This window comes from Mycobacterium palustre (assembly GCF_002101785.1).
Classification (GTDB): domain Bacteria; phylum Actinomycetota; class Actinomycetes; order Mycobacteriales; family Mycobacteriaceae; genus Mycobacterium; species Mycobacterium palustre.
The window spans coordinates 1-55875 of record NZ_LQPJ01000115.1 but is presented as its reverse complement, the minus strand read 5'-3'; the positions used below and the strand labels follow the sequence as shown (position 1 = coordinate 55875).

At 70.3% G+C, this 55875-nt stretch carries 55 protein-coding genes, 1 tRNA gene and 1 pseudogene (1 of these 57 only partly in view); 16 read left to right on the top strand and 41 right to left on the bottom strand.

Annotated features, from left to right (window positions below):
• Positions 1 to 108, top strand: partial view of an HhH-GPD family protein gene (locus AWC19_RS18300; protein WP_085079469.1) — the 3' portion only. 780 nt of this gene lie to the left of the window's left edge; only the last 108 of its 888 coding nucleotides appear in the window; the start codon falls outside the window, past its left edge; it ends in the stop codon at positions 106 to 108.
• A gap of 10 nt (positions 109 to 118) precedes the next feature.
• Here the strand turns inward: AWC19_RS18300 and AWC19_RS18295 are convergent, their stop codons facing one another.
• The 8 genes from AWC19_RS18295 to AWC19_RS18260 all read right to left on the bottom strand — a co-directional run bounded on the left by AWC19_RS18295 (position 119) and on the right by AWC19_RS18260 (position 8410).
• Positions 119 to 1549 (bottom strand): hydrogenase large subunit, encoded by a 1431-nt coding sequence (locus tag AWC19_RS18295; protein WP_085079489.1) that lies wholly within the window; start codon positions 1547 to 1549, stop codon positions 119 to 121.
• Positions 1550 to 1596: 47 nt separating this feature from the next.
• On the bottom strand, positions 1597 to 3063 hold the full coding sequence (locus tag AWC19_RS18290; protein ID WP_085079468.1) for a proton-conducting transporter transmembrane domain-containing protein: 1467 nt from the start codon (positions 3061 to 3063) through the stop codon (positions 1597 to 1599).
• Complete coding sequence (locus tag AWC19_RS18285) at positions 3063 to 3725, bottom strand: hypothetical protein (protein ID WP_085079467.1); 663 nt, start codon at positions 3723 to 3725, stop codon at positions 3063 to 3065. Before AWC19_RS18285 ends, AWC19_RS18290 begins: the two co-directional genes overlap by 1 nt.
• A complete protein-coding gene (locus tag AWC19_RS18280) occupies positions 3722 to 4672 on the bottom strand; it encodes a respiratory chain complex I subunit 1 family protein (protein ID WP_085079487.1) in 951 nt (316 codons plus the stop codon). The genes AWC19_RS18285 and AWC19_RS18280 overlap by 4 nt, the downstream gene beginning before the upstream one ends.
• A gap of 5 nt (positions 4673 to 4677) precedes the next feature.
• Positions 4678 to 6606: a proton-conducting transporter transmembrane domain-containing protein gene (locus AWC19_RS18275; protein WP_085079488.1), complete on the bottom strand. Its 1929-nt coding sequence runs from the start codon at positions 6604 to 6606 to the stop codon at positions 4678 to 4680.
• A gap of 41 nt (positions 6607 to 6647) precedes the next feature.
• Complete coding sequence (locus tag AWC19_RS18270) at positions 6648 to 7127, bottom strand: NADH-quinone oxidoreductase subunit B family protein (RefSeq protein ID WP_085079466.1); 480 nt, start codon at positions 7125 to 7127, stop codon at positions 6648 to 6650.
• A 5-nt stretch (positions 7128 to 7132) separates the two neighbouring features.
• Entirely contained in the window at positions 7133 to 7471 is a 339-nt protein-coding gene (locus AWC19_RS18265; RefSeq protein WP_142281282.1) for an ArsR/SmtB family transcription factor, read from the bottom strand.
• Positions 7472 to 7642: 171 nt separating this feature from the next.
• The gene (locus AWC19_RS18260) at positions 7643 to 8410 is read right to left on the bottom strand and encodes an alpha/beta fold hydrolase (protein ID WP_085079465.1); all 768 of its coding nucleotides are present in this window, start codon (positions 8408 to 8410) and stop codon (positions 7643 to 7645) included.
• A gap of 63 nt (positions 8411 to 8473) precedes the next feature.
• Between AWC19_RS18260 and mhuD the strand changes: the two genes are divergently transcribed.
• Both mhuD and AWC19_RS18250 read left to right on the top strand, forming a co-directional pair.
• Positions 8474 to 8794, top strand: a complete 321-nt coding sequence (mhuD, locus tag AWC19_RS18255) for a mycobilin-forming heme oxygenase MhuD (protein WP_085079464.1) — start codon at positions 8474 to 8476, stop codon at positions 8792 to 8794.
• Entirely contained in the window at positions 8769 to 10133 is a 1365-nt protein-coding gene (locus AWC19_RS18250; RefSeq protein WP_085079463.1) for a serine hydrolase, read from the top strand. Before mhuD ends, AWC19_RS18250 begins: the two co-directional genes overlap by 26 nt.
• A gap of 52 nt (positions 10134 to 10185) precedes the next feature.
• Here the strand turns inward: AWC19_RS18250 and AWC19_RS18245 are convergent, their stop codons facing one another.
• From AWC19_RS18245 to AWC19_RS18160, 18 genes are all read right to left on the bottom strand, one after another.
• Positions 10186 to 10719: a histidine phosphatase family protein gene (locus tag AWC19_RS18245; RefSeq protein ID WP_085079462.1), complete on the bottom strand. Its 534-nt coding sequence runs from the start codon at positions 10717 to 10719 to the stop codon at positions 10186 to 10188.
• The gene (locus AWC19_RS18240) at positions 10716 to 11483 is read right to left on the bottom strand and encodes a CbtA family protein (RefSeq protein ID WP_085079461.1); all 768 of its coding nucleotides are present in this window, start codon (positions 11481 to 11483) and stop codon (positions 10716 to 10718) included. The genes AWC19_RS18245 and AWC19_RS18240 overlap by 4 nt, the downstream gene beginning before the upstream one ends.
• A gap of 4 nt (positions 11484 to 11487) precedes the next feature.
• Positions 11488 to 11703, bottom strand: coding sequence for a CbtB domain-containing protein (locus AWC19_RS18235; protein WP_085079460.1), 216 nt, complete (start codon positions 11701 to 11703; stop codon positions 11488 to 11490).
• Between the two features lie 296 nt (positions 11704 to 11999).
• Positions 12000 to 14534 carry an ATP-dependent protease ATP-binding subunit ClpC gene (clpC1, locus tag AWC19_RS18230; RefSeq protein WP_085079459.1) on the bottom strand — a complete coding sequence of 845 codons (2535 nt, stop codon included), beginning with the start codon at positions 14532 to 14534 and terminating at the stop codon, positions 12000 to 12002.
• A gap of 266 nt (positions 14535 to 14800) precedes the next feature.
• Positions 14801 to 15139, bottom strand: coding sequence for a histone-like nucleoid-structuring protein Lsr2 (lsr2, locus tag AWC19_RS18225; protein ID WP_085079458.1), 339 nt, complete (start codon positions 15137 to 15139; stop codon positions 14801 to 14803).
• A 122-nt stretch (positions 15140 to 15261) separates the two neighbouring features.
• Positions 15262 to 16773, bottom strand: a complete 1512-nt coding sequence (lysS, locus tag AWC19_RS18220) for a lysine--tRNA ligase (RefSeq protein ID WP_085079457.1) — start codon at positions 16771 to 16773, stop codon at positions 15262 to 15264.
• Between the two features lie 131 nt (positions 16774 to 16904).
• Positions 16905 to 17729 (bottom strand): type III pantothenate kinase, encoded by an 825-nt coding sequence (locus AWC19_RS18215; RefSeq protein WP_085079456.1) that lies wholly within the window; start codon positions 17727 to 17729, stop codon positions 16905 to 16907.
• Positions 17730 to 17731: 2 nt separating this feature from the next.
• Positions 17732 to 18151 carry an aspartate 1-decarboxylase gene (panD, locus tag AWC19_RS18210; protein WP_085079455.1) on the bottom strand — a complete coding sequence of 140 codons (420 nt, stop codon included), beginning with the start codon at positions 18149 to 18151 and terminating at the stop codon, positions 17732 to 17734.
• The gene (panC, locus tag AWC19_RS18205; RefSeq protein ID WP_085079454.1) at positions 18151 to 19080 is read right to left on the bottom strand and encodes a pantoate--beta-alanine ligase; all 930 of its coding nucleotides are present in this window, start codon (positions 19078 to 19080) and stop codon (positions 18151 to 18153) included. Before panC ends, panD begins: the two co-directional genes overlap by 1 nt.
• On the bottom strand, positions 19077 to 19988 hold the full coding sequence (locus AWC19_RS18200) for a Rossmann-like and DUF2520 domain-containing protein (protein ID WP_085079453.1): 912 nt from the start codon (positions 19986 to 19988) through the stop codon (positions 19077 to 19079). Before AWC19_RS18200 ends, panC begins: the two co-directional genes overlap by 4 nt.
• Positions 19989 to 20103: 115 nt before the next feature.
• Complete coding sequence (locus AWC19_RS18195) at positions 20104 to 21462, bottom strand: DUF6779 domain-containing protein (RefSeq protein WP_085079452.1); 1359 nt, start codon at positions 21460 to 21462, stop codon at positions 20104 to 20106.
• Between the two features lie 79 nt (positions 21463 to 21541).
• Positions 21542 to 22018, bottom strand: coding sequence for a DUF3180 domain-containing protein (locus AWC19_RS18190; RefSeq protein ID WP_085079451.1), 477 nt, complete (start codon positions 22016 to 22018; stop codon positions 21542 to 21544).
• Positions 22018 to 22566: a 2-amino-4-hydroxy-6-hydroxymethyldihydropteridine diphosphokinase gene (folK, locus tag AWC19_RS18185; RefSeq protein WP_085079450.1), complete on the bottom strand. Its 549-nt coding sequence runs from the start codon at positions 22564 to 22566 to the stop codon at positions 22018 to 22020. Before folK ends, AWC19_RS18190 begins: the two co-directional genes overlap by 1 nt.
• Positions 22563 to 22964, bottom strand: a complete 402-nt coding sequence (folB, locus tag AWC19_RS18180; protein ID WP_085079449.1) for a dihydroneopterin aldolase — start codon at positions 22962 to 22964, stop codon at positions 22563 to 22565. The genes folK and folB overlap by 4 nt, the downstream gene beginning before the upstream one ends.
• The gene (folP, locus tag AWC19_RS18175) at positions 22957 to 23760 is read right to left on the bottom strand and encodes a dihydropteroate synthase (RefSeq protein WP_085079448.1); all 804 of its coding nucleotides are present in this window, start codon (positions 23758 to 23760) and stop codon (positions 22957 to 22959) included. Before folP ends, folB begins: the two co-directional genes overlap by 8 nt.
• 19 nt (positions 23761 to 23779) lie before the next feature.
• Positions 23780 to 24400 (bottom strand): GTP cyclohydrolase I FolE, encoded by a 621-nt coding sequence (gene folE, locus AWC19_RS18170; RefSeq protein WP_085079447.1) that lies wholly within the window; start codon positions 24398 to 24400, stop codon positions 23780 to 23782.
• A gap of 15 nt (positions 24401 to 24415) precedes the next feature.
• On the bottom strand, positions 24416 to 26812 hold the full coding sequence (gene ftsH, locus AWC19_RS18165; protein WP_085079471.1) for an ATP-dependent zinc metalloprotease FtsH: 2397 nt from the start codon (positions 26810 to 26812) through the stop codon (positions 24416 to 24418).
• 261 nt (positions 26813 to 27073) lie between these two features.
• Positions 27074 to 27487, bottom strand: coding sequence for a VOC family protein (locus AWC19_RS18160; protein ID WP_085079446.1), 414 nt, complete (start codon positions 27485 to 27487; stop codon positions 27074 to 27076).
• A gap of 128 nt (positions 27488 to 27615) precedes the next feature.
• Between AWC19_RS18160 and AWC19_RS18155 the strand changes: the two genes are divergently transcribed.
• The 5 genes from AWC19_RS18155 to AWC19_RS18135 all read left to right on the top strand — a co-directional run bounded on the left by AWC19_RS18155 (position 27616) and on the right by AWC19_RS18135 (position 32274).
• Positions 27616 to 28584 (top strand): alpha/beta fold hydrolase, encoded by a 969-nt coding sequence (locus AWC19_RS18155; protein ID WP_142281280.1) that lies wholly within the window; start codon positions 27616 to 27618, stop codon positions 28582 to 28584.
• Positions 28581 to 29771 carry an LLM class flavin-dependent oxidoreductase gene (locus tag AWC19_RS18150; protein ID WP_085079445.1) on the top strand — a complete coding sequence of 397 codons (1191 nt, stop codon included), beginning with the start codon at positions 28581 to 28583 and terminating at the stop codon, positions 29769 to 29771. Before AWC19_RS18155 ends, AWC19_RS18150 begins: the two co-directional genes overlap by 4 nt.
• Positions 29771 to 30784, top strand: coding sequence for a zinc-binding dehydrogenase (locus tag AWC19_RS18145; protein ID WP_085079444.1), 1014 nt, complete (start codon positions 29771 to 29773; stop codon positions 30782 to 30784). The genes AWC19_RS18150 and AWC19_RS18145 overlap by 1 nt, the downstream gene beginning before the upstream one ends.
• A gap of 106 nt (positions 30785 to 30890) precedes the next feature.
• Entirely contained in the window at positions 30891 to 31181 is a 291-nt protein-coding gene (locus AWC19_RS18140; protein ID WP_085079443.1) for a CDGP domain-containing protein, read from the top strand.
• A gap of 346 nt (positions 31182 to 31527) precedes the next feature.
• Positions 31528 to 32274, top strand: coding sequence for an SIMPL domain-containing protein (locus tag AWC19_RS18135; protein WP_085079442.1), 747 nt, complete (start codon positions 31528 to 31530; stop codon positions 32272 to 32274).
• Positions 32275 to 32278: 4 nt separating this feature from the next.
• Here the strand turns inward: AWC19_RS18135 and hpt are convergent, their stop codons facing one another.
• From hpt to dacB, 4 genes are read right to left on the bottom strand one after another with little or no spacing between them, the layout of a single operon-like run.
• Entirely contained in the window at positions 32279 to 32890 is a 612-nt protein-coding gene (gene hpt / locus AWC19_RS18130) for a hypoxanthine phosphoribosyltransferase (protein ID WP_085079441.1), read from the bottom strand.
• 43 nt (positions 32891 to 32933) lie between these two features.
• Positions 32934 to 33893, bottom strand: coding sequence for a tRNA lysidine(34) synthetase TilS (gene tilS / locus AWC19_RS18125; RefSeq protein WP_085079440.1), 960 nt, complete (start codon positions 33891 to 33893; stop codon positions 32934 to 32936).
• Positions 33872 to 34927 (bottom strand): zinc-dependent metalloprotease, encoded by a 1056-nt coding sequence (locus AWC19_RS18120; protein ID WP_085079484.1) that lies wholly within the window; start codon positions 34925 to 34927, stop codon positions 33872 to 33874. Before AWC19_RS18120 ends, tilS begins: the two co-directional genes overlap by 22 nt.
• Positions 34924 to 36309, bottom strand: coding sequence for a D-alanyl-D-alanine carboxypeptidase/D-alanyl-D-alanine endopeptidase (gene dacB / locus AWC19_RS18115; RefSeq protein WP_142281279.1), 1386 nt, complete (start codon positions 36307 to 36309; stop codon positions 34924 to 34926). The genes AWC19_RS18120 and dacB overlap by 4 nt, the downstream gene beginning before the upstream one ends.
• 114 nt (positions 36310 to 36423) lie before the next feature.
• On the opposite strand from dacB, the gene AWC19_RS18110 reads away from it, so the two are divergent.
• Positions 36424 to 36912, top strand: coding sequence for an inorganic diphosphatase (locus AWC19_RS18110; RefSeq protein WP_085079438.1), 489 nt, complete (start codon positions 36424 to 36426; stop codon positions 36910 to 36912).
• A 119-nt stretch (positions 36913 to 37031) separates the two neighbouring features.
• Here AWC19_RS18110 and AWC19_RS18105 read toward each other — a convergent pair whose 3' ends face one another.
• Positions 37032 to 38180: a DUF475 domain-containing protein gene (locus AWC19_RS18105; RefSeq protein ID WP_085079437.1), complete on the bottom strand. Its 1149-nt coding sequence runs from the start codon at positions 38178 to 38180 to the stop codon at positions 37032 to 37034.
• Between the two features lie 91 nt (positions 38181 to 38271).
• On the opposite strand from AWC19_RS18105, the gene AWC19_RS18100 reads away from it, so the two are divergent.
• The 3 genes from AWC19_RS18100 to AWC19_RS18090 are packed head-to-tail and all read left to right on the top strand — an operon-like array spanning position 38272 to position 40626.
• The gene (locus AWC19_RS18100) at positions 38272 to 39534 is read left to right on the top strand and encodes a hypothetical protein (RefSeq protein ID WP_085079436.1); all 1263 of its coding nucleotides are present in this window, start codon (positions 38272 to 38274) and stop codon (positions 39532 to 39534) included.
• Between the two features lie 23 nt (positions 39535 to 39557).
• Positions 39558 to 40259, top strand: a complete 702-nt coding sequence (locus tag AWC19_RS18095) for a glycosyltransferase family 2 protein (RefSeq protein WP_085079435.1) — start codon at positions 39558 to 39560, stop codon at positions 40257 to 40259.
• Between the two features lie 13 nt (positions 40260 to 40272).
• On the top strand, positions 40273 to 40626 hold the full coding sequence (locus AWC19_RS18090; RefSeq protein ID WP_085079434.1) for a DUF2304 domain-containing protein: 354 nt from the start codon (positions 40273 to 40275) through the stop codon (positions 40624 to 40626).
• Positions 40627 to 40631: 5 nt separating this feature from the next.
• Here the strand turns inward: AWC19_RS18090 and AWC19_RS18085 are convergent, their stop codons facing one another.
• A complete protein-coding gene (locus AWC19_RS18085) occupies positions 40632 to 41576 on the bottom strand; it encodes an NAD-dependent epimerase/dehydratase family protein (protein WP_085079433.1) in 945 nt (314 codons plus the stop codon).
• Between AWC19_RS18085 and AWC19_RS18080 the strand changes: the two genes are divergently transcribed.
• Positions 41542 to 43374: a hypothetical protein gene (locus tag AWC19_RS18080; protein ID WP_169718127.1), complete on the top strand. Its 1833-nt coding sequence runs from the start codon at positions 41542 to 41544 to the stop codon at positions 43372 to 43374. The genes AWC19_RS18085 and AWC19_RS18080 overlap by 35 nt on opposite strands.
• 69 nt (positions 43375 to 43443) lie before the next feature.
• On the opposite strand, the gene AWC19_RS18075 is transcribed toward AWC19_RS18080, so the two are convergent.
• Positions 43444 to 43519: transfer RNA gene (locus AWC19_RS18075), tRNA-Thr, on the bottom strand.
• A gap of 42 nt (positions 43520 to 43561) precedes the next feature.
• A complete protein-coding gene (locus AWC19_RS18070) occupies positions 43562 to 44764 on the bottom strand; it encodes a DNA polymerase III subunit delta' (protein WP_085079432.1) in 1203 nt (400 codons plus the stop codon).
• 92 nt (positions 44765 to 44856) lie between these two features.
• Between AWC19_RS18070 and AWC19_RS18065 the strand changes: the two genes are divergently transcribed.
• Positions 44857 to 46548: an adenylate/guanylate cyclase domain-containing protein gene (locus tag AWC19_RS18065; RefSeq protein ID WP_245849103.1), complete on the top strand. Its 1692-nt coding sequence runs from the start codon at positions 44857 to 44859 to the stop codon at positions 46546 to 46548.
• A gap of 9 nt (positions 46549 to 46557) precedes the next feature.
• Here the strand turns inward: AWC19_RS18065 and topA are convergent, their stop codons facing one another.
• The 3 genes from topA to cspA all read right to left on the bottom strand — a co-directional run bounded on the left by topA (position 46558) and on the right by cspA (position 50535).
• The gene (gene topA, locus AWC19_RS18060; RefSeq protein ID WP_085079430.1) at positions 46558 to 49395 is read right to left on the bottom strand and encodes a type I DNA topoisomerase; all 2838 of its coding nucleotides are present in this window, start codon (positions 49393 to 49395) and stop codon (positions 46558 to 46560) included.
• Positions 49396 to 49571: 176 nt separating this feature from the next.
• A complete protein-coding gene (locus AWC19_RS18055) occupies positions 49572 to 50180 on the bottom strand; it encodes a hypothetical protein (protein ID WP_085079429.1) in 609 nt (202 codons plus the stop codon).
• A gap of 151 nt (positions 50181 to 50331) precedes the next feature.
• Positions 50332 to 50535, bottom strand: a complete 204-nt coding sequence (cspA, locus tag AWC19_RS18050) for a cold shock protein CspA (RefSeq protein WP_007166602.1) — start codon at positions 50533 to 50535, stop codon at positions 50332 to 50334.
• A gap of 248 nt (positions 50536 to 50783) precedes the next feature.
• Here cspA and AWC19_RS18045 point away from each other — a divergent pair, with 248 nt between their 5' ends.
• Entirely contained in the window at positions 50784 to 53123 is a 2340-nt protein-coding gene (locus AWC19_RS18045) for a DEAD/DEAH box helicase (RefSeq protein ID WP_085079482.1), read from the top strand.
• Between the two features lie 167 nt (positions 53124 to 53290).
• Positions 53291 to 54329 (top strand): annotated as a pseudogene (locus tag AWC19_RS18040) (PAS domain-containing protein).
• On the opposite strand, the gene AWC19_RS29275 reads toward AWC19_RS18040, so the two are convergent.
• Genes AWC19_RS29275 through AWC19_RS18025 form a run of 4 tightly spaced genes read right to left on the bottom strand, consistent with a single transcriptional unit; the run spans position 54326 to position 55804 of the window.
• Positions 54326 to 54649: an Rv3654c family TadE-like protein gene (locus AWC19_RS29275; RefSeq protein WP_142281278.1), complete on the bottom strand. Its 324-nt coding sequence runs from the start codon at positions 54647 to 54649 to the stop codon at positions 54326 to 54328. The pseudogene AWC19_RS18040 and the gene AWC19_RS29275 sit on opposite strands and share 4 nt — an antisense overlap.
• 19 nt (positions 54650 to 54668) lie before the next feature.
• A complete protein-coding gene (locus AWC19_RS29270; protein WP_142281283.1) occupies positions 54669 to 54956 on the bottom strand; it encodes a TadE family type IV pilus minor pilin in 288 nt (95 codons plus the stop codon).
• Between the two features lie 38 nt (positions 54957 to 54994).
• On the bottom strand, positions 54995 to 55195 hold the full coding sequence (locus AWC19_RS18030; protein ID WP_085079427.1) for a DUF4244 domain-containing protein: 201 nt from the start codon (positions 55193 to 55195) through the stop codon (positions 54995 to 54997).
• Between the two features lie 18 nt (positions 55196 to 55213).
• Positions 55214 to 55804, bottom strand: a complete 591-nt coding sequence (locus tag AWC19_RS18025; RefSeq protein WP_211284948.1) for a type II secretion system F family protein — start codon at positions 55802 to 55804, stop codon at positions 55214 to 55216.
• Between the last annotated feature and the right edge of the window lie 71 nt (positions 55805 to 55875).

The following is a 55875-nucleotide window of genomic DNA, read 5'->3' as shown; positions in this document are numbered from 1 at the left end:
TGGCTCACTGACCCGCCGCAGCGTGACCGGGCGCTGGAGTCGCTGCTCGCCGACGGCCTGGTGACGCGGACCGCCGACGGCCGGTACGCGTTGGCCGGCGAGGGGTAGCGTCGGGGTTTCAGAGATCGTTGCCGGCGTAGGACTGGTTGAAGCTCTTGTTGGCCAACGGGAAGTCGGGAACGATGGTGTCGGCCATCGCGACGGGCAGCGCCGGCCAGTTGAACCAGGACGGGTCGACGACCTTGGCGCGGGTGATGCGGTTGGCCGCGTCGAGCTCGACGCGGTGCACGACGGTGCCGCGCCACCCTTCGACGATGCCGATGCCGCTGCGGTTCGCCGCGTGCGGCAGGTCCGGTGTCGCCGCGTAATCGACCGGCCCCGTGTGTGATTCGACCAGGTGGCATGCCAAGTCGGTGGACGCGGCGTATTCGTCGCGGCGCACGGTGTAGCGGGCCAGCACGTCGCCTTCCTCGGCGGCGATTTCGGTCACCGGCAGCGCGGTCGTGGGGTGTTCGAGCCGCGCGTCGGTGCGCATGCCGCTGGCGCGCGCGACGTACCCGAGGCACCCGAGGGCACGGGCGTCTTCGGAGTGCAGGACGGCCGTCCCGGCGAACCGGTCGTAGACCAGGCTGTTGCGCAGCGTCAGTTGGGCGACCTCGGCGACGTCGGCCGCGATCGATTGCAGCACAGCCACATCGGGCAGGGCGCGCAGCGTGACCGCGCCCGGCCGGATGGCGCCACGCAGGAACCGATGCCCGGTGACGGTCGCGTTGAGCCGCAGCAGTTGTTCGCGGATGCGCTGAGCGTGGGCGTTGGCGATCGCGAACCCGACGTCGTTGGCCAGCGCGCCCATGTCGGTGGCGTGGTTGTAGAGCCTTTCCAGCTCGACCAGCAGCGCCCGCAGCCGGTGCACGTGTTCGGGAAGCCGGATCCCGAGCGCGTCTTCGACGGCGAGGCTGTGCGCGAGCGCGTGCGCGACGGAGGTGTCGCCGCTGATGCGTTCGGCAAGCTCGACCGCGCCGCTGGCCACCCGGCCTTCGAAGAGCTTTTCGACCCCGCGGTGGACGAACCACAGCCGGGCCTTGAGCCGCAGCACGGTTTCGCCGGCGACGGAGAAACGGAAGTGGCCGGGTTCGATCAGGCCGGCGTGGACGGGGCCGACCGGGATCTCGTACACCCCGGGGCCCTCGACCGGGACGAACGGAAAGTGGCCGGATCCGTCGAATTTCGGTTCGGGCGCAACCGCATTGCGCATCGGATACCAGTCGTCGGGCCAGTGCGCGTGGCGCACCAACCGGCGCAGCTTGGGATGACCCGTCGGCCGGATCCCGTACAGGTCCGCCATCTCGCGCTCGAATCGGCCTGCGGGGAACGACAGGTATGCCAACGACCGCATCGCCGGGGCGTCTTTAGGCACGACGCATTCGAGCTCGACGCGCCGATCCGGCCGCCCGGCCAGGAACAGATAGACGACGCGAAAGGCTCCGTCGTCGTCATGGGCGGCGACAAGTGCCAACCGAAAACCCTTGCACAGCAGGTCTTCTGCCATCTCGGCCACGCTGTCCTCGCACGCCCGGTGGCGCACCCAGTCTGCGATCACGGCGCTACCCCGACGGCGCCGGCGGCGGCGGTGAAAAGCCCGGTGAGCGGGCCCGCGGTGATGCCGAGGACGAGCGAGGCCGCGACACCCAGGACCAGGGCCGCGGCGACCGTTCGTGGCACCGGGATCGCGGCGGCGGTGGCGGGGCCCCCGAACAGCAGGCGCCCCGAGTTGCGCGCCAGCGCGGCGAAGGCGATCGCGACCAGCAGCATGCCGGCCGCGAGCGCCCAGGTGAGCCGGGCGTCGGCAAGCGAATGGACCATGGCCAACTCACTGGCGAACATCGCAAAGGGCGGCATTCCGAGCAGCGCGATCACCCCGACGGCAAGCGATAGGCCGACCAGGCGGGAACGCCTCAGCACGTTGCTGATATCGGCGATCGCGGTTGAGCCGTGCGCGGCCTGCAGCTGACCGCTGGCCAGGAACAGGACGGTTTTGCCGAGCCCGTGGGCGAGCACATGAAGCAGCAGCGCGGCGACCGCCAGGGTGGTGCCGGCGGCCGCCGCGATCGCGAGCAGGCCCATGTTCTCCATCGACGAATAGGCGAGCATGCGTTTGACGTCCGGCGTCAGCGTGAGCATCAGGGCGGCGACGACGAGCGTCGCCAGCCCGACCACCAGCAGCCCCGACCGCAGGAAGGTGTGGCTGGTGGCGCCGTCGACGATCGGTTTGATGCGAATCAGTTCCGAGAAGGCCACCGACAACAGCACACCGCTCATCAGCGCCGAAACGGGCGCCGGGGCCTGGCTGTGGGCGTCGGCCAGCCAGGTGTGGAACGGAAACAGCCCGGCCTTGGCGCCGTAGCCGACCAGCAGCAGGCCGCCCGCCAGCCGCGCGGTGCCGGGATCGAGCCGACCGGCGTGCGCCATCAGAACGTCCAGGTTCAGCGCCGCCCCGGCCGGCGCGCCGGCATGCTGCGCGGCGTAGTAGAGCAGCACGGTGCCCAAAAAGGCGATGGCGATGCCCACCGAGCAGATCACGACGTACTTCCAGGTCGCTTCGAGCGCGCCGCGGGTGCGACGGTGTCCGACGAGGAAGGCGGTGATCACCGTGGTGGCTTCGATCGCCACCCAGATGACGCCGATGTTGTTGGCGCACACCGCAACAACCATCGCCGCCAAAAACGCTGCGGTCAGCGCGCCGTAGGTCCGGACGCCACCGGCATCGGTGTGGCCGTCCGCGAGTTCGGCGCCGACATAGCCGACGCTCGCCCACGTTGCCAGGGTGGCGACGACCCCGATGACGATCAGCATGGTGACGGTGAGCGCGTCGACCCGCAGCAAGCCGCCCAACGCGAGCTCGGTACGCGATCCGACACCGATGCCCAGCGCGGCGCCACAGCCGAGGACCGTCAGCGCCGACGCGACGATCAGCACCGCGGTCGAACGGCGCCACCCGGCGACCACGGTGGCGACCGAGGCGGCGACCGGCGCCAGGATGGCGGCGAGCACTAGCGCTGTCATCAGTCGTGCAGCTCCTGCAGCGCGTCTAGGTCGGCGCCGCCGAAGGCGCGGGACAGCCGGCCGGTCAGCACCCCGATCACGATGACGGCGAATAGCACGTCCAGCGAGGCGCCGAGTTCGACCACCAGCGGCACCCCTGCGGTCAGCAGGAACGCTGTGGCCGCAATCCCGTTGTCCAGCATCAGAAATCCGGCGGCCTGCGATAGCGCGTGCCGCCGTGTGACCATCACGAACAGCGCGATCAGCACCACGGCGGTGGCGGCCGGAACGGCATTCGTGGAGGCGGCGGGCTGCAGCTTGACCAAGGGTTCGGCCGCGGCGAACGCGACCAGGGTCAACCCCGCCGCGACCAACAGCGAGGCGGCGGTGTTCAGCAGCGGGGTGGATTCCCGCCGGGACTGCGGCTCGGCCCCGATCGCCCGGGCCAGCAACCGCGGCAGTATCGCGCCCCGCAATACCAGCACGGCGGCGCCGACGGCGACGAGTGCGCCGTCGCCGTCGTAGGCGCCGCGCACGACGGGGATTGCCGCCAGGGCGACGCCCTGGCAGGCCAGCAGCCGGATGATGGCCCCCAGGTCGCGCCGCCACACGATCAACACCGCCGCCAGGATCAGGCCGCCGGCCGCCAGGTCGATGAGCACCGCGAAGCCGCCGTACGTCATGCCGGCCCCGCGAAGAAGTTGGCGGCCGTGACCGCGAGCAACGACAGCAGAAACGACCCGGCCAGCAGTTCGGGCACCCGGAACAGGCGCAGCTTGGCGACGAACACCTCGACGGTCGCGAGCAGCCCCGCCAGCAGCGCCACCTTGGCCACCAACGCCGCAACCCCGACGAAAATGTCCACCACGCCGGGCCGGTCACCGGCAATCCCCCACGGCGCGAACAGGTTTGCCAGCAGCGCTAGCAGCACGGTCAGCCGCATGCCGGCCGCCCACTCGACCAGCGCCAGGCGCGGACCGGCGTATTCCAGCACCATCGCCTCATGCACCATGGTCAGTTCGAGATGGGTGGCCGGATTGTCCACCGGCAGCCGACCGGTCTCGGCGACGATCACGATCGCCAGCGCCGCGAACGCCAACACGGCGACCAGCGACACCGACTGGTCCGGATGGGACATCGTATGCGCCACCAGGGCACCGAGATTGGCCGACCCGGCCGGCATGGACAGCGCGAACACGGCGAGCAGGATGGTGGGTTCGACCAGCGCGGCGATGGTGATCTCGCGGCTGGCGCCCATCCCGCCGAACGAGGTGCCGGTGTCGATGCCGGCCAGGGTCAGCGCGACGGTGCCCACGAACAACAGGCCGACGATCGCGAACAGGTCGGCGCTGGCGTCCAGCGGAGACCCCGTGGCGACCAACGGCGCGATCGCGGCGATCAGCAACGTCGAACCCGCGACCACGGCGGGCGCGGCCGCGAACACCACCGTGGTGCCGGTCGGCGTGACCCGTTGCTTGCCAAGCTGTTTGAGTATGTCGCGCCACGGCTGCATGACGCCGGCACCGGCGCGGCCCTCCCAGCGCGCGTGCACCTGCCGGGTCAGGCCGACCACCAGCGGCGCCCCGGCGGCCACCGCGCCGATCTGCGCCGCACCCGCGAGATAGCTCAGGACGTTCATCGGGCGACCACCAGCACGATCAGCACGCCCAGCGCGCCGTAGGACAAATACAGGTGCACGCTGCCGTTGTGGGCGCGCCGCACCGCTTCGGCCGCGGCCCGCACCGCCCGGGTCACCGGCGCGTACAGGCGCTCCTCGATGGCGTCGGCGATCCGGGTTCGGAACGTGATCTTGTCGGCCAGATACCGCGATTCGGCGACGTGGGTGATCTCGATATCGGTGTCGGGGCGCAGGACATCGTCGAAGATCCGTTGCAGCGGCTCGGCAAAAGAGGTCGCCGTGTATTCCATCCGGGCGGTGAGACCGTCTGCGCCGCAAGCCCATAGCGGCGATGTCACCGGAGCCGGTCGGCCCCGCCGGCACCGGGACACCACCGCGACGGTCGCTGACGCAACGCAGACACCGCCGGCAATCACCGCGGGCGCGATCGAACCCTGCAACAGCGGCAGGCGCACCACGGCACCGAAATCGCCCAATTGCACGGCGCGGCCGGCCGGCAGCGCGGCGATCACCCGACGCAGCGCGGGTGCCACCACCGACGGCGCCACCGCCAGCACGACGCAACCGGCCGCCGCGGCGACCATGCCGGCCAGCATCGCGCGGGGAGCCTCGCTCGCCCGGGCGGCCCGCGGGTCGCGCGGCCGTGCGAGGAATCCGATGCCGAACGCCTTGACCATCGCGGCGACCCCCACCCCCGTGGTGAGGGCGACCGCGCCCACCGCCAGCGGCGCGGCCAGCGCCAAAACGGTGCCGGGCCCGGGCGCGGTGTGGATCAGCGACTGGACGAGCAGCCATTCGCTGACGAAGCCGGCGCCCAGGGGGAGCCCGCACGCCCCCAGGGCGGCCACCCCGAACATGGTGGTGGTCAACGGCATTCGGCGGGCCAGCCCACCCAGCCGGTCAAGGTCGCGCAGGCCGGTGGCGACCAGGACCGAGCCGGCGGCCATGAACCCGAGGCTCTTGAACGCGGCGTGCGCGACCAGGTGCAGCATGGCCGCGGCCGCGGCGATCGTCGCCTGTGCGTGCGCGCCCGAGGCCGCGAACAACGTCGCCGCGCCCAAGGCCAGCGTGACCAAGCCCAGGTTCTCGGTCGTCGAATAGGCAAGCAGCCGTTTGAGATCCGTGGCGACCGAAGCCTCGACGACGCCGTAAAGCGCCGACGCCCCGCCGAAGACCATCAACACGAGTCCCCACCACCGTGGTCCCGGGCCCAGCAGCTGCAGGTCGACGCGGCAGATGCCGTACACGCCCATGTTGACCATGGCCGCGCTCATCAGCGCCGACACCGCGCTGGGGGCCTCCGGGTGGGCGCGCGGCAGCCAGGCGTGCAGGGGCACCAGCCCGGCCTTCGACCCGAACCCCGCCACCGTCAACAGGAAGACCGCAGTGCGCACGCCGTCCGGAACGCTTCGGAAATCGGCGAACCGGTCCGCGTGCCCGGCCGCGGCCAGCACCATCAGTCCGACCAGGATCACCGCGAACCCCGCCTGCGTCATGACCGCGTACACCAGCGCGGCGGACCGAACCTCCGGTCGGGTGTGATCGGCCAGCACCAGCACCAGCGACGTGACCGCCATCAGCTCCCAGGCCAGCAGGAAGGTGGTCACCGAGCCCGCGGCGGGCAGCAGCAGCATCGCCGCGCCGAACGCCGGCAGCACCGCAAGGGCGAACCGGCTCAGGTGCCCGTGACGGCCGTAGCCGATCACGTACATCCCGACGGCGACCATGACCGCGCCGGTGATGGTCATGAAGAACCCGCCCAACGGGTCCAGGTTCAGCTGCACCCCGGAAAGGGGAACCAACCAGCCGATCCGCACCGAACGAACCGACCCCGACACCCCCAGCAACCCCGCCCACAGGCCCAGGCCCCCCAGCAACGACGTCAGCACTCCCGCAATGAAGGGCCCAAAGTCCTTGCTGACCATCGGATCTGGCGCGGGTGCCGCCTCGGTCGCCAGTGCGGCGGTCACTTGCCGGTGACCGATCTCAGCGCCGCGACGATCTCCGCCGGGGTCGGCGGACATCCGGGTATTTCCAGATCGACGGGCACCACGTCCGCCACCGCGCCGACCACGCCATAGCCGTCGGTGAACACGCCGCCGTTGCAGGCGCAATCCCCGCAGGCGATCACCCGCCGCGGGTGCGGCGTCGCCTCGAGCGTTGCCCTCAAGGGCCCCGCCATGTTTCGGGTCACGACACCGGTCACCAGCAGCGCGTCCGCGTGGCGCGGCGAGGCCACCAACCGGGCGCCGAACCGCTCGGCGTCATATACCGGCCCGAACGCGCCCGAGACCTCCACCTCACAGGCGTTGCACGAACCGGCATCGACGTGTCGGAGTTGCAGCGAACCACGCACTCCCGCAATAGGTTCCGCTGTCAGCGGCGGCCGGGCGGGGGCCGGCTCGGCGATCCGACCGATGGCAAACGCCTTACGAATCCAACCCATGGCCGCTACTGCGCGCTTCCGGCGCGCAGGTCCTCCAACACCGCCACACGGTCGCTGAGCACCCCGGTGAGCGCCTTGCGGGCCACCAAGAGCAGTTCGGCGATATCGGGTGAGGCGAGCGAGTAGATCATCGTGTTGCCGTCTCGGTGCGCGTCGACAACACCGGCGCGGCGCAACACGCCCAACTGCTGGGACAGATTCGACGACTCCAGCCCGACCTCGGGTAGCAGTTCGGCGACCGTTTTGTCCCCGGTGACGAGAAGCTCGAGAACCCTGATGCGCGCCGGATGGCCCAACGTCTTGAAGAACTCGGCCTTGACCTTGTTGAGCGGCTCGGACACCACAGTTCTCCTGAAGACTCGATAATTCCTACGTTTTAACAGTTGAAGAACTTATCAGGTGTGCGGCTTCGGGCCCACCCGGGCCGGTTCATCGCCGCAGCCGGCACGCCACCGTGCTCGTCGCCGCCACCTCGGGCTGCCGAAATCCCATCAGTACGGTCGTGGCGGTGGGCCTCACCGGTCGGCGGTGACGCTCAGGAACGACTCGACCGCTTGGCGGTACGCCTCAGGCGCCTCGTCGTGGATCAGGTGACCGGCGTGCGGGACACGCAGATAGCGAGTGGCGGCACCGGTTTCGGCCATGGTGCGCATCTGGCCCGGCGGGGTGACGGAGTTGCCGGCCTCGATGAGCAGCGCCGGCACCCGCGCGTCTCGCCACTGCGCCCAGTAGTCGCGGGTGCCCCACTCCGCGGCGATCTCGATCCATCGCGAGGTGTGGCCGTGCAACCGCCAACCGGTCTCGGTGCGGTCGAAGGCGTCCAGGAAGTACCGCCCGGCGACGGGCCCGAATTCGGCGTAAACCTGCTCGGCGGAACCGAATTCGACGGGCAGCGCGTGCAGCCACGGCTCCCACGGCCCGGTGGTGCGGCCGCGGAAGTCCGGCGCCATGTCCTCGACCACCAGCGCCGAAACCAGCTCCGGGTGATCGGCGGCCAGGCACCACGAATGCAATGCGCCCATGGAGTGCCCGACCAGCCTGGCCGGCGCACCCACCCCGGCGACCGCCTCGGCCAGGTCGGCCACGAAGCGTTCGGTGCTGATCGGGTGCGGATCCTCGACGTCACGGCCGCGGTGCCACGGGGCGTCGTAGGTGTACACGGTGCCCAGCCGCGTCAGCCACGGAAGCTGACGCGGCCAAGTGGTGCCCCGCCCCATCAGGCCGTGGACCAGCACCAGCGGTTCGCCGCGGCCTCCGTGGCAGGTCAGCAGATCGCTGGGCATGACACCATCTTGCGTGGCCCGCCCTCGATCCCGGCAAGTGGAGGGTCGCGGTAGCCTAGCGGAATGCCGCAAGTGGTGAAGATTAACGCAATCGAGGTTCCGGCGGATGCCGGTCCCGAACTGGAAAAGCGGTTCGCCCACCGCGCGCACGCCGTGGAGAACCAACCCGGCTTCCTCGGCTTCCAGCTGCTACGCCCGATCAAGGGCGAGGACCGCTACTTCGTGCTGACGCACTGGGAGTCCGACGAGGCGTTCCAGGCGTGGGCGACCGGCCCCGCCATCGAGGCCCATGCCGGGCACCGCGCCGACCCGGTGGCGACTGGCGCATCGCTGCTGGAATTCGAGGTCGTGCTGGACGTTGCCGGGAACGACCAGACTGACTAGCGCTCGGCCGGCGCGGCGCCGCGTCGCGGCGTTGAGCGCCGCCGCGGCACTGGTGGTGACCCTGGCGCCGGGTTGCGCACCGCCCCCCTCCCCGCATGCGAACGCCGCGGATCCGGGCCGCCAGATTGACACCCGGACGCCCCCCGGCATCCGGGCGCAGCAGACGCTGGACATGCTCAACTCCGACTGGCCCATCGGCCCAATCGGGGTCGGCACCTTGGCCGCGCCCGACAAGGTCGACACGGTCAAAACCACCATGGAGGGGTTGTGGTGGGACCGCCCCTTCACCCTCGACGGCGTGGACATCAGCGCCAGCGTGGCCACGCTGCACCTGATCTCTTCGTACGGCGCGCGACAAGACATCCGGATACACACCGACGACGACGGCCGCGTCGACCGGTTCGACGTCGACACCCAGGCGCCGAAGGTCAGCTCGTGGCACGACGTCGACGCGGTGTTGGGTAAGACCGGCGCCCGCTATTCGTACCAGGTCGCCAAGGTCGACGACGGGCACTGCGACCCGGTCGCCGGAACCAACACCGGCGAATCCTTGCCGCTGGCATCGATTTTCAAGCTGTACGTGCTGCACGCCCTGGCCGGTGCGGTCAAAAGCGGGACCGTGTCGTGGGACGACCAGATGACAGTCACCGACAAGAGCACGGCCGTGGGCTCGTCTGGCCTGGCTTTGACTGCGGGAGACCATGTTTCGGTCCGCACGGCGGCGGAGAAAATGATCGCCACGAGCGACAACATGGCCACGGACCTGCTGATCGAGCGGATGGGCACCCACGCCGTCGAGGACGCGCTCGTCACCGCCGGCCATCACGACCCGGCCAGCATGACGCCGTTTCCCACCATGTACGAGCTGTTTTCCGTCGGCTGGGGTCAGCCGGATCTGCGTGACCAATGGAAGCGCGGATCGCCCCAAGTCCGCGCCCGGCTGCTGGAGCAGGCGAATTCGACTCCGTATCATCCGGATCCGACTCGCGCGCACACCCCGGCCTCGAGCTTCGGCGCGGAGTGGTACGGCAACGCCGAGGACATCTGCCGCGTCCACGCGGCGCTGCAGGCCGACGCGGTCGGCGCGGCGGCGCCGGTCCGGCAGATCCTCTCGGCGGTGTCGGGTATCCAGCTCGACCGCAACGTGTGGCCGTACATCGGTGCGAAAGCCGGTGGCCTGCCCGGTGATCTGACGTTCAGCTGGTACGCCGTCGACAAGACCGGCCAGCCGTGGGTGGTCAGCTTCCAGCTGAACTGGCCCCGCGATCACGGGCCGAACGTCACGGGCTGGATGTTGCAGGTCGCCAAGCAGGTCTTTGCGCTTATTGCACCGCGCTAGCGGCGCGGGCGCCGTCGTTCTGGACGTCTCCGATCCCGGTGAAATGACCACGTCACAAACGCAGCGTCCAGCGGCCGTCACGGAAATGCAGCACCGTGCAGCTGACCGGCGCAATGTCGATGCGCCAGAAGGCGGTCGGCGGCGCGGCGAGGGCGTGCAGGATGGCGGCCCGGATCACCGCCGGATGGGTCACCGCGACCGTGTGCTCGGTGAGTGACTCCAGCCAGCCGGCCACCCGCTGGATCAGCTCGACGATCGACTCACCGCCATGCGGCGCGCGGGCCGGTTCGGTCAGCCACGCCGCGAGGTCTTCGGGGCTGAGCTGTTTGAGCGTGCGCCCGCGCCACTGCCCGCAGTCGAGGTCGGCCAGCCGGGGCTCCGTGTCGGCGCGCAGCCCCAACAGTTGCGCGGTTTGGCGGGCACGGCGCTCGGGTGCGGTCAGGTGACGGTTGTCGGCTTTGGTGTCAAGGCTTTTCACCCGCCGCCCGCCGATGTCGTTCAGGGGTTCGTCGGCGGGAAAACGCCCGGCGGCCATGGCGTCGGTCATCGCGTGCGAGACCATCGTCAGCCGGACGACGCCGCTCACGCGGGGACTCGTTCCTCCAGCGCCCGTCGGGCAAGCGTCCCGAACACCAAACCGATGGCGGCCCACAACACCAGCTGCGCGCCCAGCGAGACCAACCTGAACTCGTAGAGCACGTCGGCGGGAAAGCCCGGATACGCGATCGCGCCGGAGGCGTCGCGCAACGGGCCGGGCGTCTCGTCGACGGCGGGCAGCACCACCCCGACTACCGCGACGGCCACCAAATAAGCCCCCGCCGCGACCAGCGTTCCGTTCCATGCGCCGAGCCGGGCATCGAGGCGGCGCGCCAGCCACACGGCGCCCGCCGCGAGCACCACTGATGCCAGCACCATCACCAGATACCAGCCGGTGCGCGCGCGGATTGTGTCGGCCTGGCCCACCGCCGGCGGGTTGGGCGGGTATTTGACGAACGGCACCAGATACACCGCGACGAAGGCGCCCGCCGCCAACAGCAGCGAAAGCCGGCGCGCCCCAATGCCCCTCGCGCGGCCGGCGAGGACGCAGAACACCACCGCGAGCAGGGCGCCCATCGCGACACCGAAGATCAGCACCCCGAATCCCAAGCCGGCGTTGGCCTGCACCCCGCGAGTGAACAGCTCCGCGCCGTGCTCGTGCACACCGTGGGCGTTTTCGGCGTCGGCGCGGCCATCCTCGAAGGCGATCGCGCGGCCGATCGCCGGCTCGGCGCAGACGCGCGCGAACAGGAACGCCAGCACGGCCCCGACTGCGCCGGCCAGCAGACCGCGCGCGATCAGCCGCTTCTCCACGCGATCAGTGGCAGGGGAAGCCGAGCAGGTGGCGCGCGTCGTGGACGAATTCGTGGACGTGCGAGTCGCTGCCGAACAACGACACCGCACCCTGGTCGATCCCGACGAAGTACAGCGCCAGCAGCGCCAGGAAGGCGGTCGCCGCCAGCCATAGCGCGGCGCTGGCCGCCGAGAGATCGACCGACCGGGTGCGGGCCGACGCCGCAGGGCGATTAGACATGGATGGCTCCTTCCGGGGATGCCGCGTCCCGCTTGGTGGATGTCGACGGGCCACGGGTCTGACTGTGACAGTGGCGCGACCGTTCTGGGATTTCACCAGGATTCCGTTGCCCATCGATTTGTCGTGTGGTCAGTGTAGACCGGTCGTGGGTGCCGCGGCGGGGCGACGCCGCACCCCCGGCTTGCTTGCGGTGTGCTCGGCGCCATCGGTGACCGGGACCGCGCGCACCGGCGTCCTCACACAGCGAAACGGGCGGCCAATCCCGTCAGGGATCAACCGCCCGTTTGCTGCCATCGCTACTGCGTTTCGGGTGCGGCGTGCGCCCCGGCCTTGGCGAGATCCGGCTCGGGCGGCGGCTTGCGAGTCCCGGTGAACGTGAACACCGCGTCCTCGCCGGAGCCCTCGCCGTCCCAGTTGTCGACGTCGACCGTGACGACCTGACCGGGTCCGACCTCCTCGAAAAGGATCTTTTCGGACAGCTGGTCCTCGATCTCGCGCTGGATGGTGCGCCGCAGCGGGCGGGCACCCAGCACCGGGTCGAAGCCGCGCTTGGCCAGCAACGCCTTGGCCTTGTCGGTCAGCTCCAGATCCATGTCCTTGCTCTTGAGCTGGCCCGCGACCCGGCTGATCATCAGGTCGACCATCCGGATGATCTCGTCGCGGGTCAGCTGGTGGAAGACGATGATGTCGTCGATGCGGTTGAGGAACTCCGGGCGGAAGTGCTTCTTCAGCTCGTCGTTGACCTTCTGCTTCATCCGCTCGTAGTTGTTCTCACCGCCACCCTGGGTGAAGCCCAGGCCCACCGGCTTGGAGATGTCGGACGTGCCGAGGTTGGACGTGAAGATCAGCACGGTGTTCTTGAAGTCGACCGTGCGGCCCTGGCCGTCGGTGAGCCGGCCGTCCTCGAGCACCTGCAACAGGCTGTTGTAGATCTCCTGGTGCGCCTTCTCGATCTCGTCGAACAGCACCACCGAGAACGGCTTGCGCCGCACTTTCTCGGTGAGTTGGCCGCCCTCCTCGTAGCCGACGTATCCCGGCGGGGCGCCGAACAGCCGCGACGCGGTGAACCGGTCGTGGAACTCGCCCATGTCGATCTGGATGAGCGCGTCGTCGTCGCCGAACAGGAAGTTGGCCAGCGCCTTGGACAGCTCGGTCTTACCGACACCCGACGGGCCGGCGAAGATGAACGAGCCCGACGGCCGCTTCGGGTCCTTTAACCCGGCGCGGGTGCGGCGGATCGCCTTCGACACGGCCTTGACCGCGTCCTCCTGGCCGATGATCCGCTTGTGCAGCTCGTCCTCCATGCGCAGCAGGCGCGTGGTCTCGGCCTCGGTCAGCTTGAACACCGGGATGCCGGTCCAGTTGCCCAGCACCTCGGCGATCTGCTCGTCGTCGACCTCGGCGACCACGTCGAGATCGCCCGAACGCCACTGCTTTTCGCGCTCGGCCCGCTGGGCCACCAGCTGCTTTTCGCGGTCGCGCAGGCTGGCCGCCTTCTCGAAGTCCTGGGCGTCGATCGCCGATTCCTTCTCGCGGCGCGCCTCGGCGATCTTCTCGTCGAACTCGCGCAGGTCTGGCGGCGCGGTCATCCGGCGGATCCGCATGCGGGCGCCCGCCTCGTCGATCAGGTCGATCGCCTTGTCCGGCAGGAACCGGTCGTTGATGTAGCGGTCGGCCAGCGTGGCGGCGGCCACCATCGCCGAGTCGGTGATCGACACCCGGTGGTGCGCCTCGTAGCGGTCGCGCAGTCCCTTGAGGATCTCGATGGTGTGCTCCACCGTCGGCTCCCCGACCTGCACCGGCTGGAACCGGCGCTCCAGGGCGGCGTCCTTCTCGATGTACTTGCGGTACTCGTCGAGCGTGGTCGCGCCGATCGTCTGCAGCTCACCCCGGGCCAGCTTGGGCTTCAGGATGGACGCGGCGTCGATCGCGCCCTCGGCGGCGCCGGCACCGACCAGCGTGTGCAGCTCGTCGATGAACAGGATGATGTCGCCGCGGGTGTTGATCTCCTTGAGCACCTTCTTCAGGCGTTCCTCGAAGTCACCCCGGTAGCGAGAACCGGCCACCAGCGACCCCAGGTCCAGCGTGTAGAGCTGCTTGTCCTTCAAGGTCTCCGGGACCTGGCCGTGCACGATTGCCTGCGCCAGTCCCTCGACCACGGCCGTCTTGCCGACCCCGGGCTCGCCGATCAGCACCGGGTTGTTCTTGGTGCGCCGGCTCAGCACCTGCATCACCCGCTCGATTTCCTTCTCGCGGCCGATGACGGGGTCCAGCTTGCCCTCCATCGCGGCCGCCGTCAGGTTGCGCCCGAACTGGTCGAGCACCAGCGACGTCGACGGGCTGCCCGACTCGCCGCCGCGGCCACCGGTGCCGGCCTCCGCGGCCTCCTTGCCCTGGTAGCCGCTCAGCAGCTGGATCACCTGCTGGCGCACCCGGGTCAGCTCGGCGCCCAGCTTGACCAGCACCTGCGCGGCCACGCCCTCGCCCTCGCGGATCAGGCCCAGCAGGATGTGCTCGGTGCCGATGTAGTTGTGGCCCAGTTGCAGCGCCTCGCGCAGGCTGAGCTCCAGGACCTTCTTGGCGCGCGGGGTGAACGGGATGTGGCCCGACGGCGCCTGCTGGCCCTGGCCGATAATCTCCTCGACCTGGCTGCGGACCCCCTCGAGCGAGATCCCCAGCGATTCCAGCGACTTGGCCGCAACGCCTTCGCCCTCGTGGATCAAGCCCAACAAGATGTGCTCGGTGCCGATGTAGTTGTGGTTGAGCATCCGGGCCTCTTCTTGCGCCAGGACGACCACCCTGCGGGCACGGTCGGTAAATCTTTCGAACATCGGTGGTTACCTGCTCTCCCTCACCATCGGTACAGCTTTCGGCATCGCGTACCTGCCATCCACTGTAATGGTCGCCAGGCCAGGGTTCCTAACGTTGCGGTGGCTGGCGGTCCAGGCCGCGTCTCCCCTGTTGAACAAAGCCGCAACAGTTAAACGGAAAAAACCACCAAAGCGTTTCCGCGTCGGCCGGCGAGGTTTTCGCCGCCAGCGAAAGTGAAACAACCGGCGCCCCAGCCGTCACGCCGGGGCGCCGGTTGACCGTCGGCTTAGGTGGCCGCGTGGAACGCGTCGATGACGTCGGCCGGGATGCGGCCGCGCGTGGACACGTTGTGCCCGTTGCGGCGCGCCCACTCGCGGATCGCGGCGCTCTGCTCGCGGTCGATCGCGCCGCGCCCGCGGCCCGAGCCGGAACGGCCGCGCCGGCGGCCGCCGACGCGACGGCCCGCGGCGACCCATTGCTTCAAATCGTTGCGGAGTTTCGCGGCATTCTTGGACGAAAGGTCAATCTCATAGGTCACCCCGTCAAGCCCGAATTCAACTGTTTCGTCGGCTGCACCCGACCCGTCGAAATCATCGACCAACGTAACGGTCACTTTTTTCGCCATTGGCTTACCCTCGCGTTTCGTCCTGAGCAGTTGCTGAGCAGTTGGGACTGACCTCCCCGGTCACCAATCTGCCATATCAAGGCAGCATACTCAATCCGGCGGCAACGCGTACAGTTGAGCTTTCAACTGCTGTGTGGACGCACAATCGGGAACAAAACTGTGTCTCTAATTGACAACCCGGTCAAAGACATCAACAACCGATCGATACCCATTCCGGTTCCCGTGCACGGCGGCATCCCATACTCGAGCGCGGCGAGAAAGTCTTCGTCCAGCGCCATCGCCTCGTCGTCCCCGGCGGCCGCGGCGCGGGCCTGGGCGGCGAACCTCTCGCGCTGCACGATCGGATCGTTCAGCTCGGAGTACCCCGTGGCCAATTCGACCCCGCGCAGGTAGAGGTCCCACTTCTCGGTGACGCCCGGGATGCTGCGGTGCTGGCGGGTCAAAGGTGTTGTCTCGACAGGGAAATCCTTGACGAAGGTGGGCGCGCTCAGCTCGTTGCCCACCGTGTGCTCCCACAGTTCCTCGACGAGCTTGCCGTGCCCGTAACCGCGGTCGCGTGGGATCTCCAGCCCCAGCTTGTCGGCGATGGACCACAGCCGTTCGACGGTCGTCTCGGGTGTGATCTCCTCGCCGAGCGCGGCGGACAGCGAAGGGTACATTTGCATCGACGCCCATTCGCCGTCTATGTCGTAGACACTGCCGTCCGGCAACGGCAGTTGTCGGGTTCCGATCGCCTCGTCGGCCACCTCTTGAATAAGCTCACGTGTCACCAGTGCTGAATCGTCATAGGTGCCGTACGTCTGATACGTCTCCAACATGGAGAATTCCGGAGAATGAGTGGAATCGGCCCCCTCGTTTCGGAACACTCGATTTAGCTCGAAGACCTTGTCGAATCCGCCGACGATGCAGCGCTTGAGGAACAGTTCCGGCGCGATCCGCAGGTAGAGATCGATGTCCAGCGCATTGGAATGGGTGATGAACGGCCGGGCCGCCGCCCCGCCGGCCAGCGTCTGCAACATCGGGGTTTCGACTTCGAGAAAGCCGCGCCGTTCCAGCGCGTTGCGGATCGCGCGGATAACGGCGATCCGTTGCCGCGCCACCGTGCGCGCCTGGGGCCGGACGATCAGGTCGACGTAGCGCTGCCGCACCCGCGACTCTTCGCTCATCTCCTTGTGCGCGACCGGCAGTGGACGCAGCGCCTTCGCGGCCATCCGCCACGAGTCGGCCAGCACCGATAGTTCGCCGCGTCGTGAGCTGATCACGTTGCCGTGCACGAAGACGAGGTCACCGAGGTCGACGTCGGCCTTCCACGCGTCGAGCGCCTGCTTCCCGACCTTGTCGAGGCTCAGCATCACCTGCAGGGTGGTGCCGTCGCCGTCCTGGAGTGTCGCAAAGCACAACTTGCCGGAGTTGCGCGCGAAGATGACCCGGCCGGCGACGCCGACGACGTCGTCGGTGGCGGTGTCGATGGGCAGGTCGGGATGGGCGGCGCGCACCTCGGCCAGGGTGTGGGTGCGCTCGACGGCAACGGGATAGGGATCGACGCCCTCGTCGAGCAGACGAGCGCGCTTGTCCCGGCGGATCCGGAACTGCTCTGGAAGGTCGGGCTCGCCCCCCGGCTGGTCAGCGCTCACGACGTGCCAGCTTAAAGGACGCGGCGTCGAGCCGGCGCCGACGGCGTCGAGCCTGCGCTGGGCGCTTGAAAAGTGCTTTCGGACTCAAAGCTGACGGCGCGCCGCACGCAAGGCCCGACGCGGAACGCGGCTCAGTGCGCGGTCTTCAGCCGGCCGCGCTGGGCGTCGCGGTTGCGTTCGAACACCAGCCGCAGGCCATGCAGGGTGAGGTGCTGGTCGTGGTGGCTGACGCAGTGCAGCTCGGGCAGCAGCAGCGGCGCGGTGTGACCGGTCGCCACCACCACGAACTGATCCCCCAGGTCACCGGAAAACCCGTTCACGTCCTCGCAGATGCGCTGCACCAGGCCGTCGACCAGCCCGGCGAAGCCGAACACCGCCCCGGCCTGCATGCATTCGACGGTGTTCTTCCCGACCACCGAACGGGGGCGGGTCAGCTCGACGCGGCGCAGTGCCGCCGAGCGCGCCGCGGCGGCGTCCGACGAGACCTGGACTCCGGGGGCGATGGCGCCGCCGAGGAACTCCCCCTTGGCCGACACCACGTCGACGCAGATGGAGGATCCGAAATCGACGACGATGGCCGCCTTGCCGAACTTGTGATAAGCCGCCAGGCAGTTGACGATTCGGTCGGCGCCCACTTCTTTCGGGTTGTCGACGAGCAGCGGGATGCCGGTGCGGACGCCGGGCTCGATGAGCACGTGCGGCACCGACGGCCAGTACTGGTCGAGCAGGATCCGCACCTCGTGCAGCACCGACGGGACGGTAGACAGCGCGGCGGCGCCGGTCAGCCGCTCGGAATCGTCACCGATGAGGCCGTCGATGGTCAGCGCCAATTCGTCCGCGGTGATCTCCGGTTCGGTGCGGATCCGCCACTGCTGCACGACCTTTGCGTGCTCCTTGGAGCCAGAGATCAGTCCGACGACGGTGTGCGTGTTGCGGACGTCGATGGCGAGCAGCACGGCTACCGCGCACCGATCCGCGGGTCGAGTAGCTCCGACGCGTCCGCCGGGACGAATGCCGGGTCGTGGCCGAGGTCGACGGGCTTGTTGGCGGCGTCGACGAACACGATCTTCGGCCGGTAGGCGCGCGCCTCGGCGTCCTCCATGGCGCCGTACGCGATCAGGATCACCAGGTCGCCGGGATGCACCAAATGCGCTGCGGCGCCGTTGATTCCGATGACGCCGCTGCCGCGCTCGCCGGTGATGGCGTAGGTGACCAGGCGGGCGCCGTTGTCGATGTCGACGATGGTCACCTGCTCGCCCTCGAGCAGGTCCGCGGCGTCCATCAGGTCGGCGTCGATGGTCACCGAGCCGACGTAGTGCAGGTCGGACTGCGTGACGGTGGCGCGGTGGATTTTCGACTTGAGCATCGTCCGTAACATCAGTTCCTCCAAGGTGATTGGGCGTGCCCGTCCGGCCCCACGGGTGCCGGCGAGTTTCCGATCTGGATCGAGACGTTGTCGAGCAAACGGGTGCTGCCGATCCTGGCGGCGACCAGCAGCCGGCCGGAAGGGTTGTCGCCTACCGGGCCGAGCTCGGCGTCGCGCAGCTCCAGGTAGTCGAGCACCAGGCCGGGCGTGGCATCCAAGACGGCGCGGGCGGCGTCCAGCGCGGCCCGGGGCCCCTGGGTCGCGGCGTGCGCTCCCGCCGTCAGCGCGGCGGACAGCGCGACGGCCAGTTCCCGCTGCGTCGGATCCAGGTAGCGGTTGCGCGACGACATCGCCAGCCCGTCGGCTTCCCGCACCGTCGGCACACCGACCACGGCGACGTCGATGTTGAGGTCGGCGACCATCTGCCGGATCAGCACAAGCTGCTGATAGTCCTTCTCGCCGAAGAAGATCCGGTCCGGACGCACGATCTGCAGCAGCTTGGCCACCACGGTCAGCACGCCGGCGAAGTGGGTGGGCCGGGCGCCGCCCTCGAGCTCGGCGGCCAGCGGGCCGGGCTGCACGGTGGTGCGCAGGCCGTTGGGATACATCGCCGCGGCGGTCGGGGTGAAGACGATCTCCACTCCCTCGGCGCGCAGCAGCGCCAGGTCGTCGTCGAGGGTCCGGGGGTAGGCCTCGAGGTCTTCCCCGGCGCCGAACTGCAGCGGGTTGACAAAGATCGACACCACGACCACCGAGCCGGGCACCCGCTTGGCCGCGCGCACCAGCGACAGGTGCCCGTCGTGCAGGGCGCCCATCGTGGGCACCAGCATCACCCGACGGCCGGTGTGGCGCAGCGCGCGGCTGACGTCGGTGACGTCGCGCGGCGCCGCGTAGACGTTGAGTTCGCCTGGGGTGAAAGCCGGCTTGCGTGGGGCCGTCATCGCGCCAGCACTTCGACGACGTCGGCGGGGGCGTGCGCGCGCTGGGCGGTCCGCAGGGCGTTGACGCGGTAGGCCCGGGCGAGGTCGGCGTCGACGTCGCCCAGCGCTGCCAAATGCTCGGCGACGGCCGCGGCGTCCCCACGGGCGACCGGCCCGGTGAGCGCCGCCTGGCCGCGCAGCAGGGTGTTGTCCAGCGCCGCGCGGGCCAGCGGCCCGACGATACGTTCGGCGAGGCCGCCGGGCTGGTCGTCGACCGTCTGCTGCCCGAGCAGTTCGCTGCCGCGCAGCGCGGCGCGCAGCGCCTCCAGCGCGTCGGCGAGCACCGTGACGATGTGGTTGCCGGCGTGCGCGAGGGCGGCGTGGTAGAGGGCGCGGGCCTCCTCGCGGACGCAGAACGGCTCGCCGCCCATCTCCAGGACCAGCGACTGCCCGATGGCGTACCCGACCTCGTCGGCGGCGGTGATGCCGAAGCAGGTGTCGGGCAGCCGGCTGATGTCTTCGTCGGAGCCGGTGAACGTCATCGCGGGGTGGATGGCCACCGGCGTGCAGCCGGCGTCGGTCAGCGGCGCCAGGATGCCGACGCCGTTGGCGCCGGACGTGTGCACGACGATGGTGCCCGGCCGCACCGCCGAGGTGGCGGCCAACCCGGACACCAGCGCGGCGAGCTCGCTGTCGGGAACGGCCAGTAGCAGCAATTCGGCGCCGGCGGCCACGTCCTGCGGCGCCGTCACCAACGTGTCGGGCAGTCGGCGCCGCGCCCGCTCGCGCGACGCGTGGGACACGGCGCTGCACGCGACCACGACGTGGTCGGCGCGCTCCAGCGCCACACCGAGCGCGGATCCCACCCGTCCGGCGGAGATGATTCCCACCTTGAGCCTGGCCGGGCGCAAACCGTCGAACTGCCCCATCGCAGACGACCTCACAGCTTTCTTCGTTCGTTCCAGTCCCGTGTCGCGGGTACCGGACGGTCGGTAAGACTTTAGTCGATTCTCAGGTGGCACCCAATGTGAGGAGGCTCCCAGCTCACTCGTCGCGACCGTCGCGTCTGCGGCGGCGGCCGCCTCCCGAAGGCTGCACCTGCAGCCGCGCCAGCAGGTCGGCGACCGACTGGCCGCCGCTGGGCGGGCCGTCGGTGGAGCCGCCCGGGCCGCGAGCCAGCGGGTCGGCGCCGAGATGCCGGGGTGCCCGTTCGGCGTGCGGCGGCGGGGCCATCTGCGGTGGCGGCGCGGCGGGCGGTGCCGGCGTCGGGTAGGCAGGGGGCGGCGGGGCGCCGGAGGCGGGAGGTGGCGGCTCGTTCGCGCCGCCGACGTTGCTTACACCGTAGTCGCGGTACTCGGCCGAATGCCGCGCCCGCGCGCGGCGGCCGGCCTCGCTGTACGGCGGCGGGCTCGGGTCGACGGGCGCGCCGCCCACGCGTTCGTCGGGGCTGTAGTGCCGGGCGCGCCGCCCCCCGGACGGCTCGCCGGCCGGATCGGCGCCGCCCCGCTGGCTTCCCGGGGCTCCGGGCGGCTGCCACTGCCCGTTCCCGGCGAGCGGCTGCCAATCCTGCGGCTGGGGCCGCGGCTCCGGTTGCGGCGGCTCCGGTTGTGGCGGCTCCGGTTGCGGCGGTGGCGGCGGGGGCGTCGCGAACCGCGCCTCCGGCGGGGGCGGCGGCGCGGTCATGTACGGCGGCTCCTGCGAGACCACGTACCGAGCGTCCTGCGGCGCGTCGTATGGGGCCCGCCCGCGTTCCGCCGCGGGTGGGGGCTGCCGCGGCGGCAACAGCGGCTCCTCGGGCACGTCGATGATCGCGGATTCGTCGGCCCGGCTGGGCGGGTTGTCGGTCGGGACCGACGCGACGCGATCGCTGGGCACCCAGTCGCGGGCGGCCTCGCCGTTGCGCTCCCAGTCGCTATACGCGCGGGCGCGCGGCGCCTCGCTGTCCTGGGTCTCGAGCGCCGGGCGCTCCTGCAGGTCGGTGTCGAACAGGATCTCCAGGCTGGTGCGCAGCGCGCTCAGCTCGGCCCGCAGCGCCGCCAGGTCGTCGGCGGCCTGCGCCCGCAGCTCGGAGGCCAGCTCGCGGCGCAGCTGGGACTCCACGGTCAGCTCGTACTCGCGGCGGGCCGAGATTTCGCGGTCCAGCTGTAGGTCGTAGACCAGCTTCAGGTCGCGGACACGGGACTGGTCCGCGTCGCTTTGGCGGCGGTAGAGCACCGAAACGAAGGCACCGGCGACCGCGGCCCACAGCGCCAGGATTACAGCGAGCTTGAGGAGTTCCACCCGGTTGGTGAAAACCAGTGCGGAACTGGCCCCCATGGCGAGGACCAGCAACGCGGTCAAGAGCACCCACCCCGGCCTGCGGCCGCCGCGCCGGGCCCTGGCGCCGCGGGACAGAACGGTCATGGCCTGCACTGTACCTGCGGGAGGTCACTGCGCGTGTCGCGCGACCCCGGCGATTCTCGGCCGGGTCGGTCGGGGCACGCTAGTTCTCCGCGCCCTCGCCGTGCTCCGTCGGGTCCTGCGGCGACTTGCAGCAATGCTGCAGCCACAGCGCGGCCACCACCAGCGCCAGCGCGCTGACGGCCGCCACCACCGCCCCCGTGGTGTCTTCCGCTGCGACCCGCAGCCACGACCGCCGCGGCAGGAAATACACCAGCACGCCGACCCACCAACCCAGCACCAGCGCGCCGACCCAGGCCGACGCCTTGGCCACCACCACGGTGCGGGCCACCGCCAGCGGGTGCAGCCAGCCGGGGCCGACGCCGATTTCGCCGTCGTTGATCTTGGTCCGCACGTAGCGCGCCCACAGCGCCTCGGCGATGGCCACCCCCAGCAGCGACAGGCCGGTCCACACGGTGATCGGCGGAAACCACCGGTACAGCGCGAGGACCAGCAGATAGCCGACGACCGCGGCGCCGACCACCGCGGCCGTCAGGTCACGCTTCCGGGTCGGCCCCATCAGGGCTCCGGTTCCGGATCTTGTCTGGGGTTGAGGTGCAGCGTGAGGCTGGACAGCCGAACACCGGCTCGGTCGGCGGGGTCGAGTTCGGCCAGCAGCTGCGCGACGGGACGCGCACCCTCGGCCACCGTCAGCCGCGCGTCCGGCTCGATGGCCAGCCACGGCACCATGACGAAGGCCCGCAGGTGGGCCAGCGGGTGCGGCAGCGTGAGGTTGGGTTCCCGGACGACCACCTCGGTTTCGCCCTGCTCGTAGCAGGCGATCAGGTCCACGTCGAGGGCCCGCGGGCCCCAGCGTTCGCCGCGGACCCGGCCCGCCGCCTGTTCGAACCTTTGCGCCCGCCGCAGCCAGCCCTGCCCGTCGCACGTCGGGTCCCCGGCGATCAGCACCGCGTTCAAAAACGGCGCCTGCTCCACCCGGCCCCAGGGGTCGGTCTCGTAGACCGGGGAGACCGCGCGCACGTCCTCACCCAGCCCGTCGACCACCGATTGCAGCCGGGCCAGCCGGTCCCCGAGGTTGGAGCCGATGGACAGCACGACGCGGCTCATACGGCCCCACCGGCCGGGATCACCGAACCGTGGCCACCGCGGCGCGACCGGCGAACCACGACGGCTACGTCGGAGAATTGATGCGGGATGGGCGCCTGCGGCTTGTGCACCACCACCTCGACGGCGTGCACCCGGGCATCGTCCATCACCCGGTCGGCGATCTCGCCGGCGACGGCCTCGATCAGCTTGCGCGGCGGCCCCGCGACGACCCTGGCGGCCAGCTGGGCCAGCGCGCCGTAGTCGTAGGTGTCGGTGAGGTCGTCGCTGGCCGCGGCGGCGGCCAGGTCGATCCACACCGTGATGTCGACGACGAAGTCCTGGCCGTCGGCGCGCTCGTGCTCGAAGACGCCGTGCCGGCCGCGAACAGCCAGACCGCGCAGCTCGATTCGATCAGCCATCGGTTGCCGTCCACTCTTCGACGACCTTGACCGCGTCGACGGTGGCGCGCACGTCGTGCACGCGCACGCCCCACGCCCCGTACAGCGCGGCCAGCGCGGATATCACCGCCGTCGCCGTCTCGCGCCCGTCGGGCGGGCGCGGCGACCCGTCGGGCCCGGCAAGCAGCGTGCCGAGGAACCGCTTGCGCGAGGCGCCCAACAGCACCGGGATCCCCGTGGCGACCAGCTGCGGCAGCGCCCGCAGCAGCGCCCAATTGTGTTGTCCCGTCTTGGCGAATCCCAACCCCGGATCGATCACGAGGTTGTCCGGGTCGACGCCGGCGGCCACCGCGTCGTCGACGCTAGCCAGCAGCTCGGCACGCACCTCGGCCACCACGTCGCTGTAGGACGGGGCCTCGTGCGGGCGGTCCGACGACACCGGTCGCCAGTGCATCAACACCCAGGGCACGCCGGCCTCGGCCAGCAGCGGAGCCATCGCGGGATCGGCCCGCCCGCCGGACACGTCGTTGACGATCCGCGCGCCGCTTTGCAGCGCCGCCCGCGCCACCTCGGCGTGCATGGTGTCGATGCTCACCGTAATGCCCTGGGCGGCAAGCGCTTTGACGACGGGGACCACGCGCGACGTCTCGACCCGCGGGTCGACGCGGGTGGCACCGGGCCGGGTGGATTCGCCCCCGACGTCGACGATGCCCGCGCCCTCGGCGGCCATCTCTAGGCCGTGCGCGACGGCGTCGTCGGCATCCAGATAGCGACCACCGTCCGAGAACGAATCGTCAGTGACGTTCAGGACTCCCATAACCTGCACAGGCGCGGGCTCACTTACGCAGGATCAGGTCGAGCGCTTCGGCCCGGGAGGCCGGACTGGTCTTGAACATGCCACGCACCGCCGACGTCGTGGTGATGGCGCCGGGCTTGCGGACCCCGCGCATCGCCATGCACAGGTGCTCGGCCTCGACCACGACGATCACGCCGCGCGGATCGAGCTTGTTCACCAGGGCGTCGGCGATCTGGCTGGTCAGCCGCTCCTGCACCTGGGGCCGCCTGGCGTACAGGTCCACCAGTCGCGCGATCTTCGACAGGCCGGTCACGCGGCCGTCCACGCCGGGGATATACCCGACGTGGGCGACCCCATGGAACGACACCAGATGATGCTCGCAGGTGGAGTACAAGGGGATTTCCTTGACGATCACCATCTCGTCGTGGTCCTCGTCGAACATCGTGTTCAAGACGGAGTCGGGCTCGGTGTAGAGCCCGGCGAACATCTCGCGGTAGGCGCGCGCGACGCGGGCCGGGGTGTCCTGCAGGCCGTCCCGATCGGGGTCCTCGCCGATCGCGAAGAGCAACTCGCGGATCGCGTTCTCGGCCCGTTGCTGGTCGAACACCCGGATGCGTGGAGTCGCGTGGCGGGTATCGGGGCCCAAATCCGGTAGCGCCATGGAATCCTCCGTTCGTCAGCCGTGGGCCGGCGGATTGGACCGGCTCACGTCGTCATCCTGCTTATCAGGCGACTTTCCCGCCTCCGGGGCGGGCTGCCCGGGCGGCGGATAGGGAGGATACGGCGGGTAGGACGGATGGGCCGGGTGCCCGTGCCCGTAGGCCTGGGGGGCGTGCTGGCCGGGATAACTCGGCGCCGGCTGTGGGTGCGGCTGCGGCTGCGGCCAATAGGGCTGCTGCGGCTGGGCCGGGGGGTACCAGTGGTTCGGCTGCTGTTGCTGCGGTGGCCATCCCGGCGCGTACCAGCCCGCCGGGGCGCCGTAGTCCGGTTGGGTGGGACCGTGCGCCGCGGGCTGACGGCCGCCCGGACCGCCGTGGGAACCATTGCCGCCGTTGGCATTTCGTTCGGCGTGCGCCCGCGCGGCTTCGGCGGCCTCGCTGGCCCGCGCGATCGCGGCCTTGAAGGCCGGCTCGGCAACGGGCGGCGGCCACGGCTCGCCGCGCTCGATCGCCAGCTCGCCGGGCGTCTTGATCGGCGGCTTGTCCGAGGGAATGCGGCCGCCGAAGTCGTCGAACATGGTGAGCCGCGGCCGCTTTTGGACGTCGGCGAAGATGCTCTCCAGCTCGGGTCGGTGCAGCGTTTCCTTCTCCAGCAGCTCGCCGGCCAGGGTGTCGAGCACGTCGCGGTATTCGGTGAGGATCTCCCATGCCTCGGTGTGCGCCGCCTCGATCAGCTTGCGGACCTCGTCGTCGATGTCGCGGGCGACCTCGTGCGAGTAGTCGGCCTGCGTTCCCATGGTGCGGCCCAGGAACGGGTCGCCGTGCTCGGTGCCGTACTTGACCGCGCCGAGCTTGGAGCTCATGCCGTATTCGGTGACCATGGCGCGGGCCACCTTGGTGGCCTGCTCGATGTCGGACACCGCGCCGGTCGTCGGCTCGCGGAACACCAGCTCCTCGGCGGCGCGTCCACCCATCGCGAACACCAGCTGGGCGATCATCTCCGAACGGGTGCGCAGGCCCTTGTCCTCCTCCGGCACCGCGACCGCGTGGCCGCCGGTGCGCCCACGGGCCAAAATCGTCACCTTGTAGACGGGGTCGATGTCGGGCATCGCCCAGGCCGCCAGGGTGTGGCCGCCCTCGTGGTAGGCGGTGATCTTCTTTTCCTGCTCGCTGATGATCCGGCCCTTGCGCCGCGGGCCGCCGATCACCCGGTCGACGGCCTCCTCCAGCGCCGCGCCGGTGATGACGGTGCCGTTTTCGCGGGCGGTCAACAGCGCCGCCTCGTTGATGACGTTGGCCAGGTCGGCGCCCGTCATCCCGACGGTCCGCTTGGCCAGCCCGTCCAGGTCGGCGTCCGGCGCGATCGGCTTGCCCTTGGAGTGCACCCGTAGCACGGCGCGGCGACCGGCGAGGTCGGGGTTGGTGACCGGGATCTGCCGGTCGAAGCGGCCGGGCCGCAGCAGCGCGGGATCGAGGATGTCGGGCCGGTTGGTGGCCGCGATCAAGATGACGCCGGCGCGATCACCGAAGCCGTCCATCTCGACCAGCAGCTGGTTGAGGGTCTGCTCGCGCTCGTCGTGGCCGCCGCCGAGCCCGGCGCCGCGCTGGCGGCCGACCGCGTCGATCTCGTCGACGAAGATGATGCACGGGCTGTGCTGCTTGGCCTGCTCGAACAGGTCCCGGACGCGGGAGGCGCCGACACCGACGAACATCTCGACGAAGTCCGAGCCGGAGATCGTGAAGAACGGCACCCCGGCCTCGCCGGCCACGGCGCGGGCCAGCAACGTCTTGCCGGTGCCGGGCGGACCGTAGAGCAGGACGCCCTTGGGGATCTTGGCGCCGAGCGCCTGATACCGGCTGGGGTTCTGCAGGAAGTCCTTGATTTCGTAGAGCTCCTCGACCGCCTCGTCGACGCCGGCGACGTCGGCGAACGTGGTCTTGGGCATGTCCTTGGAGAGCTGTTTGGCCCGGGACTTGCCGAAGCCGAAGCCCATCCGGGCGCCGCCCTGCATCCGGGAGAACATCACGAACAGACCCACCAGCAACAGCAGCGGCAAGACGTACACCAGCAGCTCGCCCAGGATGCTGCCTTCGTTGACGACCGTGCTGACCTTCGCGTTCTTGGCGGTCAGTGCGTTGAAGAGGTCGACGGCATATCCGCTGGGGTACTTGGTGATGACCTTGTCGGAATTGTCGGTGTCCTTGGTGCCCTTCTTCAGGGTCAGCCGGAGCTGCTGTTCTCGATCGTCGATCTGCGCGCTTTGGACGTTGTCGCCGGTGATCTGGGCCATCGCCACCGAGGTGTCGACGGGCTTGTAACCGCGAGTGTCGTCGCTAAAGTAAAAGAACGACCAACCCAGCACCACCACGACGGCGATCGCCGTGATGGTGCGAATCAAGTTTTTTCGGTTCATCAATCATCGGCCTCTTCGGCCAGGTCCTTCCCCGATACACGAAGCTGGAAAAGTCCAGGCTACCGCCTGTGGCGATCGCGAGCCCCGGCAGAGCCGGGGTGAAGCGGGTCGCCACCATCGTTTCCGTGGCGATCGCGAGCCCCGGCAGAGCCGGGGTGAAGCGGGTCGCCACCATCGTTTCCGCGGCGATCGCGAGCCCCGGCAGAGCCGGGGTGAAGCGGGTCGCCGCGTCCTTAGGATTAACGACCGGGGGTTCCCGAACTACTCGTAGTGGCGGGCCTCGATGACGTTGCCGTCAGGGTCGGCGAAATAGAAAGCCTCCGGCGCCCATCCGCGGGCCCCGAAGGTGCGGTTCATCCGCGCGCCGGTATCGACGCCCTCGGCCCGCAGACGCCGGTCCAGCTCGTCGAACTCGGCCTTGGACAGCGCGAGACAGACGTGGTTGACGGGATTGCCGGCGCTGCCTTCGGCCTTCGCGACCGCCCCGACACCGTCGGCCATCTCCATGGGCATCAGGTCGATGATCGACTCGTCGCAGACCCGCACGCTTGGAAACGGCGCCTCGCCGGCCTCGAATTCGCTCACCCGCACCGGCGCCAGCCCCACGACCCGCGAATAGAAATCGATGGCCGCCCGCGGATCCCTCGTCCACAGGACGACGTGGTCCATGCGCACCGCCGACCCACCTCGCCTTCTTCGATCGCCGTATCCCCATGATGCGCGGCCGCCGCCGGCGATATCTACGTCCATCCCAACCAGATCGAGCCCTTCTCAGCCGGGGGCCGTTGTGATTTGGTGGGACGGTGCGCTCATCAACCGAACGGTTAGTGGACACCAACGGCGTGCAGCTGCGGGTGACCGAGGCCGGTGATCGCGGCGCGCCCGTCGTGGTCCTCGCCCACGGCTTTCCCGAGCTGGCTTTTTCCTGGCGGCACCAGATACCGGCCCTCGCCGAGGCCGGCTACCACGTGCTGGCGCCCGATCAGCGCGGCTACGGCGGCTCGTCGCGCCCGAATGCGATCGAGGCGTACAACATTCACGAGCTGACCGCCGACATCGTCGGGCTGCTCGACGACGTCGGCGCCGAGCGCGCCGTGTGGGTCGGCCACGACTGGGGCGCGGCCGTTGTATGGAACGCGCCGCTGCTGCACCCCGAGCGCGTCACGGCCGTCGCGGCGCTCAGCGTCCCGGCCCTGCCCCGCCCGCATCGAGCGCCGACGGAGGTGTGGCGCAAGAGGTTTGGGGACAACTTCTTTTACATCCTGTACTTCCAGGAGCCCGGCGTCGCCGACGCCGAGCTCGACGCCGATCCCGCCCGCACCCTGCGCGGGATGATGGCCGGCATCGGCGCAACCGGCGACCCGGCGGCCGGGCTGCGGATGCTGGCCCCGGGCCCGGAGGGCTTCGTCGAGCGCCTTGCCCAACCCGACGCGCTGCCGCAGTGGCTGAGCCAGGAGGAACTCGACCACTACATCAGCGAATTCTCCCGCACCGGGTTCACCGGCGGCCTGAACTGGTACCGCAATTTCGACCGCAACTGGGAGACCACCGCCGAACTCGCCGACGCCAAGATCGATGTCCCATGCCTGTTTATCGGCGGGACGGCCGACCCGGTCTTGACGTTCACGCCCGCCGATCGGGCGACCGAGCTGATCGCCGGGCCGTACCGCCAGGTGATGATCGACGGGGCGGGACACTGGCTGCAGCAGGAGCGGCCCGACGAGGTCAACGCGCTCCTGCTGGAGTTCCTCAACGGATTGGAGCTGCGATGAACGCGCCCCTGCGGTTCGGCGTCTTCATCACGCCGTTTCACCCCATCGGCCAATCCCCAACCGTGGCACTGGAATACGACATGGAACGCGTCGTCGCGCTGGACCGCCTCGGCTTCGACGAGGCCTGGTTCGGTGAGCACCATTCCGGCGGATACGAGCTGATCGCCTGCCCGGAGGTGTTCATCGCCGCGGCGGCCGAACGCACCAAGCACATCCGGCTGGGTACCGGCGTGGTCTCCCTGCCCTACCACCATCCGCTGATGGTGGCCGACCGCTGGGTGCTGCTCGACCACCTGACCCGCGGCCGGGTGATGTTCGGCGCGGGGCCCGGCGCGCTGCCGTCCGACGCGTACATGATGGGCATCGACCCCGTCGACCAACGGCACATGATGCAGGAGTCCCTCGAGGCGATCCTCGCGTTGTTCCGTGCCGGGCCGACCGAACGGATCGACCGCCACACCGACTGGTTCACGTTGCGGGACGCCCAGTTGCACATCCGCCCGTACACCTGGCCCTACCCCGAAATCTCGACGGCGGCAATGATTTCGCCGTCCGGCCCGCGGCTGGCCGGTGCGCTGGGGACGTCGCTGCTGTCGCTGTCGATGTCGGTGCCGGGCGGCTACGCCGCGCTGGAAAACACCTGGGAGGTGGTGCGCGAGCAGGCCGCCAAAGTCGGCCGCGACGAGCCCGACCGGGCCGGCTGGCGCGTGCTGAGCATCATGCACGTCGCCGACACCCGCGAGCAGGCCATCCAGGATTGCACCTACGGCCTGCGCGATTTCGCGAACTACTTCGGGGCGGCAGGATTCGTTCCGCTGTCCAACACGGTCGACGGCGAGACTCAAACACCGTACGAATTCGTCGAAGACTATGCGGCCAAAGGCAATTGCTGCATCGGGACGCCCGACGACGCCATCGCGCACATCGAGGACCTGCTGGAGCGCTCCGGCGGCTTCGGCACCCTGTTGATGCTGGGTCACGACTGGGCGTCTCCGGAGGCGACCTACCACTGCTATGACCTGGTCGCCCGAAAGGTGATGCCCTACTTCAAGGGTCAGCTCGAGGCATCGCGGTCGTCGCACGACTGGGCCAGGGGCAAGCGCGACCAACTGATCGGCCGCGCCGGTGAGGCCGTCGTCAAGGCCATCACCGAGCACGTCGACGAGCAGAAAGGGGCGGAAAGCTGATGCGCGCTTCGGTTTTGCGGGACGGTCGCATGGTGTACCGCGACGACGTGCCCGATCCCGTGCCCGAACCCGGTCAGGTACTAGTCGGGGTGCGGGCGTGTGGGATCTGCGGCTCCGATTTGCATTTCGCCGCCCACGGGGCCGACGTGGTGGCGATGACGGCGAAGGTGGCCCGTGGCACCGGCGGCATGGACGTCGACCTGGGCCGCGACATCTTCATGGGCCACGAGTTCAGCGCCGAGGTGCTCGCGGCCGGGCCGGACACCGAGACCCACAAGCCCGGCACGCTGGTCACCTCGCTTCCGGTGTTGTTGTCGGCCAAGGGCGTCGAGCCGATCGTCTACAGCAACAGCACGATTGGCGGCTACGCCGAGCGGATGCTGCTGTCGGCGCCGCTGCTGCTGCCCATCCCCAACGGCCTGGACCTCAAGCATGCGGCCCTGACCGAGCCCATGGCGGTGGGGCTGCATGCCGTCAACAAGTCGAACATCGCGGTGAACGAGACGGCCCTGGTGCTGGGCTGCGGCCCCATCGGCATCGCCATCGTCGCGGCCCTCCGCGCACGCGGGGTGGAAACGATTGTGGCGTCGGACTTTTCGCCGAAGCGCCGCGAGCTGGCGGCCGCGATGGGCGCCCACCAGACGCTGGACGCCGGCCAGGGTTCGCCGTTCGACAGCGTCAAGCCCGCCGTGGTGTTCGAAGCGGTCGGGGTGCCGGGGATCATCGACGACGTGCTGCTGCGGGCCCGGCCGGGCACCCGCCTGGTGGTCGCCGGGGTGTGCATGCAGCCCGACACCGTGCATCCGTTTTTCGCGATCGCCAAGGAGATCAGCGTGCAGTTCGTCCTGGCCTACACGCCCGACGAGTTCGCCGATTCGCTGCGAGCGCTGGCCGAGGGCGAGATCGACGTCACCCCGCTGATCACCGGCGAGGTGGGCCTGGACGGGGTGGGGCAGGCCTTCGACGACCTCGCCGATCCCGAGCGGCACTGCAAGATCCTGGTCACGCCGTAGGGCGAACGGCCTTGCCGACCGTCCCGCGTGCTGCGAGGCTCTAAGGGGTATTCGCCACCCCAAAGTAGTCGGCAACGTCCCAGCTGCGATGCGACGGGAGGCAACCATGAAGCGCAGCATCGCCGGAGGTTTGGCCGCCTGGCTGGTGGCCGCGGGCCTACTCGCCTTTGCGCCGCCGGCCAGCGCCGGCTGCCAGTACGGCGGAGCCTTTCTCAGCAAGTGCGACGGACCGGTCCAGCCCGACGGCACCTGGCAACGGTGCGTGGCGGCCCCCCAGCTGGTCCCTCATGGCGCGAGTTCTTACCTGGTGCCCGACAGGCGCTGCGACCTGATGGGTCCCGATCAGCACCCCGCGGATCTCGCCCTCGCCGACCCACCCACGCACATCGACGGCTGATCCGCCGCTCTGCGTCATCCTCCAGCAGGGGGCTGGGTCACGCAGCCCATCAGGGGCAGGCCGCCGCAAGCGCCTCGGGCCAGACCATCACCAGCGACATGGGGTCCTGCCCGAAAGTGAGTTCGATCAACGGATTTCGGAGAGGGCGGCGCCACCAAACAGCTCAGAGGTTAGGCGCGCACCGTCCCGGCGCGCCACAACCCACTAGCGGATCGGATACGCTGCCCCCTATGGGGAAGCGGCGAAAGTTGCTGGAAAGCAACATGTTTAGCGTGCGGCATGACCCTTGATGCGATTGCCGCGGCACACACTATGCATTGCCGACCGGTGGCGCTAAGGTCCGCACATGCCGATCGCAACGAACGCCCCCAAGTTGCTCCGCAGGTCGATCGCTTTCGCGGCGATCGGCGTGACCGTCGCCGCGCTGGCGGCCTGTGACGAGCACGCCGCCGCGCCGCCGGGCGCCAATCCGCGCCAGGTGACCGTCGTCGGCTCCGGCCACGTGCAGGGCGTCCCCGACACGCTGACCGCCAACGTCGGCATCGAGTTCACCGCCCCGGACGTCACCTCCGCGATGAACCAAACCAGCGATCGCCAACAAGCGGTGATCAACGCCCTGGCCGGCGCGGGCCTGGACCGCAAGGACATCAGCACCACCACGGTCACGCTGCAGCCGCAGTACAGCAACCCCGAACCCAGCGCCGCCCCCAACATCACCGGCTACCGCGCCACCAACGCGATCCAGGTCAAGATCCACCCGACCGACGCGGCGTCGCGCATGCTGGCCGTCATCGTCGGCGCCGGCGGCGACGCCACCCGCATCACCTCGGTGAGTTACTCCATCGCCGACGACTCGCAGCTGATCAAGGATGCCCGCGCGCGGGCGTTCAACGACGCCAAGAGCCGTGCGGACCAGTACGCCCAACTGTCGGGCCTGCGGCTGGGAAGGGTGCTGTCGATCTCGGAGGCCTCGGGCGCCGCGCCAGCGGCCGGGGCGCCGTCGGCACCGCCGCGCGCGGCGGCCGCGGTTCCCCTAGAGCCGGGCGAGCAGACGGTGAGCTTTTCGGTGACCGCCGTGTGGGAACTTGCCTGACCCGTTACTGCTCGTAGACGCGCGGGTCCAGCATGCCGATGTAGGACAGGTCGCGGTAACGCTCGTCGTAATCCAGGCCGTACCCCACGACGAATTCGTTGGGGATGTCGAAGCCCACGTACGCGATTTCGACCTTGGCGCGCATCGCATCGGGCTTGCGCAGCAGCGTGCACACCCGCAGCGAGCGCGGCTGCCGGCTTTTCAGGTTGCGCAGCAACCAGGACAGGGTCAGCCCCGAGTCGACGACGTCCTCGACGATCAGCACGTCGCGGTCGTGGATGTCGCGGTCCAGGTCCTTGAGGATCCGCACCACGCCCGACGACGACGTGGACGACCCGTACGAGCTGACCGCCATGAACTCGAACTGGGTCGGCACCGGGATCGCGCGCGCCAGGTCCGTGACAAAGATCACCGCCCCCTTGAGCACGGTGATCAGCAACAGGTCCTGGCCCGTCTCGGCGGCCAGGTCGCGGTAGTGGTTGCCGATTTCCTCGCCCAACTCGGCGATGCGGGCCTGAATCTGCTCGGCGGTGAGCAGCACCGACTTGATGTCCCCCGGGTACAGCTCCGCGGACTCAGCCGGGGTGCTCGCCGGGGAGATCTGGGCCACGCCCACAGAGTGCCACGCGCACGGGCCGATAACCAACGGCGGCCCCCGTTTACACAGGTTCGCGCCACATCGTGAGCAGGCCGTCGCGCCGCCCGGCGATCAACCGCTCACCGCGCAACGCCGAGCCCACCGCCACGCCGCCCTGCCCGCGCCAGGCGGTGACCAACGCGTCCACGCCGCGGATCTGCTTGTCGGTCAACCCGGTCGCGCCCGCGGCCAGCAGCCACCCGCGGATCACCCTGCGCCGCACCGGCCCGGGCAGCTCGGCCAAGTCCCGGGCGACCAGCCCCGCATCCTCTTGCACGCCGGGGCGGGCCTCCTCGGCGAGCGCGTCGAGCAGCTCGGTGTCCTCGCGCAGCGCCGTGGCGGTGCGGGCCAGCGCCTCGGCCACACCGCCACCCAGGATGTCCTCCAGCAGCGGCAGCGCTTCGAGACGCAGCCTCGCGCGGGTGAATCGGCGGTCGCTGTTGTGCGGGTCCTGCCACGCGGCCAGGCCCAGCTCCCGGCACGCGGCGTGCGTGACGGCGCGTCGCACCCCCAACAGCGGCCGGCACCATGGCGGGTCGTGCGGGCGCATCCCCGCGATCGAGCGCACCCCCGAGCCGCGCCCCAGGCCCAGCAGCACCGTCTCCGCCTGATCGTCGAGGGTGTGGGCCAGCAGCACCGGCCCGTCGCGCCGCGAGTCGAGCGCGGCGTAACGGGCGGTGCGCGCGGCCGCCTCCGGGCCGCCCTCCACCCCGACCTGCACCGAAAGCACTTGCGCAGCAACGCATCCCACCGCGAGCGCTTGCTGTCGCGCGGTCTCGGCGACGGCGGCCGAGTCGGCCTGCAGGCCGTGGTCGACGATCAGCGCGGTGGTGGGCCGCAGCGGGGCCGCGACGGCGGTCAGCGCCAGCGAGTCGGGGCCGCCGGACAGCGCCACGCACCAGCGCTCCTCGCCGCCGAGATGGGTCCGGGCGAACGCTTCGACAGCCGTGCGCAGCTGCCCTACAGCACCCTGTCGATCCATCGCGAAGGGTCTTCGATCTCGGCGGGCAGCGGCAGCGTCTCGGGACCCGACCAGACGGCGTTGAACCGTTCCATCCCGACCCTGCCCACCACGTGGTCGACGAACGCCTTGCCGCGGGTGTATTGGCTCAGCTTGGCGTCGAGACCGAGCAGCGCGCGCAACAGCCGCTGCAGCGGGGGTTGCTTGCGGTGGCGACGCTCGTCGAACCGCCGCCGGATGGTGGCCACCGACGGCACCACCCGCGGCCCGACCGCATCCATGACGTGGTCGGCGTGGCCCTCCAGCAGGGTGCCGAGCACCAGCAGCTGATCGAGGGCCTTGCGTTGCGGCTCGGATTGCACGGCGCGCACCAGGCCCAGAATCGGCGAGCCGGCGTCGGGCCCGTCCCCGGCGCCGCGGTTGCGGACGAACTCGGCGAGCCGGCGCGCCACGTGCGTGATGTCTTCGCCGGCGTCCTGGGTGAGCAGCCCCAGCGACTCCGACATGTAGTCGGCCAGCCAGCGATTGGCGGTGAACTGCACCCGGTGAGTCACCTCGTGCAGGCACACCCACAACCGGAAGTCGGACGGCTCCACCCGCAGCTGGCGCTCGACGGCGATGACGTTCGGATACACCAGGAGCAGCAGGCCCGCCCCGGCCCCGTTACCGGTGGCGAACGGGTCGTACTGGCCGAGGATGCCGGACGACACGAACGCCAGCACCGCGCCGGTCTGCGCGCCGGTGATGCGCCCGGTGAAAAAGCCGCGCGGCTTTTCGCCACCCTTGGTCATCACTCGCATCGACTCGGCCGCGGCCCCAATCCATTCGGCGCGGTCGACGATGCGGGCCGGCGGCACCGCCCCATTGGTGGCCAGGCCCGTGACGTCGCGCACCGGCGGTTCGGCCTTGGCGGCCGCGTCGGTCAGTTCGTCGATCACCCGGCGGCGGGTGTAGTCACTGGCCGCCGGGCCCGGCCGTGCCAGGCGCTGGCCGACCGTGGCCGCGAACCGCCAGTCCACGGCGGTTCCCAGGGTCAGGTTCGACGATGGGGTCATGCGCACCCGCAGGTCCACAACCTGCTGGCCAGGGCGTCCATCGCGTTGCGGCCGTTGGGTCCGGCGGCGTTGGAGATGAAGGCGAACGTCAGCACCCGCCCGGTGCGGTCGGTGAGCACCCCGACCAGGGAGTTGATGTCGGTGAGCGAGCCGGTCTTGGCCCGCAGCCACCCGGCCGGACCGCGGTCGGTGGCCGGGTCGAGGAACCGGTCGGCCAGCGTCCCGCTGCCGCCGGCGATGGGAAGCAGGTCCAGCAGGGCGCGCAGGGCCGGCTGGTCCGGGCCGGCGGCCGCCTGCACGACGCCGTCGAGCGTCTTGGCCGTCAAGCGGTCGTCGACCGACAGGCCGCTGGAATCCATCAGCGCGGCCCCGGCCGTGTCGACGTGCGCGGTGCTCAACCGGTTGGTGACCGCGTCGACGGCGCCGGCGAAGCTGCGGGGCCGGTTGATCGCGGCCGCCACCTCCCGAGCGATGCACTCGGCCATCACGTTGTCGGAGTGGTCCATCATCTGCTGCAGCCGCTGGATGAGCGGCGCGGACTGCACCACGGCGAGCTGCCGCGCCCCGGCCGGCGCGGTCGCGATCGTCACCGCGGCGGGGTCCAGGCCCAGCGCCTTGGCCAGCTCCCGCCCCGCGTCCAGCGCCGGCGTCTTGGACCGCCTCGAATTGACCGTGGTGGGCTGGATGCGCCCGGCGTCGACCATCACGGACTCGATCGGCGCGATGTCGCCGTTGTCGACGTCGGCCGGATCCCAGCCCTGCGCCATCGTCGGGCCGCTGAAGGCGGAGGTGTCCACCTGTACCGACGTCGGTGTCATGCCGCTGCGGCGGATCTGCTCGACGAGGTCGCTGATGCGCGCCGACCCGCGGTACCAGGTGTCCACGCCGGGCGGCGCGGCCGACAACAGCGGGTCACCGGCGCCGACCAGCACGACGGGCCCCTGCGCGTTTTGGCTGCCGGCCACCACGCGGGTGCTGATGCGGGCCTGGCGGTCCAGCGTCAACAGCGCCGCGGCCGCGGTCAGGACCTTGTTGGTCGACGCCGGGGTCAGCGGCAGGTCCTCGGCGACCTGCCACAGCTCTTTGCCGGTGATGGCGTCGGTGATGCGCCCGCCGAGCCTGCCGAGGTTGGGGTCGGCCGCCGCCGGGCCCAGGGTGGCCGCCACCCCGGCGGGGCTGGGCGTCTCGGCGGTGTCGGCGACGGGGACCATCCCCGGCTTGACGGTCGGCGGGCGCGGCGGGGGCACCGGGACGTGTGCGGCCCCGGCGCCGTGACCGCCCGTGGTGAAAAACGTCGCCGCGGCCACCACGGCGGCGACGAACGCCAGCACGGCCAACCCGATGAACACCTGGGTGGATTTCCGCCAGCGAGTCGGACCCATCACTCTCCTGACTGTTTGAACCCATTCTGCCGAATCGGCCCGGTAACGCTCGACTAGGGTGATGCCCGACCAACTGAGCTACCCAGGACTATCCCTCATAAAGGAGCCGGCACGGTGCAATTCGACGTGACCATCGAGATTCCGAAAGGCCAGCGCAACAAGTACGAGGTCGATCACGAAACCGGGCGGGTGCGCCTGGACCGCTACCTGTACACGTCGATGGCCTACCCCACCGATTACGGCTTCATCGAGGACACGCTGGGCGAGGACGGCGACCCGCTGGATGCGCTGGTGCTGCTGCCGCAGCCGGTGTTCCCCGGCGTGATCGTGGAGGCGCGTCCGGTCGGAATGTTCCGGATGGTCGACGAGGCCGGTGGCGACGACAAGGTGCTCTGCGTTCCGGCCGGTGACCTCCGGTGGGACCACATCCAGGACATCGGGGACGTCCCGCAATTCGAGCTCGACGTGATCAAGCACTTCTTCTCGCAATACAAGGCGCTCGAGCCGGGCAAGTTCGTCAAGACGGCCAACTGGGTCGACCGGGCCGAAGCCGAAGCCGAGGTGCAGCGTTCGGTGGAGCGGTTCAAAGCGGCCGAACATTAGGGCCCGCTGACGCTTCCGGCGTAACCGCGGCGCGCCGAAGCGTCGATGCGGGCGCTGCCCACTAGGAGCGGCAGAGCGTCTACGCGCGTGCCGGCAAGGAGCTCGACGGCCTGATCGTGCTACCGGCCCCGGCGCGGGCCAGCATCGAGCGGCGCATCGCCGGCCAGATCGGGGCCTGACCGGTCAGGTTTGACCGGCCAGGGCGGGCGCGCGTTGCGCCGGTTGCGCCACACGCTCCAGGCCAGCGCCGCCCCGATGAAGACCACGCCCACCGAGGCGGCGGCGACCTCGGGGACCTCGAACCGCGGCTCGATGGAGAGCAGCATGATCACGGCCAGCACGCCGATCGCCCAGTGCGCGCCGTGCTCCAAGTAGACGTAGCGGTCCAGCGTGTCCTGCCGGACCAAGTAGATGGTGATCGAGCGGACGAACATCGAGCCCACCAGCCCCAGGCCCAGCGCGATGACGATCGGATCGGACGTGATCGCGAAGGCGCCGGTCACCCCGTCGAACGAGAAGGCGGCGTCGAGCACCTCGAGATATGCGAACAGGCCCAGCGCCGCCTTGCCGACGGCCGTGCGGGCGGTCCCGACGTCGACGTCGGTTGGCCGAAAGGCCCGGCTCAATCCGTTGACGACCAGGTAGGTCACCAGGCCCAGCACCCCGGCGTTGAGCACCGTCGCGCGTTCGTCGCTGGAGTGCGTCAATGCGGTCCCGGCGAGCACCAGCGCGACGCCGGCCACCACCACCGGCACCTGTCCGAGCCGGCCAACGCGGGCGAAAGGCACCTCAATCCACTTGAGCCACTTGATGTCTCGGTCGTGAAAGAGGAAATCCAAAAACAGCATCAGCAGGAACGTCCCTCCGAAGGCCGCGATCTGCGGGTGAGCCGCGACGATCAGCTTCTCGTAGCTGGGCGAGCCGTCGGGGTACTCCAGCGCGCCGTGTGCCGGCGGATCGAGCGCCAGCTCCATCGAGCGCACCGGCCCGATGCCCGCGGTCGCCCACACGATGACCAACGGGAAGACCAGCCGCATGCCGAACACGGCGATCACGATCCCGACCGTCAGGAACATCCGCCGCCAAAAGCGGCTCATCCGCTTGAGGATCGCCGCGTTGATGACGGCGTTGTCGAAGGACAGCGAGATTTCGAGCATGGCGAGCACCAGCAGCAGGAACATGGCGTTCAGGCCGCCGTGCGCGTAGCCGACAACGAGGGCCGCGATGGCGCACAACAGCGAAAAACCAAAGGTGCGGAGCGCGGCCATGGATCCTTTCTCGACAGTCGCCAACCCTAGCGATCCGTTTCGCCGACCCGGGCCGCCAGTCCTGCGCACTTACTATTTTCAAATTGTGGCGATGCCCGAAGTCGACGGTACCGAAGCCTCCACCGGGGCCGGCCCGATCGCGCGCGGCAGCGTGGCCCGGGTCGCCACCGCGACCGCGGTAACCGCGCTGTGCGGCTACGCGGTGATCTACCTGGCCGCCCGCGACCTGGCCCCGAGCGGCTTTTCGGTGTTCGGGGTGTTCTGGGGCGCGTTCGGGTTGGTCACCGGCGCGGCCAACGGGCTGCTGCAGGAGGCCACCCGGGAGGTCCGCTCGACGCAGTACATCGAGGTCGTCGGCCGCCGGACCCATCCGCTGCGGGTGGCAGCGATGGTCGGCGTCGCCGCCCCCGCGGTGATCGCGGGAAGCTCGCCGCTGTGGGGCGGGCGGGTGTTCGTCGAGGCGCGCTGGCTGTCGGTGGCGCTGCTGGCCGTCGGACTCGCCGGGTTCTGCCTGCACGCCACGCTGTTGGGGATGCTGGCCGGCACCAATCAGTGGACGGTGTACGGGTCGCTGATGGTGACCGACGCCGTGATCCGGGTGGCGGTCGCCGGGGCGACCTTCGTGATCGGCTGGGGGCTGGCCGGCTTCCTGTGGGCGACCGTGGCGGGTGCGGCGGCCTGGCTGATCGTGCTGGGCGCCTCCCCGACCGCCCGGGTCGCGGCCCGGCTGCTGACGCCGGGCGGCACCGCGACATTTTTGCGCGGCGCCGCCCACTCCATCACCGCGGCGGGAGCCAGCGCGATCCTGGTGATGGGTTTTCCCGTGCTGCTGAAGCTGACCAGCACGCAACTGGGGGCGGAGGGCGGGGTGATCATCCTGGCGGTGACGCTGACGCGCGCGCCGCTGCTGGTGCCGCTGACGGCGATGCAAGGCAACCTGATCGCCCATTTCGTCGACGAGCGCACCGACCGGGTTCGGGCGCTGGTGACGCCGGCGGCGATCGTCGCCGGCATCGGCGCGGTCGGGGTGGCGGCCGCGGGGATGGTGGGGCCGTGGCTGCTGCGGGTGGCCTTCGGGGCGCAGTACCAGGCCAGCAGCGCGCTGCTGGCCTGGCTGACGGCGGCCGCCCTCGCGATCGCGATGCTGACCCTGACCGGGGCCGCCGCCGTCGCCGCCGCGATGCACCGGGCCTACGCCGCGGGCTGGGTGGGTGCGACGGTCGCCTCGGGGCTGCTGCTGCTGTTGCCGTTGCCCCTGCAGACCCGGACCGTCGTCGGCCTGCTGTGCGGACCGCTGGTGGGAATCGCGGTGCACCTGGTGTCGCTGGCGCGCGCCGGGCGCCCGACCGCCTGATCCCGTGTACCTTGTGGGCTTGAATGGACAGTGAAACGCATTACCCGGGCGTCTGGATCGTCATTCCCGCCTTCAACGAAGCCGCCGTCATCGGCGAGGTGATCGCCGACGTCCGCTCGGTCTTTGATCACGTCGTCTGCGTCGACGACGGCAGCACCGACGGCACCGGCGAAATCGCCCGGAAGGCCGGGGCCCACCTGGTGCGCCACCCGATCAACCTGGGTCAGGGCGCGGCCATCCAGACCGGAGTCGAATACGCCCGGAAGCGGCCCGGCGCGCTGGTTTTCGCCACCTTCGACGCCGACGGCCAGCACCGCGTCAAGGATCTGGTCGCGATGATCGACCGGCTCGGCGCCGGTGACGTCGACGTCGTGATCGGGACGCGGTTCGGCACCGACGAGGGCAGCCGGCCGCCGTTCGTCAAGCGGATGGTGCTGCGCACCGCGGCCAGGCTGAGCCGCCGCGGTCGGCGACTTGGCTTGACGGACACCAACAATGGGCTGCGGGTCTTCAACAAGAAGGTCGCCGACGGGCTGGACATCACCATGAGCGGGATGAGCCACGCCAACGAAATCATCGTGATGATCGCCGAAAACCATTGGCGTGTAACCGAATACCCGGTCGAGGTGCTCTACACCGAATACTCGAAGTCCAAGGGGCAGCCGCTGCTCAACGGCGTCAACATCGTCTTCGACGGGTTCCTGCGAGGGAGGATTCCAAGATGAATAGGACGCAACGATGAACTGGATCCAGGTGCTGCTGATCTCCTCGATCGTCGCGCTGCTGGTCTACCTGCTGCGGTCGCGCCGCAACGCGCGGTCGCGGGCCTGGGTAAAGGTCGGATACGTGTTGTTCGTGCTGGGCGGCATCTATGCCGTGCTGCGCCCCGACGACACGACGGTGGTGGCGCACTGGTTCGGGGTGCGCCGCGGCACCGACCTGATGCTCTACGCGCTGATCATGGCGTTCAGCTTCACCACGCTGAGCACCTACATGCGGTTCAAGGATCTCGAGCTGCGGTACGCGCGGCTGGCGCGGGCCGTGGCGCTGGAGGGCGCGCAGCAACCCGAAGAGGTGGCCGAACCGCGCTAGCTTGGCTAGCCGGTGCGCACGCTGCGGAAGTACTCCACCGTGCGGCGCACACCCTCGTCCAGCTGAACCCGGGGGCGCCAACCCAAAACCTCTGCGGCCAAACCGATGTCGAGGCAGGACCGCTTCAGGTCGCCCAGGCGCGGGGGGTGGAACGCCGGGTCGTCGGGTCCACCGACGGCCGCGGCCACCACCGAATGCAGTTGGCGGTCCGACGTTTCGACGCCGGTGCCGATGTTGAACCGCTGCCCGCCGCCGGCGTCCCCGGAGGCCTTGACGAAGGCGTCCACCACGTCGTCGACGAACACGTAGTCGCGGGTGTTGGTGCCGTCGCCGAACACCTTGGTGGGCTTGCCCGACAGCAGCGCCCGGGCGAAGATCGCCACCACGCCCGCTTCGCCGTGCGGGTCCTGGCGCGGGCCATAGACGTTGGCCGGCGCGATGTGCGAACACTCCAGGCCGTACAGGTTGCGGAAGGTGTTCAGGTAGATCTCGCCGGCCACCTTGCCCGCGGCGTACGGCGAGGCCGGGTCGGTGGGCACCGTCTCCGGGGTGGGGTAGACCGGCGGCGTGCCGTAGATCGATCCGCCCGACGAGGTGTGCACGATCTTGCGCACCCCGGCCCGGCGCGCCGCCTCCGCCAGCCGCACGGTGCCGATGACGTTGACCGAGGCGTCGAATTGCGGGTCTGCCACCGAGTGCCGCACGTCGATCTGGGCCGCCAGGTGAAACACCACCTCCGGGCGGTGCTCGTCAAGGATGGCCCGCAGGTCGGCGGCCACGATGTCGGCCTCGACGAAGGCGTACGCCGGGTTGCCGGCCAAATGCTCAAGGTTGGTCGCGCGGCCGGTGGCGAAGTTGTCCAGCCCCACCACCGTGTGGCCGTCGGCCAGCAGGCGGTCGACTAGCGTCGAGCCGATGAATCCGGCTGCCCCGGTGACCAGTGCGTGCACCGGCCCACCATACCGGCGGTCCGCGCGGCTACCTCGGGTGGCGCTGGCCGCCGCCGCGCTGATCGCCGTCCAGCTGACGATCCGCGCGGTCCTGGCGTTCGGGGGCTACTTCTACTGGGACGACCTGATTCTGGTCGGCAAGGCGGGAACCGAGGGGCTGCTGTCGCCGTCATACCTGTTCGACGACCACGACGGCCACGTCATGCCGGGCGCCTTTTTGGTCGCCGGCGCGATCATCCGGGCGGCGCCGCTGGATTGGACCTGGCCGGCGGTCAGCCTTTTGGCGCTGCAACTGCTGGCGTCGCTGGCGCTGCTGCGCGCGCTGCACGTCATCCTGGGCTGGCGCCGGGCGCTGCTGGCCCCCTTGACCTTCGCGCTGTTCACGCCGCTGGCCGTGCCGGGTTTCGCGTGGTGGGCGGCGGCGCTGAACTCGCTGCCGATGCTGGCGGCGCTGGCGTGGACGTGCGCCGACGCGATCCTGTTGGTGCGCACGGGAAACCAGCGCTACGCGGTGACCGGCGTCCTGGCGTACCTCGGCGGGCTGCTGTTCTTCGAGAAGGCCGCCGTGATCCCGTTCGTGGCGTTCGCCGTGGCGGCCCTGCTGTGGCACGTGACCGGCGACGGGTCGGCGGTGCGGACGGTGTGGCGGGCCGGTCTGCGGTTGTGGGTGGCGTCGCTGGCGCTGACCGCCGGCTGGGTCGGGCTGTATCTGGGCGTCGTCGACCAGCGGCGCTGGAGCACCGACCTGGCGATGACGGGCGCGCTGCTGTGGCGGTCGATCACCCACGGCATCGTGCCGGCACTGGCCGGCGGGCCGTGGCGCTGGGACCGGTGGGCGCCGGCGTCGCCGTGGGCCACGCCCCCGCCGTCGGTGATGGCGCTCGGCTGGCTGGTGCTCGCCGGGGTGGTGGCGGTGTCCCTGCTGCGCAAGCAGCGCATCGGTGCCGTGTGGCTGACCGCGGCGGGTTATGCCGTGGCGTGTCAGGTGCCGATCTATCTGATGCGCTCGTCCAAGCAGACCGCCCTCGAACTCGCCCAGACCCTGCGCTACCTGCCGGACCTCGCGGTGGTGCTGGCGTTGCTGGCCGCCGTCGCGCTGTGCGCCCCGAACCGACCGGCCGCGCCGCGGTGGCTGGATGCCGCGCCCAAGCGCGCCGCGGTGACGGCGGGTCTGGCGGTCGCGTTCGTGGCCAGCAGCCTGTATTCGACGGCGACGTTTCTGGCCAGCTGGCGCGACAACCCCGCGCAGCCCTACCTGCAAAACGCCCGGGCCGGCCTGGCCGCCGCGCGCGCGGCCTCGGATGCGCCGCTGCTCGACCAGGAGGTCGATCCGCTGGTGCTGCAGCGGGTGGCGGCGCCGCAGAACCTGGCCAGCCACATGTTCGCACTGCTGCGCGATCGGCCCGAATTTTCCTCTGCGACAACGCAATTGCGCATGATCGACAGCTCGGGCCGGCTGATCTACGGGCGGGTGACCTGGATCCGCACGATCGCCCCCGGCCCCATGCCGCGGTGCGGCTATTTCGCGCAACCGGACAAGCCGGCGCGGCTCGTCTTGGACGGGCCGCTGCTGCCGGCCGACTGGACCGTCGAACTCAACTACCTGGCCAACAGCGACGGTTCCATGACGCTGTCGCTGAGCCAGGGGCCCGACGTCAGGGTGCCGGTGCGTCCCGGCCTCAACCGGATCTTCGTCCGGCTGCCCGGCGCCGGGGACGCCATCACGGTGCGGGCCAACACCGCCGCACTGGCGTTGTGCCTCGCGTCGGGACCCGTGGGCTTCGTCGCGCCCGCCTGATCGTGCGAACCGCCGACGCGCGACGCGGAAGGGCGATACCCCTCTCGCGCGACAACTGCGACATAAAACTGGAGCCACCTAGGAGAATCGAACTCCTGACCTGCTCATTACGAGTGAGCCGCTCTACCGACTGAGCTAAGGTGGCGTGCCCTGCCGGGCGGCACGAGTCTACGGCAGGCGTCCCGAGTCACCCAAGTTGCTGCCCGATGGTCGCGACCATGGCGTCGACGGCGAACTTGGGTTTGACGTTGATCGCCAGCGCCTCTCGGCACTCCAGCACCGCCTCGATGCAGCGCAGCAGCCGCTCGGGCGAGGCGTGGGCGGCCAGCGCCGCCACTCGATCGGCCATGTCGGGGTGGTTGGCCCGCACGCCCCCCGCGTCCGCCGACACCACGAGCGCGTCGCGAAAGTAGGTGGCCAGGTCGATCAGCGCCCGGTCCAGCGCGTCGCGCGACGCCCGGGTCTGCCGCGACTTCTGCCGCCGCTCCAGGTCCTTGAGCGCGCCGGTGGCTCCGCGCAGCGCACCCGCGGTGCCCTTCCCGGTGCCGCCGGCGCCCAAAGCGGTTCGCAGCTCCTCGGTTTCGGCCTCGGCGCGGTCGGCGGTCAGCACCACGGCCTCGGCCTCGGCCGCGGCCACCAGCTCCTCGGCGGCGGCGTAGGCGCGCGACGGGGTCGCGGCGTCACGCACCAGCCCCAGCGCCCGCTCGCGTCGCTGCCGGGCGTCGGCGTCGACGGCCAGGCGGCGGGCGCGCCCGACGTGCCCGCCGCTGACCGAGGCGGCCCACTTCGCCGTGTCGGCATCCAGGCCGCCGTCGACCAGCACGCGCGCGATGGCCTCGGTCGACGGGGTGACCAGCGAGACGTGGCGGCACCGGGACCGCAGCGTGACCGCGATGTCCTCGGGATCCACCGACGGAGCGCACAGCAAAAACACCGTGGACGGCGGCGGCTCCTCGACGACCTTCAACAGCGCGTTCGCGGCCCCCTCAGTCAACCGGTCGGCGTCTTCGATGACGACGATCTGCCGGTGTCCCGTGGTCGGGCGGCGCGACGCGATCTGCACGATGCCGCGCATCTCGTCCACACCGATGGATAGGCCCTCGGGGATTATTCGGCGCACGTCGGCGTGGGTGCCGGCCATCGTCGTCGAGCAGGCCCGGCACCGCCCGCAGCCAGGCTCGCCATCGGAGGTGCACTGCAGCGCCGCGGCGAAGCAGACCGCGGCGATGGAGCGCCCCGAACCGGGGGGGCCGGTGATCAGCCAGGCATGTGTCATAGTTCCGGCGCCGGACTCGCTGTGAGTGGAATCACCGCGCGCGGAACGGGCGGCGGCGAGCAGTTCGGCCACCACCGCCTCTTGGCCTACCAGCCGTGTAAACACCCCGGACATCACCGGCAACAGTAGTGACACCTGCCGACGGATACCGATCCGCCATCGGATCGCGATATTTCCGTAACTTCCCGGGCCGTTTCAGCAGCTATATGCGACGTGCCGAGTCGCGCGAACTTTTCCGTCAAGTCCATACCGACCGATACGGTGGATCGGTGGCAACCATGGCGGAACTGCCGGGGCGGATCAGCGAATTCGTCCGGTGGGTGGTGCGCACCCCGTGGCCGCTGTTTTCGCTGAGCATGCTGCAGGCCGACATCATCGGCGGCCTGTTCGTGCTGGGCTTCTTGCGCTACGGCTTGCCGCCCCAGGACCGCATCCAGCTGCAGGATCTGCCCCCGGTCAACCTGGCGATCTTCATCAGCGTCGTGATCACGCTGTTCCTCGCCGGCATCGTGTTCAACCTCAAGCTGCTGCTGCCGGTCTTTCGCTGGCAGCGCCGCGACAACCTGCTGGCCGAGGCCGATCCGGCCGAGACCGAACTGGCGCGCAGCCGCGCGCTGCGCATGCCGTTCTACCGCACGCTCACCAGTGGGGTGGCTTGGTGCATCGGCGGGCTGGTGTTCATCATCGCCAGCTGGTCGGTGGCCAAGTACACGGCGCCCGTCGTCGCGGTCGCCGTGGCGTTGGGCGCGGCCGCCACGGCGATCATCGGCTATCTGCAGTCCGAGCGGGTGCTGCGGCCCGTGGCGGTCGCGGCGCTGCGCAGCGGCGTGCCCGAGAACGTCAAGGCGCCCGGGGTCATTTTGCGCCAGATGCTGAGCTGGATGCTGTCCACCGCGGTGCCGCTGCTGGCCATCGTGCTGGCCGTGGTGGCCGACAAGGCCTCCCTGCTGCACGCCACCCCCGAAAAACTGTTCAACCCGATCCTGCTGCTGGCCCTGGCCGCGCTGGGCATCGGCCTGGTCAGCACCCTGTTGGTGGCCATGTCGATCGCCGACCCGCTGCGTCAGCTGCGCTGGGCGCTGAGCGAGGTGCAACGCGGAAACTACAACGCGCACATGCAGATCTATGACGCCAGCGAGCTGGGCCTGCTGCAGGCCGGCTTCAACGATATGGTGCGCGACCTGTCCGAGCGGCAGCGGCTGCGCGACCTGTTCGGCCGCTACGTGGGTGAGGACGTGGCCCGCCGGGCCCTCGAGCGCGGCACCGAGCTGGGTGGCCAGGAGCGCAACGTGGCGGTGCTCTTCGTCGACCTGGTCGGCTCCACCAAGCTGGCCGCGACGCGGCCGCCCGCCGAAGTGGTCCACCTGCTCAACGAGTTCTTCCGCGTGGTGGTCGACACCGTCGGCAAGCACGGCGGGTTCGTCAACAAGTTCCAGGGCGACGCGGCGCTGGCCATCTTCGGCGCGCCGATCGAGCACCCGGACGCCTCCGGCGGGGCGCTCGCGGCGGCCCGCGAGCTGCACGACGCGCTGCTGCCGGTGATCGGCTCGGCGGAGTTCGGCATCGGGGTGTCGGCCGGCCGGGCCATCGCCGGCCACATCGGGGCGCAGGCCCGCTTCGAATACACGGTGATCGGCGATCCGGTCAACGAGGCCGCGCGGCTCACCGAGCTGGCCAAGCTGGAGGCCGGCCACGTGCTGGCGTCGGCGATCGCGGTCAGCGGCGCCCTGGACGCCGAGGCGCTGTGCTGGGACGTCGGCGAGGTCGTCGAGCTGCGCGGGCGCACGGCACCCACTCAGCTGGCGCGGCCGGCGAAGCTCGCCGGAGTCACGGCCTCCCAGCCGGGGCGGGCCAGGCCGGACCAGGTGTCCAGCGAGTCCATCGGGCCGAGTTTTTGACGCCGCGCGCTAGCTGCGCTTGGCCGCCTTCCTGGCCCCCGATTTGGCAACAGCCTTTCGGGTGCTCTTCTTGGCAACCCGCTTCACCGGGCCCCGGGCCCGCCGGTCGGCGAGCAGTTCGGCCGCGCGCTCGTCGGTGATCGACATCACGTCGTCGCCCTTGCGCAGGCTGGCGTTGGTCTCGCCGTCGGTGACGTACGGCCCGAACCGGCCGTCCTTGATGACCATCGGCTTGCCCGACGCCGGATCGTTCCCCAGTTCGCGCAGCGGCGGCGCCGAAGCGCTCTGCCTGCCACGGCGTTTGGGCTCGGCGTAGATCTTCAGCGCTTCCTCGAGGGTGATATCGAAGATCTGGTCCTCGGTCGCCAGCGAGCGAGAATCGTTGCCGCGCTTAAGGTATGGGCCATAGCGCCCGTTCTGCGCGGTGATCTCCTCGCCGGTCTGCGGGTCGACGCCGACGACGCGGGGCAGCGACAGCAGCTTCAGCGCGTCCTCGAGCGTGACGGTCTGCAGGTCCATGCCGCGCAGCAGGGAACCGGTGCGGGGTTTGGGTCCGGTGGGCTTCTTGCCCTTCTTCGCCGGGGCGCCGCCGTCGTCGTCTTCGGACGGCGGCAGCACCTCGGTCACGTACGGCCCGTAGCGGCCGTCCTTGGCGACGATCTCGTGACCCGTTTCGGGGTCCACGCCCAGCACGCGTCCCTCTTGGGGGGTGGCGAAGAGTTCCTCGGCCACTTCCAGCGTCAGCTCGTCGGGGGTCAGCGAGTCGTTGAGGTTGGCCCGCTGCGGCGTGGGCTCCCCGTCGTCACCGGTGACGATGCGTTCCAGGTAGGGCCCGTTCTTGCCGACCCGAACATAGACCGGCCGGCCCTGCGCGTCGTCAAACACCTTGATGGAGTTGACTTCTCGCGCGTCGATGCCCTCCAGGTTGACGCCCACCAACTTCTTGAGGCCGCCCGAGCGTGCCACCGAGTCGGGCACCCCGTGCTCGCCGCCGAAGTAGAAGTTGTTGAGCCAGTTGGTGCGCCGCTCGTTGCCCGATGCGATCGCGTCGAGCTCGTCTTCCATCGCCGCGGTGAAGCCGTAGTCGACCAGGCGGCCGAAGTGCTGCTCGAGCAGGCCGGTGACGGCGAACGCGACCCACGAGGGCACCAGCGCGCTGCCCTTCTTGTACACGTAGCCGCGGTCCTGGATGGTCTTGATGATCGACGAATACGTCGACGGGCGGCCGATGCCCAGCTCCTCGAGCGCCTTGACCAGCGAAGCCTCGGTGTAGCGCGCCGGCGGGTTGGTGGCGTGCCCCTCAGGGGTGAGCTCGATAACGTTTAGCCGCTGCCCCTCGGTCAGGCGCGGCAGCCGGCGCTCGGCGTCGTCCGCCTCGCCGCCGGCGAGCTCGTCGACGGTCTCGACGTAGGCCTTGAGGAAGCCGGCGAAGGTGATGGTGCGCCCGCTCGCGGCGAACACGACCTCTCTTGGGGTCTGCGGCCCCCCAGACCTGCCCGCGATCCGCAGGCTCAGCGTCGTGCCGCGGGCGTCGGCCATCTGCGAGGCCACCGTGCGCTGCCAGATCAGCTCGTAAAGCCGGAACTCGTCGCCGTCGAGCTCCCGGCGCACCGCGTCCGGGGTGGCGAACGTCTCGCCGGCCGGCCGGATCGCCTCGTGCGCCTCCTGCGCGTTCTTCACCTTGCGGGTGTACTGGCGCGGCGCCGGCGAGACGTACTCCTCGCCGTAGAGCTGACGCGCCTGGGTGCGCGCGGCGCTGATCGCCGACTCCGACAGGGTCGTGGAGTCGGTGCGCATATAGGTGATGTAGCCGTTTTCGTAGAGCCGCTGGGCGATGCTCATCGTGCGTTCCGAGGAGAACCGCAGCTTGCGCCCGGCCTCCTGCTGCAGCGTCGACGTCATGAACGGCGCGTAGGGGCGCCGGGTGTAGGGCTTTTCCTCCACCGACGCGACGGACAGCTGAGCGCCCCGCAACCCGGCGGCCAGCTCGGTGGCGGCCGCCTCGTCCAGCACTACGACTTCTGCGGGGCCTTCGCCGCCCCTATTGCGCAGCTGGCCCGCCGAGTCGAAATCGCGGCCGGTGGCCACGCGCAGGCCGTCGACGCCGGCCAACCGGGCGGCGAAAACGGGCGGCTGGGCCTGCGGGTCGGACGCGCTGGCGTCCAGCTGGGCGACGATGTCCCAGTACGACGCGCTGCGGAACGCCATGCGGTCGCGTTCGCGCTGCACGATGATCCGGGTGGCCACCGACTGGACCCGCCCCGCCGACAGCTTCGGGGCGACCTTCTTCCACAGCACCGGGCTGACCTCGTAGCCGTACAGCCGGTCCAGGATGCGGCGCGTCTCCTGGGCGTCGACCAGGTCGATGTCCAGGTCGCGGGGGTGCTCGGCGGCGGCGCGGATGGCCGGCTCGGTGATCTCGTGGAACACCATCCGCTTGACCGGGATGTTCGGCTTGAGGGTCTCCAGCAGGTGCCAGGCGATGGCCTCGCCTTCGCGGTCACCGTCCGTGGCCAGGTAGAGCTCGTCGACGTCCTTGAGCAGCCCCTTGAGCTCGCTGACGGTGCTCTTCTTCTCCGGGCTGATGATGTAGAGCGGCTCGAAGTCGGCGTCGACGTTGACCCCCAACCGGGCCCAAGGCTCGGACTTGAACTTGGCGGGGACGTCGGCCGCGGCCCGCGGCAGGTCGCGGATGTGTCCGCGGGAGGACTCGACGATGTACCTGGAGCCCAGGTAGCTGGCCAGTTTGCGCGCCTTGGTGGGCGACTCGACGATCACGAGTCGCCTAGGGGTCCCATTTCCGCCACTGGTCGGGCTTTGTGGGTCCTTTAGCTTCGGGTCAGCCAACTGCGCTTACGCTCCATCTCTTATCCCGGCCCCCCTACGAGACCGCCCTGCAGGAAGAATGACAGGCCGGCGCCTGAAATTCCGGTGAACTTCAGGTACGCCGGCGTTCCTTCGCTTTGGGGCACCTGACAATTTCGCACCCTCGGGCGTGGCTGCGCAAACCGGCTAGCCGAAAATCACGCCGTAACCGACGGCGCACTGCGGGGCCACAGCGGCAACGCCGCCGAGTCGTCGGGAGGTTCCCCAACGTTTTCTACCAGGCGCGATAGCCTCCGGCGGCCGCTGATCCGAAGCGCCGGCCGGCCGCCGCGGGTGCCGATCAGGGTGGGCGCGATGCCGACGCGCATCAGCGCCGACGCCAGGGGGGAATGGGTGTCGGGGGCGTGCGGGTCCAGACCGAGCAGGTAGTGCCCGCCCTCCGGGCGACCGGCCGCCAGCGTCCACGCCCGCAGCTCCCGCGGGCCGGGCAGCCATCGCGGCGGCACCGTCTTGACCGCGCCGCGGGTCCACTCGGCCGCCAGGGCCACCAACGACGGCGTCACCGCCGTCCGCACCAGCGGGGTGTCTTCGTCGGTGCGCCCGATTTCGGGCTTTAGGCCCGCCTCTTGGATCATCTCGGCCAGCGCCGCGGCCCGCCACTCGTGGTCGACGACCACTGAAAGCCGGGCGCCCTGCGCCTCCGGGGCACCGACCAACACGATCTGGCCAGAGGCCGCCAGCACCCCCGAGAGGTCGGCGACCGCGGGCGGCACCGACTCCGCTGTAAAGAAGGAAAGCTGGCTCACGCCACCGACAGTAGGCCAGCTCGCCCCTCCGCGCGTTCAGTTAACCGGCGCGGCGGCGGTTTGGGCGGCACGGGACGCCGAAACGAAAACCCCCCGGCGGGGCCCGCTGGGCGGGACTGCACGGGGGGTTCCGGTGGAGTGTCTGCTCTCCTTAGACGGAGCGGACTCCGGTGGCCTGGGGGCCCTTAGGGCTGTGGCCGATCTCGAACTCGACCTTCTGATTTTCCTCGAGGGTGCGGAAGCCCGAACCCTGGATCTCCGTGTAGTGGACAAAAACATCCGCGGAACCGTCTTCGGGGGCAATGAACCCGAACCCCTTCTCCGCATTGAACCACTTCACAGTTCCCTGTGGCATTTCCTGATTTTTCCTTCTCTTATGGGTGCGGTGCACCGCCTTTCGGTGCCCCGGGCCAGCTGCGACCGCCATACCTCGCGTAGTCGCCGGAACTTCACCCGACCGATAACCTCGCAGGAACCGCGGCCGCAACATTGTTCCTGCGAAAGTTTGACACGAACACAGAAGCTGCGACCGCAATCATCCAATCATGTTCATCGCGTCGGCGACAGACTTGTGTGACCGGCTGATGTTAGGAGGGTGTGAACTTGGCGAGTTTCGGCAGCGACCTGCTTGCCGTCGCGCTCGCCGGTACCGCGGCGGGCGAAGGCCCCCTGCGCCACGTCGCCGAGCTGCCTGCGCGCACCGGCCGGCCGCACGCCTGGCCGGAATGGGCCGATCCCGACGTGGTGCGCGCGTTCGCCGGCCGCGGCATCAGCCGCCCGTGGTCGCATCAGGCCGTCGCGGCCGAGCTGGCGCACGCGGGGCGCCACGTGGTGGTCAGCACGGGCACCGCGTCGGGCAAGTCGCTGGCCTATCAGCTTCCCGTTCTCAACGCGTTGGCGACGGACCCGCGGGCCCGGGTGCTGTACCTGTCGCCGACCAAGGCGCTCGGCCACGACCAGCTGCGCGCCGCGCACGCGCTGACCGCGGCCATCCCGCGGCTGCAAGAGCCCGGTTTTGCGGTCGCGCCCACCGCCTACGACGGCGACAGCCCCGCCGAGGTGCGCGGCTTCGCCCGCGAACGCTCCCGCTGGTTGTTTTCCAACCCCGACATGATCCATCTGTCGATCCTGCGCAACCACGCCCGCTGGGCGGTGTTGTTGCGCGGCCTGCGGTTCGTGATCGTCGACGAATGCCATTACTACCGCGGCGTTTTCGGCTCCAACGTGGCGATGGTGCTGCGCCGGCTGCTGCGGTTGTGCGGGCGGTACTCGAGCGCCCCGACGGTCATCTTCGCCAGCGCGACGACCGATTCGCCCGGCGCGACCGCCGCCGAGCTCATCGGCCTTCCGGTCGAGGAGGTCAGCGAGGACGGCTCGCCGCAGGGGTCCAGGACGGTGGCGCTGTGGGAGCCCGCGCTGCTGGCCGACCTGGTCGGCGAGAACGGCGCCCCGGTGCGCCGCTCGGCCGGCGCGGAGGCGGCGCGGGTGATGGCCGACCTGATCGCCGAAGGGGCGCAGACGCTGACGTTCGTGCGGTCGCGGCGCGCCGCGGAGCTGACCGCGCTGGGGGCGCAGGCGCGGCTGGCCGACATCGCGCCCGAGCTCGCGCAGAAGGTGGCGTCGTATCGGGCCGGATATTTGGCCGAGGACCGCAGCGCGCTGGAGCGGGCGCTGGCCGAGGGCGGGCTGCGCGGCCTGGCCACCACCAATGCGCTGGAGCTGGGGGTCGACATCGCCGGGCTGGACGCGGTGGTGCTCGCCGGGTTCCCGGGGACCGTCGCCTCGTTCTGGCAGCAGGCGGGCCGGTCGGGCCGGCGCGGTCAGGGCGCGCTCGTGGTGCTGATCGCCCGCGACGATCCGCTGGACACCTACCTGGTCCACCACCCCGACGCGCTGCTGGGCAAGCCGGTCGAACGCGTGGTCATCGATCCCGCCAACCCCTACATCGTGGGCCCCCAATTGCTTTGCGCGGCAACGGAAATGCCGCTCGACGAGGCGGAGGTGCGGAACTTCGGCCCCGCCGAGGCAGCGCAGGGCCTGGTCGACTCCCTGGTTGAGCAGGGGCTGCTGCGGCGCCGTAACGGCAAATACTTTCCGGCCGCCGGGATCGAACCGCACGGCGCGGTGGACATCCGCGGGTCGGCCGGCGGCCAGATCGTCATCGTGGAGGCCGATACGGGGCGGCTGCTCGGCAGCGCGGGTGTCGATCGAGCCCCGGCCTCGGTGCACCCGGGCGCGGTGTATCTGCATCAGGGCGAGACCTACGTCGTCGACTCCCTGGACCTCGAGGACCAGATCGCGTTCGTCCACGCCGAGGATCCCGGTTACTCCACGTTCGCGCGCGAACTCACCGACATCGTCGTCACCGGGACGGGTGAGCGTTCGCAGTTCGGGCCGGTCACGCTGGGGCTGGTGCCGGTCAAGGTCACCCACCGGGTCGTCGGTTACCTGCGGCGCCGGCTCTCCGGGGAGGTCATCGACTTCATCGAGCTGGACATGCCCGAGCACGTGCTGCCCACCACCGCCGCGATGTACACCATCACCCCGGAGGCGTTGCTGCGCAACGGCATTGACGCGCCGCAAATCCCCGGCTCGCTGCACGCCGCCGAACATGCGGCCATCGGCCTGCTGCCGCTGGTGGCCAGCTGCGACCGCGGCGACATCGGCGGGCTGTCCACCGCGGTCGGCCCCGACGGCTTGCCCAGCGTCTTCGTCTACGACGGGTATCCGGGCGGGGCCGGCTTCGCCGAACGCGGCTTCCGCCGCGCCCGCACCTGGCTGGGCGCCACCGCGGCGGCCATCGAGGCGTGCGAGTGCCCGGGCGGGTGCCCGTCGTGCGTGCAGTCGCCCAAGTGCGGCAACGGCAACGACCCGCTCGACAAGGCCGGCGCCGTGCGGGTGCTGCGGCTGGTGCTCGCGGCGTTGGGCCGGGGCCCGGGCTAACCGGGCTCATTCGGCGATGTGAACCCAAGGACGGCGACCGACCCCTCAACGGTCGACCCATGGATCCGCGTCGTCACAGGCGCCGTTCTTGCCTGCCGAGGAAACCCCAACGTACCATCACGCCGAGCGCGAAAAGGGCGGACAACAGCGGCCATAAAATCGGCCCCATGGCCCACGACTGGCTGCTCGTGGAGACGTTGGGGGGGCGAGCCCGCCGTCGTGGCGCAGGGGCGGCAACTCAAGAACCTCGTGCCGATCACCACGTTCCTGCGCCGCAGCCCGCACCTCGCCGCGGTCCGAACCGCGATCGCCGAGACGGTGCGCAACGGCCAGAGCCTGACCAGCATCACCACCAAGCGCGACCGCGTCATCCGCACCGAACCGGTGGTGATGTCCGACGGCTACGTCCACGGCGTGCACGTGTGGACCGGCCCGGCCGACGCCGAGCCGGCCGAGCGCCCCATCCCGGGGCCGCTGAAGTGGGACCTCACCCTGGGCGTGGCCACCGACACCCGCGAGTCGCTGATCAACAGCGGCAAGAATCCCGACGTCGAGGTGGCGTTCGGCAGGGCATTCGCCGAGGACCTGCCGTCGCGCGAACTCAACCCGAACGAAACCAAGGTGCTGGCCATGGCAGTCAGGGCCAAACCGGACCAAACCCTCTGCAGCACATGGGATGTCGCCGATTGGCGGGGCAGCCCAGTCCGGATCGGCTTCGTCGCGCGCACCACGCTGGAACCGGGGCCGGACGGGCGGGATCACCTGGTGGCGCGGGCGATGAACTGGCGCACCGAATTCAAGGGCCCGCCGGTCTCGACCGATGATCTGGCGCAGCGGATCCTGCAAGGGCTGGCGCAAGCCGGTGTGCACCGCGCGCTGGTCGACGTCAGCAACTGGTCCTTGCTGAAATGGCTCGACGAGCCCTGCCCCTTCTATGACTGGCGGGCCGCCAAGACGGGCGGGCCGAGGGTGCACCCCGACGACGAACACCTGTGGACCCGCATGACGAAGGAATCCGCCGACGGGCCCACCAGCCGCGTGCTGCGCATGCCCGGCCACGACGTCGACTGGGTTCCGCTGCACGTCACGGTCAACCGGGTCGAACTCGAACCGGACACCTTCGCCGGGCTGGTTTCGCTGCGACTGCCGACCGACGAGGAAGTCGCCGCCGCGGGACTGCCGCAAGCCTTCAACGAGACGACCTAGCCGCCACCGACGGCCGAGCCGACGGGGCCGGCCCGCGCGGCGGCCCGTGCCGCCCCGCCGAAGGCGACGACCACCCGGACGGTGACGACGACGTCGAGACCGTCCACGCCGCACGCGGCGTCGTCGACGCGCATTTCGTGCGCGACGGCCGAAGCGCGGCTGCAGGCCGCCGCGGCGCCGGAGGGCAGATAGCCGGCCGCGGCCAGCGCCGCCAGGGCGGCGGCGGCCTGCGCGCGGTGACGCGCGACCACCGCCGACCCCAGGTACGCGCCGGCGCCGGTGACCGACAGCAACACCACCACCATCGCGGCCGCCAGCACGGTGGCCGCGCCCCGGTCATCACCGGGGTTCGGCCGCCGAAACCGCCCTGCCCGCAATGTCCAACGCGGGCAAGAGCTTTGAACGCGCAACGACGGTGGCCACCACGAAATCACCGTCGCGGTCGACGCGGACCCGCGCCCCCACCGGCGCGACGCGGCGCGCGGCCTCGACCGCCACCCGTTCGTCACCGCGAGCGGCCAGCCGGGCCGCCTCCCGGGCGGCGTCGACGCAGCGCACCTGCATCGACACCGCGGTGACACCGGCCAGGCACAGCACCAGCACCACGACCAGCGCGGCGATCGCCAGCGCCGCCTCGACGGTGCTCGCGCCGCCGGCACAGCGGGCTAAACCTTGGTGTTGAGGGCGCGACCGATGATGTTGTTGAGCGCCGACACGATGGAATCGCCGGTGACGACGGTGTAGAGGATCGCGCCGAAGGCCGCCGCCGCCACGGTGCCGATAGCGTATTCGACGGTCGACATGCCCGACTCGTCGGTCGCGACGACGACCATCCGGATCAGCAAGCCGCGGAATATGTTGCGCATCAATGGTTTCCTTTCGTTTCATAGCAGGCCCGACTGCAACACGTCGCGGGCCAGCCCCACCACCATCGGCACGATGCCCAGGCATACGAACGCGGGCAAGAAGCAGAGCCCGAGCGGCCCGGCGACCAGCACACCCGCCCGCTCGGCGGCCGCGGTGGCCGCGTGCGCGGCGTCGTGACGAGACTGGTCGGCGAGCTCGGTGATGCCGCGCGCCAACGCGGCGCCCGAGGACGCCGACCGCCGCGCCAGCCGCAGCAGCGCGTCGGTGTGCGCGTCGGCGTGGCCAGCCGGCGCGTCGGGCGGGATCGACCATGCCACTGCGGGGTCGGCGCCCAGCGCGAGCAGGTCGGCCGCCCGGCGCAGCACCGTGCCCAGCTTCGCCGGGGCGGACGGCGCCGTCGCCGCGGCGCCGGCCGACACCGCCATGCCGGCCTCCAGGCAGACGGCCAGCACGTCGAGGCTGGACGCGACGGCCAGCGGGTCGGGCCCCGTGAGCGGCCGCGGGCGCGCTCCGGACGTGAGGGGCCGCATCCCCGCCCGCGCCCGCACCGCCGAGGGGCCGGGTCCGATCCACAGCGCGATGGCCAGCAACACCGCCGCGGTGGTCATGCGCCACTCCTCCTCATCGCTTCCGCGATGCATCGTCGCCGGCGCGGGTCATGCGCCACTCCTCCTCATCG

Bases quoted from the DNA above. Each gene is read 5' to 3' on its own strand.
- AWC19_RS18090 (WP_085079434.1), top strand. From the start codon at position 40,273: ATGAACTGGATCCAGGTGCTGCTGATCTCCTCGATCGTCGCGCTGCTG.
- AWC19_RS18070 (WP_085079432.1), bottom strand. From the start codon at position 44,764: ATGTCCGGGGTGTTTACACGGCTGGTAGGCCAAGAGGCGGTGGTGGCC.
- AWC19_RS18200 (WP_085079453.1), bottom strand. From the start codon at position 19,988: ATGGGGCAGTTCGACGGTTTGCGCCCGGCCAGGCTCAAGGTGGGAATC.
- AWC19_RS18235 (WP_085079460.1), bottom strand. From the start codon at position 11,703: ATGTCTAATCGCCCTGCGGCGTCGGCCCGCACCCGGTCGGTCGATCTC.
- ftsH (WP_085079471.1), bottom strand. From the start codon at position 26,812: ATGAACCGAAAAAACTTGATTCGCACCATCACGGCGATCGCCGTCGTG.
- AWC19_RS18275 (WP_085079488.1), bottom strand. From the start codon at position 6,606: ATGGTCAGCAAGGACTTTGGGCCCTTCATTGCGGGAGTGCTGACGTCG.
- AWC19_RS18270 (WP_085079466.1), bottom strand. From the start codon at position 7,127: ATGGGTTGGATTCGTAAGGCGTTTGCCATCGGTCGGATCGCCGAGCCG.
- AWC19_RS18095 (WP_085079435.1), top strand. From the start codon at position 39,558: ATGGACAGTGAAACGCATTACCCGGGCGTCTGGATCGTCATTCCCGCC.
- AWC19_RS18145 (WP_085079444.1), top strand. From the start codon at position 29,771: ATGCGCGCTTCGGTTTTGCGGGACGGTCGCATGGTGTACCGCGACGAC.
- folB (WP_085079449.1), bottom strand. From the start codon at position 22,964: ATGGCTGATCGAATCGAGCTGCGCGGTCTGGCTGTTCGCGGCCGGCAC.
- AWC19_RS18065 (WP_245849103.1), top strand. From the start codon at position 44,857: ATGCGACGTGCCGAGTCGCGCGAACTTTTCCGTCAAGTCCATACCGAC.
- folK (WP_085079450.1), bottom strand. From the start codon at position 22,566: ATGAGCCGCGTCGTGCTGTCCATCGGCTCCAACCTCGGGGACCGGCTG.
- dacB (WP_142281279.1), bottom strand. From the start codon at position 36,309: ATGGGTCCGACTCGCTGGCGGAAATCCACCCAGGTGTTCATCGGGTTG.
- folE (WP_085079447.1), bottom strand. From the start codon at position 24,400: ATGGCGCTACCGGATTTGGGCCCCGATACCCGCCACGCGACTCCACGC.
- AWC19_RS18285 (WP_085079467.1), bottom strand. From the start codon at position 3,725: ATGACGTACGGCGGCTTCGCGGTGCTCATCGACCTGGCGGCCGGCGGC.
- folP (WP_085079448.1), bottom strand. From the start codon at position 23,760: ATGGGAGTCCTGAACGTCACTGACGATTCGTTCTCGGACGGTGGTCGC.
- clpC1 (WP_085079459.1), bottom strand. From the start codon at position 14,534: ATGTTCGAAAGATTTACCGACCGTGCCCGCAGGGTGGTCGTCCTGGCG.
- AWC19_RS18195 (WP_085079452.1), bottom strand. From the start codon at position 21,462: ATGACCGTTCTGTCCCGCGGCGCCAGGGCCCGGCGCGGCGGCCGCAGG.
- AWC19_RS18290 (WP_085079468.1), bottom strand. From the start codon at position 3,063: ATGACAGCGCTAGTGCTCGCCGCCATCCTGGCGCCGGTCGCCGCCTCG.
- AWC19_RS18030 (WP_085079427.1), bottom strand. From the start codon at position 55,195: ATGCGCAACATATTCCGCGGCTTGCTGATCCGGATGGTCGTCGTCGCG.
- AWC19_RS18260 (WP_085079465.1), bottom strand. From the start codon at position 8,410: ATGCCCAGCGATCTGCTGACCTGCCACGGAGGCCGCGGCGAACCGCTG.
- mhuD (WP_085079464.1), top strand. From the start codon at position 8,474: ATGCCGCAAGTGGTGAAGATTAACGCAATCGAGGTTCCGGCGGATGCC.
- AWC19_RS18150 (WP_085079445.1), top strand. From the start codon at position 28,581: ATGAACGCGCCCCTGCGGTTCGGCGTCTTCATCACGCCGTTTCACCCC.
- AWC19_RS18100 (WP_085079436.1), top strand. From the start codon at position 38,272: ATGCCCGAAGTCGACGGTACCGAAGCCTCCACCGGGGCCGGCCCGATC.
- AWC19_RS18190 (WP_085079451.1), bottom strand. From the start codon at position 22,018: ATGGGGCCGACCCGGAAGCGTGACCTGACGGCCGCGGTGGTCGGCGCC.
- AWC19_RS18105 (WP_085079437.1), bottom strand. From the start codon at position 38,180: ATGGCCGCGCTCCGCACCTTTGGTTTTTCGCTGTTGTGCGCCATCGCG.
- AWC19_RS18295 (WP_085079489.1), bottom strand. From the start codon at position 1,549: ATGGCAGAAGACCTGCTGTGCAAGGGTTTTCGGTTGGCACTTGTCGCC.
- cspA (WP_007166602.1), bottom strand. From the start codon at position 50,535: ATGCCACAGGGAACTGTGAAGTGGTTCAATGCGGAGAAGGGGTTCGGG.
- AWC19_RS18135 (WP_085079442.1), top strand. From the start codon at position 31,528: ATGCCGATCGCAACGAACGCCCCCAAGTTGCTCCGCAGGTCGATCGCT.
- AWC19_RS18025 (WP_211284948.1), bottom strand. From the start codon at position 55,804: ATGACCACCGCGGCGGTGTTGCTGGCCATCGCGCTGTGGATCGGACCC.
- lsr2 (WP_085079458.1), bottom strand. From the start codon at position 15,139: ATGGCGAAAAAAGTGACCGTTACGTTGGTCGATGATTTCGACGGGTCG.
- tilS (WP_085079440.1), bottom strand. From the start codon at position 33,893: ATGGATCGACAGGGTGCTGTAGGGCAGCTGCGCACGGCTGTCGAAGCG.
- panD (WP_085079455.1), bottom strand. From the start codon at position 18,151: ATGTTACGGACGATGCTCAAGTCGAAAATCCACCGCGCCACCGTCACG.
- AWC19_RS18080 (WP_169718127.1), top strand. From the start codon at position 41,542: ATGAATCCGGCTGCCCCGGTGACCAGTGCGTGCACCGGCCCACCATAC.
- panC (WP_085079454.1), bottom strand. From the start codon at position 19,080: ATGACGGCCCCACGCAAGCCGGCTTTCACCCCAGGCGAACTCAACGTC.
- AWC19_RS18120 (WP_085079484.1), bottom strand. From the start codon at position 34,927: ATGACCCCATCGTCGAACCTGACCCTGGGAACCGCCGTGGACTGGCGG.
- AWC19_RS18140 (WP_085079443.1), top strand. From the start codon at position 30,891: ATGAAGCGCAGCATCGCCGGAGGTTTGGCCGCCTGGCTGGTGGCCGCG.